Annotated in this window: 45 protein-coding genes, 1 tRNA gene and 1 pseudogene (1 of these 47 cut by a window edge); 18 read left to right on the top strand and 29 right to left on the bottom strand. The window is 68.1% G+C overall.

All coding sequences use genetic code 11. The features are described from left to right. The coding region (locus tag C4V41_RS22820) for a transposase family protein (protein WP_146103744.1) at window positions 1-308 on the bottom strand (308 nt) is incomplete at its 3' end. 477 nt (window positions 309-785) lie between these two features. Between C4V41_RS22820 and C4V41_RS60800 the strand changes: the two genes are divergently transcribed. Both C4V41_RS60800 and C4V41_RS22810 read left to right on the top strand, forming a co-directional pair. Continuing rightward, window positions 786-1463 (top strand): hypothetical protein, encoded by a 678-nt coding sequence (locus C4V41_RS60800; protein WP_146103743.1) that lies wholly within the window; start codon window positions 786-788, stop codon window positions 1461-1463. Beyond that, the gene (locus C4V41_RS22810; RefSeq protein WP_103957971.1) at window positions 1429-2226 is read left to right on the top strand and encodes a class I SAM-dependent methyltransferase; all 798 of its coding nucleotides are present in this window, start codon (window positions 1429-1431) and stop codon (window positions 2224-2226) included. The genes C4V41_RS60800 and C4V41_RS22810 overlap by 35 nt, the downstream gene beginning before the upstream one ends. Window positions 2227-2345: 119 nt before the next feature. Here the strand turns inward: C4V41_RS22810 and C4V41_RS22805 are convergent, their stop codons facing one another. Further along, window positions 2346-2564: a hypothetical protein gene (locus C4V41_RS22805; RefSeq protein WP_103957902.1), complete on the bottom strand. Its 219-nt coding sequence runs from the start codon at window positions 2562-2564 to the stop codon at window positions 2346-2348. 61 nt (window positions 2565-2625) lie between these two features. On the opposite strand from C4V41_RS22805, the gene C4V41_RS22800 reads away from it, so the two are divergent. The 4 genes from C4V41_RS22800 to C4V41_RS22780 all read left to right on the top strand — a co-directional run bounded on the left by C4V41_RS22800 (window position 2626) and on the right by C4V41_RS22780 (window position 17811). Next, window positions 2626-2913 carry a hypothetical protein gene (locus C4V41_RS22800; protein WP_103957901.1) on the top strand — a complete coding sequence of 96 codons (288 nt, stop codon included), beginning with the start codon at window positions 2626-2628 and terminating at the stop codon, window positions 2911-2913. A gap of 1315 nt (window positions 2914-4228) precedes the next feature. Beyond that, window positions 4229-9772 carry a LamG-like jellyroll fold domain-containing protein gene (locus C4V41_RS22795; RefSeq protein WP_160150361.1) on the top strand — a complete coding sequence of 1848 codons (5544 nt, stop codon included), beginning with the start codon at window positions 4229-4231 and terminating at the stop codon, window positions 9770-9772. A gap of 72 nt (window positions 9773-9844) precedes the next feature. Further along, on the top strand, window positions 9845-16183 hold the full coding sequence (locus tag C4V41_RS22790; RefSeq protein WP_146103742.1) for an RHS repeat domain-containing protein: 6339 nt from the start codon (window positions 9845-9847) through the stop codon (window positions 16181-16183). Window positions 16184-16668: 485 nt separating this feature from the next. Then, window positions 16669-17811: a tyrosine-type recombinase/integrase gene (locus C4V41_RS22780; protein ID WP_103957898.1), complete on the top strand. Its 1143-nt coding sequence runs from the start codon at window positions 16669-16671 to the stop codon at window positions 17809-17811. Between the two features lie 599 nt (window positions 17812-18410). Here C4V41_RS22780 and C4V41_RS22775 read toward each other — a convergent pair. The 9 genes and pseudogenes from C4V41_RS22775 to C4V41_RS22740 all read right to left on the bottom strand — a co-directional run bounded on the left by C4V41_RS22775 (window position 18411) and on the right by C4V41_RS22740 (window position 31703). Continuing rightward, window positions 18411-20081, bottom strand: coding sequence for a UvrD-helicase domain-containing protein (locus tag C4V41_RS22775; protein ID WP_327537465.1), 1671 nt, complete (start codon window positions 20079-20081; stop codon window positions 18411-18413). Window positions 20082-20095: 14 nt separating this feature from the next. Continuing rightward, window positions 20096-20407 (bottom strand): annotated as a pseudogene (locus C4V41_RS66150) (UvrD-helicase domain-containing protein); the annotation flags it as partial. Next, complete coding sequence (locus C4V41_RS22765) at window positions 20404-22587, bottom strand: ATP-dependent nuclease (protein WP_103957895.1); 2184 nt, start codon at window positions 22585-22587, stop codon at window positions 20404-20406. The pseudogene C4V41_RS66150 and the gene C4V41_RS22765, both read right to left, overlap by 4 nt. Window positions 22588-23447: 860 nt before the next feature. Continuing rightward, window positions 23448-24608 (bottom strand): Wadjet anti-phage system protein JetD domain-containing protein, encoded by a 1161-nt coding sequence (locus C4V41_RS22760; protein ID WP_103957894.1) that lies wholly within the window; start codon window positions 24606-24608, stop codon window positions 23448-23450. After that, complete coding sequence (locus tag C4V41_RS22755; protein ID WP_103957893.1) at window positions 24605-28015, bottom strand: ATP-binding protein; 3411 nt, start codon at window positions 28013-28015, stop codon at window positions 24605-24607. Before C4V41_RS22755 ends, C4V41_RS22760 begins: the two co-directional genes overlap by 4 nt. Then, the gene (locus C4V41_RS22750; protein ID WP_160150360.1) at window positions 28012-28803 is read right to left on the bottom strand and encodes a DUF4194 domain-containing protein; all 792 of its coding nucleotides are present in this window, start codon (window positions 28801-28803) and stop codon (window positions 28012-28014) included. Before C4V41_RS22750 ends, C4V41_RS22755 begins: the two co-directional genes overlap by 4 nt. Before the next feature lie 92 nt (window positions 28804-28895). Next, entirely contained in the window at window positions 28896-30308 is a 1413-nt protein-coding gene (locus tag C4V41_RS22745) for a DUF3375 family protein (RefSeq protein WP_160150359.1), read from the bottom strand. A gap of 136 nt (window positions 30309-30444) precedes the next feature. After that, complete coding sequence (locus tag C4V41_RS65355) at window positions 30445-30576, bottom strand: hypothetical protein (protein WP_268808638.1); 132 nt, start codon at window positions 30574-30576, stop codon at window positions 30445-30447. 251 nt (window positions 30577-30827) lie between these two features. Continuing rightward, entirely contained in the window at window positions 30828-31703 is an 876-nt protein-coding gene (locus C4V41_RS22740) for a hypothetical protein (RefSeq protein ID WP_235030310.1), read from the bottom strand. A 487-nt stretch (window positions 31704-32190) separates the two neighbouring features. On the opposite strand from C4V41_RS22740, the gene C4V41_RS66145 reads away from it, so the two are divergent. Together C4V41_RS66145 and C4V41_RS63105 are read left to right on the top strand one after the other, a co-directional pair. After that, complete coding sequence (locus C4V41_RS66145; RefSeq protein WP_407670028.1) at window positions 32191-32895, top strand: site-specific integrase; 705 nt, start codon at window positions 32191-32193, stop codon at window positions 32893-32895. Then, complete coding sequence (locus C4V41_RS63105) at window positions 32843-33496, top strand: site-specific integrase (RefSeq protein ID WP_200824138.1); 654 nt, start codon at window positions 32843-32845, stop codon at window positions 33494-33496. Before C4V41_RS66145 ends, C4V41_RS63105 begins: the two co-directional genes overlap by 53 nt. A gap of 72 nt (window positions 33497-33568) precedes the next feature. Here the strand turns inward: C4V41_RS63105 and C4V41_RS22730 are convergent. The 3 genes from C4V41_RS22730 to C4V41_RS22720 form a co-directional block, all read right to left on the bottom strand. Beyond that, window positions 33569-33645 (bottom strand) — tRNA-Ile (locus tag C4V41_RS22730). 233 nt (window positions 33646-33878) lie between these two features. Then, entirely contained in the window at window positions 33879-35315 is a 1437-nt protein-coding gene (locus tag C4V41_RS22725) for a S1 family peptidase (RefSeq protein ID WP_103957889.1), read from the bottom strand. An 85-nt stretch (window positions 35316-35400) separates the two neighbouring features. Next, window positions 35401-36333: a LysR family transcriptional regulator gene (locus C4V41_RS22720; protein WP_103957888.1), complete on the bottom strand. Its 933-nt coding sequence runs from the start codon at window positions 36331-36333 to the stop codon at window positions 35401-35403. 95 nt (window positions 36334-36428) lie between these two features. Between C4V41_RS22720 and C4V41_RS22715 the strand changes: the two genes are divergently transcribed. After that, the gene (locus tag C4V41_RS22715; protein WP_103957887.1) at window positions 36429-36656 is read left to right on the top strand and encodes a DUF6158 family protein; all 228 of its coding nucleotides are present in this window, start codon (window positions 36429-36431) and stop codon (window positions 36654-36656) included. Continuing rightward, entirely contained in the window at window positions 36653-36895 is a 243-nt protein-coding gene (locus tag C4V41_RS22710; RefSeq protein ID WP_146103738.1) for a helix-turn-helix domain-containing protein, read from the top strand. The genes C4V41_RS22715 and C4V41_RS22710 overlap by 4 nt, the downstream gene beginning before the upstream one ends. Window positions 36896-36900: 5 nt before the next feature. Here the strand turns inward: C4V41_RS22710 and C4V41_RS22705 are convergent, their stop codons facing one another. Continuing rightward, window positions 36901-37833, bottom strand: coding sequence for an NADP-dependent oxidoreductase (locus tag C4V41_RS22705; RefSeq protein WP_103957970.1), 933 nt, complete (start codon window positions 37831-37833; stop codon window positions 36901-36903). Window positions 37834-37900: 67 nt separating this feature from the next. On the opposite strand from C4V41_RS22705, the gene C4V41_RS22700 reads away from it, so the two are divergent. Further along, a complete protein-coding gene (locus C4V41_RS22700) occupies window positions 37901-38311 on the top strand; it encodes a winged helix-turn-helix transcriptional regulator (RefSeq protein ID WP_103957885.1) in 411 nt (136 codons plus the stop codon). Here the strand turns inward: C4V41_RS22700 and C4V41_RS63100 are convergent. Continuing rightward, window positions 38298-38459 carry a hypothetical protein gene (locus C4V41_RS63100; protein WP_200824137.1) on the bottom strand — a complete coding sequence of 54 codons (162 nt, stop codon included), beginning with the start codon at window positions 38457-38459 and terminating at the stop codon, window positions 38298-38300. The two genes, C4V41_RS22700 and C4V41_RS63100, sit on opposite strands and share 14 nt — an antisense overlap. Further along, window positions 38456-40087: a sodium:solute symporter family protein gene (locus C4V41_RS22695; RefSeq protein WP_235030308.1), complete on the bottom strand. Its 1632-nt coding sequence runs from the start codon at window positions 40085-40087 to the stop codon at window positions 38456-38458. The genes C4V41_RS63100 and C4V41_RS22695 overlap by 4 nt, the downstream gene beginning before the upstream one ends. A gap of 58 nt (window positions 40088-40145) precedes the next feature. Here C4V41_RS22695 and C4V41_RS22690 point away from each other — a divergent pair, with 58 nt between their 5' ends. After that, window positions 40146-40925 carry a putative hydro-lyase gene (locus C4V41_RS22690; RefSeq protein WP_200824136.1) on the top strand — a complete coding sequence of 260 codons (780 nt, stop codon included), beginning with the start codon at window positions 40146-40148 and terminating at the stop codon, window positions 40923-40925. Here the strand turns inward: C4V41_RS22690 and C4V41_RS22685 are convergent. Then, a complete protein-coding gene (locus C4V41_RS22685; protein WP_103957883.1) occupies window positions 40888-43107 on the bottom strand; it encodes an ATP-binding cassette domain-containing protein in 2220 nt (739 codons plus the stop codon). The genes C4V41_RS22690 and C4V41_RS22685 overlap by 38 nt on opposite strands. A gap of 52 nt (window positions 43108-43159) precedes the next feature. Between C4V41_RS22685 and C4V41_RS22680 the strand changes: the two genes are divergently transcribed. Then, window positions 43160-43759 carry a TetR/AcrR family transcriptional regulator gene (locus tag C4V41_RS22680; RefSeq protein ID WP_103957882.1) on the top strand — a complete coding sequence of 200 codons (600 nt, stop codon included), beginning with the start codon at window positions 43160-43162 and terminating at the stop codon, window positions 43757-43759. Here the strand turns inward: C4V41_RS22680 and C4V41_RS22675 are convergent. Beyond that, entirely contained in the window at window positions 43701-44297 is a 597-nt protein-coding gene (locus tag C4V41_RS22675) for an AAA family ATPase (protein WP_103957881.1), read from the bottom strand. The genes C4V41_RS22680 and C4V41_RS22675 overlap by 59 nt on opposite strands. 99 nt (window positions 44298-44396) lie before the next feature. Between C4V41_RS22675 and secY the strand changes: the two genes are divergently transcribed. Next, complete coding sequence (gene secY / locus C4V41_RS22670; RefSeq protein ID WP_103957880.1) at window positions 44397-45686, top strand: preprotein translocase subunit SecY; 1290 nt, start codon at window positions 44397-44399, stop codon at window positions 45684-45686. A 54-nt stretch (window positions 45687-45740) separates the two neighbouring features. On the opposite strand, the gene C4V41_RS22665 is transcribed toward secY, so the two are convergent. From C4V41_RS22665 to C4V41_RS22650, 4 genes are all read right to left on the bottom strand, one after another. Beyond that, entirely contained in the window at window positions 45741-46385 is a 645-nt protein-coding gene (locus C4V41_RS22665) for a response regulator transcription factor (protein WP_103957968.1), read from the bottom strand. 278 nt (window positions 46386-46663) lie between these two features. After that, window positions 46664-47773 carry a sensor histidine kinase gene (locus C4V41_RS22660; protein WP_146103737.1) on the bottom strand — a complete coding sequence of 370 codons (1110 nt, stop codon included), beginning with the start codon at window positions 47771-47773 and terminating at the stop codon, window positions 46664-46666. A 37-nt stretch (window positions 47774-47810) separates the two neighbouring features. Then, window positions 47811-48194, bottom strand: a complete 384-nt coding sequence (locus C4V41_RS22655) for a PPOX class F420-dependent oxidoreductase (RefSeq protein ID WP_200824135.1) — start codon at window positions 48192-48194, stop codon at window positions 47811-47813. Window positions 48195-48228: 34 nt separating this feature from the next. Then, window positions 48229-49137, bottom strand: a complete 909-nt coding sequence (locus C4V41_RS22650) for a phosphotriesterase family protein (protein WP_103957878.1) — start codon at window positions 49135-49137, stop codon at window positions 48229-48231. 154 nt (window positions 49138-49291) lie between these two features. On the opposite strand from C4V41_RS22650, the gene C4V41_RS22645 reads away from it, so the two are divergent. Further along, window positions 49292-49747 carry a TIGR02611 family protein gene (locus C4V41_RS22645; protein ID WP_103957877.1) on the top strand — a complete coding sequence of 152 codons (456 nt, stop codon included), beginning with the start codon at window positions 49292-49294 and terminating at the stop codon, window positions 49745-49747. A 54-nt stretch (window positions 49748-49801) separates the two neighbouring features. Further along, window positions 49802-50722, top strand: a complete 921-nt coding sequence (locus C4V41_RS22640) for a TolB-like translocation protein (RefSeq protein ID WP_103957876.1) — start codon at window positions 49802-49804, stop codon at window positions 50720-50722. On the opposite strand, the gene C4V41_RS22635 is transcribed toward C4V41_RS22640, so the two are convergent. Together C4V41_RS22635 and C4V41_RS22630 are read right to left on the bottom strand one after the other, a co-directional pair. Continuing rightward, window positions 50717-51037 carry a GroES family chaperonin gene (locus C4V41_RS22635; RefSeq protein ID WP_103957875.1) on the bottom strand — a complete coding sequence of 107 codons (321 nt, stop codon included), beginning with the start codon at window positions 51035-51037 and terminating at the stop codon, window positions 50717-50719. The genes C4V41_RS22640 and C4V41_RS22635 overlap by 6 nt on opposite strands. A gap of 60 nt (window positions 51038-51097) precedes the next feature. Beyond that, window positions 51098-52030 (bottom strand): endonuclease/exonuclease/phosphatase family protein, encoded by a 933-nt coding sequence (locus C4V41_RS22630; protein ID WP_235030307.1) that lies wholly within the window; start codon window positions 52028-52030, stop codon window positions 51098-51100. 51 nt (window positions 52031-52081) lie between these two features. Here C4V41_RS22630 and C4V41_RS22625 point away from each other — a divergent pair, with 51 nt between their 5' ends. Next, a complete protein-coding gene (locus C4V41_RS22625) occupies window positions 52082-53338 on the top strand; it encodes an ArgE/DapE family deacylase (protein WP_103957966.1) in 1257 nt (418 codons plus the stop codon). On the opposite strand, the gene C4V41_RS22620 is transcribed toward C4V41_RS22625, so the two are convergent. Then, window positions 53289-54581 (bottom strand): FAD-dependent oxidoreductase, encoded by a 1293-nt coding sequence (locus C4V41_RS22620; protein ID WP_103957873.1) that lies wholly within the window; start codon window positions 54579-54581, stop codon window positions 53289-53291. The two genes, C4V41_RS22625 and C4V41_RS22620, sit on opposite strands and share 50 nt — an antisense overlap. Window positions 54582-54698: 117 nt before the next feature. On the opposite strand from C4V41_RS22620, the gene C4V41_RS22615 reads away from it, so the two are divergent. Next, a complete protein-coding gene (locus tag C4V41_RS22615) occupies window positions 54699-55295 on the top strand; it encodes a TetR/AcrR family transcriptional regulator (RefSeq protein ID WP_235030306.1) in 597 nt (198 codons plus the stop codon). On the opposite strand, the gene C4V41_RS22610 is transcribed toward C4V41_RS22615, so the two are convergent. The 3 genes in view from C4V41_RS22610 to C4V41_RS22600 are tightly spaced (each overlapping or abutting the next) and all read right to left on the bottom strand, a layout consistent with a single transcriptional unit that may run on beyond the window. Continuing rightward, on the bottom strand, window positions 55292-56089 hold the full coding sequence (locus C4V41_RS22610) for an ABC transporter ATP-binding protein (RefSeq protein ID WP_103957871.1): 798 nt from the start codon (window positions 56087-56089) through the stop codon (window positions 55292-55294). The two genes, C4V41_RS22615 and C4V41_RS22610, sit on opposite strands and share 4 nt — an antisense overlap. After that, entirely contained in the window at window positions 56089-57096 is a 1008-nt protein-coding gene (locus C4V41_RS22605) for a FecCD family ABC transporter permease (protein ID WP_103957870.1), read from the bottom strand. Before C4V41_RS22605 ends, C4V41_RS22610 begins: the two co-directional genes overlap by 1 nt. Beyond that, window positions 57093-57399, bottom strand: the end of a protein-coding gene (locus tag C4V41_RS22600; protein WP_235030305.1) for a FecCD family ABC transporter permease. The gene runs 707 nt beyond the window's last position; the window shows 307 of its 1014 coding nt (coding positions 708-1014); its start codon lies beyond the right edge, outside the window — the gene reads right to left on this strand; its stop codon occupies window positions 57093-57095. Before C4V41_RS22600 ends, C4V41_RS22605 begins: the two co-directional genes overlap by 4 nt.

Here is a 57399-nt window from a genome sequence, read left to right as displayed (position 1 = left end):
GCGCGGCCGGCCAGCGCCAGCCCGATCGCGGCCAGGCGGTCGGTCAGCCCGGCAGTGCGCCGCGCGAACGGCGCGGTCAGGCCGGGTATCTGCTCGGCGAACGTCGCCGCACCACATCCGGGATCATCGCAGCGGAACCGTCGAACGCCGACATCGATCCGCACGGGGCGACCGGAGATCGGCAGATCGGCCAGCCTCCGGCGGTAGCCGCCATGCGTCCTGGCCGACGTTGTGCCGCAGTTCGGGCACGTGGCCGCTGGTATCGCCGAGCCGACCGTGAACACGACTGCATCTTCCTCGACCTGCACGGACTCCACCCGGGCTGCTGCAAGGTGCGGCAGAAGTAACTCAAACTCCTGATTTATGCACGCGGACCAGCATCGCCAACCCGCGCACCTCGACGCGGGAGCGACACGAACCCGATTGGCCCTGCAACAAGATCAGCGCCAGAGCCCAATTGCTTGTCGCTCTACACAGGGAGTTGTCCGTTCCGCGCTAACCCTGCGAGCCTCCCTACGACATCCGCGCTAACCCTGCGACAGGAGAGATCTAACAGGTGCGTCGCCGTCACGCATGTCCACTCTGCACCGCCCGACACCCAGGAGGCCGCGTCCAACGCCTGTTCGCCCACCACGAGTTCCTCTGCACCGACCACGGACTGGTTCGGACCGGCCGAGAAAGTCGGCAAGGGCACCATCGAACCCCTCGGGACCGTGCCTCACCCGCGACGGCTGACCAACCACATCCCGGAACTACCTGACGCCCAACGTCGTCACCGGCGGCTGGTGCACCGCCACGGCTGGCTCCGCTGCTTCAACGGCTTCGAGGCTTCGCTCAACCTCTGCGCCCACATACGGCCCTACGGGCCGCCAGACCCAGACAACCCCTGGTCAGCGCGCCTCGAACGGCTCATCCGCGTCGAGCGGCTGGGCATTCGCTTCAAGGCCTTCGACGGCTGGCTGTTCATCGCAGCGCTCTATCCCGAGGCTGTCCACCTGACCGAGCTGTTCTCCTCTCCCGCTGCGCGCCAGCTCGCAGAGCAGACCCTCAGTTCCGGTGACGGCCACACCACGGCACTCGCCCCTCTCAGCCGCGCGCTCGGACGCGCCGGCCACGGCAGCTTCGACTCCATCAGCATCAACGCATGGCTGCGAGGAGCACTCGGCACCGAACGTCTCAGGCCCCGCCTCACCTTCCCCGAAACACGCGGCCGCACGGTCGACGGCACGCCTGCCGAGCGGCTGGACATCCTTCATCTCGAACGTCAACGCGAAGCACGCCGGGACTTCAGGAAGCACCAGCACCCCGGATCCTGGCGCCTACCCAACAACTTCGAATACGCCTCCAGAAGCGAGGCCGCGGAGACCCCAAGGATCGGAGCAGGATATGCAGGTGACAGCGGCGTTGCCGCACCGCCAGAATTGGATCATGTCCCGCGATCTTCGGCTTCGAGCCACCTTTAACAGAGCGGCGGCCTCCTACCAAGACGCGCGCCCCGACTACCCGGACGAGCTGTATTCCGACCTGCTTGCGATTACAGGGGTCACGCCACCCGCGCACCTGCTGGAAGTCGGATGCGGCCCGGGGAAGGCCACGCTGCCATTGGCACGGATGGGTTTCCGGATCACCGCGATCGAACTCGGCGATGCCTTGGCAGTAGAGGCACGGCACCGCCTCACTGGATTCCCCGATGTTTCCGTGATCACGTCGTCATTCGAAGGCTGGGAGCCGCCGGCTGGGGCCGACTTCGATCTCCTGTATGCGGCCACGGCGTGGAAATGGGTGGACCCGGAGGTCAAGTACGCGAAGGCAGCTGCTCTGCTCGCCCCCGGCGGCCACTTGGCCGTATGGAACGCCGACCATGCAATGCCGGCAGGCTTCGACCCGTTCTTCACCGAGATCCAGAAGGTCTATGAGGAGATCGGCGAAGGCCATGACGGTCCGTGGCCCCCGCCACCACCCGAGGACCAACCCGACACCATGGCGGCCGAGTTCGAGGCCTCCGGGCACTTCACCGTGGTCGGAAAGAAGCTCTACGTATGGGCTCTGCGCTACACGGCAGACGAATACATCGCTCTGCTCAACACGTTCTCTGGCCACATCGCCATGGAGCCGGCCAAGAATGAACACCTCTACCGTGAGATACGCCGCCGCCTCGCCGCACGCCCAGACGGACGACTCACTCGCCACTGGTCGGTCGTCCTCACAATCGGCCGACGCCTGTGACGTGGGGTGGGCCCAGAGGAGAAGAGCGCACCGAAAATGCAGAGTTACTCCGGACGGATAGAGCGTCCGCCGTTCGGAACTACCTGACATCCAGCAGGTCATAAGACTAACCAGTTCAACTACTGCGCCTGGACAGGACAGTGGATCACGTGGCCTGGGTGAGCGTGATCGGCCCCTCCATGGAACAGGTCGACTACCGGTTGCAGGAGGGCGCCGGCTGCGGCCTGCACCCCGCCGGCGAGCACGACCACGGCGACGAGCCCGCCGACGCTGACGGGCAGATCGCCTACCGGCTGGCCGGCGAGCGCGAGCTGATGTGGGTCGGCCAGGGCCTGCACGAGCTCGGCCTGACCGCCGAAACCTCACTCGCCGCCCCCAGCACGGCCTCGCCGCGCTATCGTGAGCGGGCTGGACCCGCACACCGGCGAGGTTCTGGTGCCCGCCAAGCACGTGAGCGACCCGCGCGCCAAACTGCCGGCCGCGCCCCTGGGCGACGCCCTGGAGAACGCGGCCGCCGAGCGCGACGCCACCGTCGAGCAGATGCTCGCCGAGCGGCCGGCGATGGCCAAACGCGCAGCCCGGATGGCGCGCGGCATAGCCACCCAGCCCTCCCGCTGCCCAACCGTCCTGCAGCCACCACAACGCGATCGCGACACTCTGGAGCGCAGCCACGACCTTGACCGGTAGTGAGGTGATCTATCGAGGTCGACCGATCTGACCGGCCGCAGGTTCGACCTCGGCCGGCCCGGCGGTGGAACGTCCGCGGCCACCGCGAACGGCTCGGCCACGGGGCGTTCCTCGCCGGACGTCGTCCAGCGGACGCTGCTCACCCTGCAGTTCTGGCCGTGAGAGGCCGAGCGCGCGGCGGCCTCGGTACCCCAGATACCCCCGCCATACGCGCGCAGGCGTGCGCGAGATTGTGCACGCGCCTACAACGGCGATGACGACATGAGAGCCGAACGGGCCTGCGGCGACGTGGTTCTTTGCGCTGATGCGGAAGGACGATCCGCCCTGGGTATCGGCGGTGAGGGCTGATTGAGCGAGATCAGCGCCCCTGGCGCATGACGGCGTACTCAGCGCGGGCCTGTTCGACAGCGTCGGGGTGGTTATCTGGGATGTCCAGGAGGCGTCAGGCATGTGAGGCAAGTGGGCCCTCAAGGAACATGCCTGACACGTTAGCTAGGGTTGTAAGGCACGTTCGACACGGCCTGGAACGCCGCGGCCGTTCTGGTCGGGGTCCATCGTCGCATGCATTGTCCTTCGGCTGGTATGGCGATGCGGCGCCGCACAATCCTTCCGTGAGGTGCTGGGGTCTGGCGTCAGCCTGCCGCCGTACACGACGTCGACTTCCGCGGCAGCACGCGCTCCCGGCAAGGGATCACCCAGGGCGGGGATCGCTCGGGACGCGGAGCCGATCGCCGGGAAGAAGTCCCGCCAGGAGTCCACCGAAGGCTACTGCGCTGGGTGGAGATCTAGAACGCCCTACTGCGGCGGGCGGACGGTCATTGTCAAATCCTGGGTGGACGACGGCGGACACGTGAATAGCTATCGTGATGCCGAATGTCGGATCCGGTAACGGGTGCGAATGAACGGCTGCTCGTCTTCACGAAATGCGCCATATTCAGACCCCTTCCGTCGCACTCTCGATGATCCCCATATTTCGTCGCCGCGGCTCGCGGCGGATAGCCGACGCCATGATGACGCCTCACCGGCCGGGGCGGGCTGAAAGCCAAAAGCCCCGGTCGCCACCTGAACCTGTGCAGACAACCGTCCTAGGAGGAAATCCATGGGATTACGGGGTGCAGCCATCGTCGTCACGTTGGCGATGGCCGCCGCGAGTATGCTGACTTTATCGGTCCCAGGGGAAAAGTCCGCCGCCGCCGCGACATCGGCGTCGGCCGCGGGGGTGGGTTCCCCGTTATCGATTATTCCGACGTCGTATCCCGTGCCAGCGGATGCGATATTCGTGGCCCCCAGCGGAAACGATGCCAATGCCGGCACCATGGAGGCTCCGCTGCGGACGGCGGGTGCGGCCGCGGCCAAGGCGGTGGCGGGCAAGATGACCACGATCGTGCTCCGCGCCGGTGAGTATCGCGAACGGCTGGGTGATGTCGCCGCCCCGGTGACCCTGCAGCCGTATCCGGGGGAGAAGGTCTGGTTCAAGGGCAGCTCGCAGATCCAGCCGGCTCAACTCGTGGCCGACGGCAACGCCTGGCGGCTGGACGGCTGGAACCCGGGCAGCGTGTGCCGGGCCACGGCTCCCGAGTACGACGAGTGTATGAACCCGCGGCATTTCAACGATGACAACCCGGTCGGCGGCGACCCGCAGATGGTCTTCCTCGACGGTGAGCCGCTGCGCCAGGTGGCCACCAGGGAAGAGGTCAGGGCCGGCACCTTCTTCCACGACGGCGCCGCGGACAAGACCTACCTCGGCAGTGACCCTGCCGGCCGCAGTGTTGAGATCACGGCCAAGAAGAGTGGCATGCACTTCTTCGCCGGTGCCGAGGGCTCGGTGGTGCGCGGGCTCGGTTTCACCCACTACGGCAGCAGCCAGAACGAGACCAAGGAGCCGGCCGCGCTCATCGCGCAGGCCAAGGGCATGGTGTTCGAGAAGAACACGATCATGCACAACGCGGCGTCGGGTTTGCTGGTCAACGCCGACGACGTACGTGTGAGCGGCAACGCGATCGCCGAGAACGGCTATCTGGGCATCGGGGCGCACCGGTCGGCCAACCTGACGGTCGAGGGCAACCGGGTCCTGCGCAACAACACCGAGCAGCTCGGCTTCTCTCAGGGGTACCACTTGGCGGGCGCCGGGATGAACGCCACCCGGGTCACCGGCTCGACCGTGCGCGACAACGTATTCGAGGCCAACCAGGGCGTCGGCCTGTGGTGTGACCTGTCGTGCCACGACCTGACGATCGTCCGTAACCTGATCCGCGCCAACTCCCGCCATGGCCTGCACTACAAGGTCTCGGGGCAGGCGCTGATCGCCTCCAACGTGCTGGCCGGCAACGGCATGACCGGTCTGAGCATCCTGGGCTCGAACAAGGTGCGGGTGATCAACAACACCTCCATCGGCAACGCGCAGGCGATGGCGGTGCAGGAGGACGCGCGGCCGACGTGCCCGGGCGAGGACGACGTCTGCCCGACCGACGCCGAGAAGGCGCTGGGCATCACCTGGGACACCGCGGACATCACCCTGGTGAACAACGTGATCGCCGGGGGAACGAGCACCGCGCCGCTGGTCAACACCACGGACAACAACACCGGTGAGTCGGGGCGCCGGGTCGGCGGCGACGGCATGATCCCGGCCGCTCAGATGCACCACAACGGCTACTCGCGCACCGCCGCCGGCACCCCCGGCACGCTCGTGCAGTGGTCGCGGGTGACCGGTTCGAGCATTCACTACAAGTCGCTGGCGGAGTTCCAGACCGCGACCGGCCGTGACGCGGATTCCCACTATCAGGAGAGCGGTTACGTGGTCAACGCGGCGGCCGGAGACTACCGGCTGGTGCCGGGGAGTCCGGCCGAGTCGGCGGGCGCGGCGCTGCCCGCCGACGTCGCCGCGGTCCTCGGTGTGCCGACGGGCCGGCCGGTCCGGCTCGGCGCGCTGGCCTGGCCGGATGAACCGGTCAAGACCGAGCTGGTGCGCAACGGGACGCTGGAGGAGCCGTCGATCGTGCCGTGGTGGTCGGCGGGCAACCCGGCGCTCGCCGTGGAGAACGGGGAACTGCGGGCGAGCGTTGCCGGCGGTGCGGCCGAACCGGGCGATGCCGTCGTCACGCAGCTCACCGGCGGCCTGATCAGCGGGCACACCTACACGGTGTCCTTCGATGCCCGCGCCTCGGCCGACGTGGCCGTCCAGGTGGCGGTGCAGGAGGGCGAGTCGCCGTACAGTGCCGCACTCGCGCAGACTGTCGAGCTGGAGACGGGCCGCCAGCGCTACTCCTTCCCGTTCACCTCCACGGTCGACACCACCGCGGCCGAGGTGGCCTTTCAACTCGGGGGCCAGGGCGCGATCACCGTCCATCTCGACAACGTCTCCCTGGTGGAGAACACCTGGGGTGTGTCCAAGGAGCCGAAGCAGACTGAGGAGGAGGCCCTCGCCGCCGCGGCCGCGACCGCACAACTGGTCGAGGTGCTGGCGGAACGCGGCGAGACCCGCGAGGTGTTCGCCACCCCCGACGGCAGCTTCACCTCCAAGGAACACTTCCAGCCGGTCCGCGTGCTCAAGGACGGCGCCTGGACGCCCGTCGACACCAAGCTGCGCAAGCTGGCCGACGGGTCGATCGTGCCGAACGCGACCCCGACGGAGATCCGGCTGTCCGGCGGCGGCACCGGCCCGCTGGTGACGATCAACCGGGCAGGCCGGCCGATGTCGCTGACCTGGCCCACAGCGCTGCCCAAGCCGTGGCTGGACGGGGACTCCGCCGTCTACCCCGGCATCCTGGGCCCGGACGTGGACCTGCGCGTACGGGTGGAGCCGGAGGGCTTCTCCCACGTGCTGGTCGTGAAGACCGCCGCGGCGGCCAAGGACCCCCGCCTGGCAGCCATCAAGCTGGGGCTGTCCGCGCCTGGCCTCACCGTGCGGACGGCGGACGACGGCACCCAGCAAGCGGTCGACGAGACCACCGGTGCCGTGGTATACGAAGCCCCGGTGCCCATCATGTGGGACTCCACCGCGCCCCCCACCCAGCAGGCACGGGCGGCGACGTCCAGCGACGGCGAGAACCCCGGCGAGGACCTGACCGAAAACGGCGTTGTGGAGGCCTCGGCCAGCCAGCCCGGCGACACCTCCAAGATCGCGACGGTGACCACGGCGGTCGACGGCGGCGAGATGACGCTCAAGCCGGACCCTGCCCTGCTCACCGGGGCCGACACCACCTTCCCGCTCTACATCGACCCGATGTGGGACACCCCGCGAGCCTCGGCCCGGTTGATGGTCTCCAGTGCGGGCTGGGCGAAGTACAACTTCGGCAAGAACGAGGGCGTGGGTCGCTGCCCCCGCGACTACCCGCCCGCCGGGCGCTACTGCAACGGCTGGTACGAGAAGCGGCTGTTCTACCGCGTCCCGACCGCCAGGTTCGCGCACAAGCAGATCATCTCGGCCGAGTTCCATGCCCAGGAGACCTTCGCGGCCTCGTGCAAGAAGCGCATCGTGGACATCCACCTGGCCAAGAGCTTCGGAGCCGGCTCTACCTGGAACTCCACCTCCGACAACTGGGTGCGCAGGCTGGACAGCAGGAACGTGGCCAAGGGATGGAGCTCCGGCTGTCCCGCCGGTGACGTGCTGTTCAACGTGACCAGCGCGGTACGGGAAGCGGCCAGGAAGGGCTGGTCGAACACCACCTTCGGCCTGCGCGCCCGTGACGGCGGCGACCAGCTCGCCTGGAAGCGGTTCGACCGCGATGCCTTCGTCCGGGTGCACTACAACAGCCCGCCGGCGCAGCCGAAGATGAGCCAGTTGTCCTCCAGCCCTGGCGGAGCCTGCCGTGGCCCGGCCGGCCCTGCCAGGTTCAACCGGTCACCGACCCTGTTCGCCAAGAACCTCACCGACCCCGACAACAAGGGCGTGGAAGGGGAGAAGCTCAAGGCGCAGTTCCAGGTGATCTGGACGGAGAACGGCGTCCAGAAGGTCAAGAACCTGGGCACCGTCAAGAAGATGTCGGCCAGCGGCCCGCGCAAGGCCTCCTTCAGCGTCGTGATCCCCGTCGGCCTGGTCCCGCAGGGTGTCGTCGCCCACTGGGGGGTCCGCGCCTTCGACGGGCGGGCGTGGAGTCCGTGGAGCTGGGACGGCAACGCCACAGCCTGCTACTTCGTCTACGACGCCCGGGCCCTGCCCGAACCGAAGATCACCTCCACCGGCGCCGACGGCTACCCCGCGCTCGACCCGGCCAACCCCGGCCAGGTCCCGGCCGACGGCGTGGGCCGCTACGGGACGTTCACGATCGCCCTCGACACCCGGGTCGGCAAGTACGCCTGGGCGATGAACACCGATCCCGCCGTGGGGGCGGCGAAGACCAAGACGGCCGCCACCGAATCGATCAAGGCGATGCCCACGCACGCAGGGCTCAACACGCTGTACGTGACGGCGTGGGACGCGGCCAACAACTGGTCGACCGGGACCTACGAGTTCTGGGTCGCCGATGGCAAGGCCCCGAAGGCGCACTGGAAGCTCGATGAGGCGGCGGGCGCGACCCAACTGGCCGACGCCCAGGGCACCCATCCGGCCACGCCGCAGGGCGGCGCCACCCTCGGCGTACCCGGCGCGCTGAGCACCGCGATGCGGCTGAACGGCACCAGTTCCTATGCGGTCACCAGCGGCCCGGTGGTGGACACCACCAAGAACCTGGCCGTGTCGGCGTGGGTGAAGATGCCGGCCACGTTGCCCACCGCCCACTTCGTCGTGGCCGGCCAGGCCGCGACGAAGAATTCGCCCTTCTACCTGAAGTACGACGGGGGCGACAAGAAGTGGAAGCTCTGGCGAGTCCAGGCCGACACCAGCACCGCCGGAGCCGGTACCGCGTACTCCAAGGACCCGGCCAAGCCCGGCGGGTGGACCCACCTGGTCGGTGTGCAGGACGTGGTGACCAAGAAGCTGCGGCTCTACGTCAACGGCGTGGAGGGCGTGCCTGGCGACATGAGCTCGGCGGCCTGGGCGGCGGGCAACGCCTTCCAGATCGGCCGGGGCCTGTACAACGGAGCGTTCGCCAACTACACGCCGGGAGTCGTGGACGACGTCCGGGTCTTCGACCGGGTGGTGACCGCCGACGAGGCACGGGACCTGTACACGATCAAACCCGTGGTCGAGAGCAAGTGGCACCTCAACACCGCCACCGGCACCCCGCCCAGCAGCGCCGACACAGGACAGGGCGTCGCCTACCCGCTGACGCTCAACGGCGCCGCCACGATCACCACGGACTTCGCCAAGGTGCTCGTGAAGTCGCCGGCCGGCACCCCCAGCGGTGCGCTGGAGCTGCGGGGCGGTAACAACGACTACGCTGCGGCGACCGGACCGGTGATCGACACCCTCGACAGCTTCACCGTCTCGGCGTGGGTGTCCACGCCCGGAGAACCCACCAGGTCGATGACCGTGCTGGGCCTGGCCGGAGCGCACAACAGCGCGATCACGGTCAGGTACGACCCGGGCAAGCACCGCTACGTGCTGGACGTGCCCGACAAGGACGGCACCGGCGCGACCACGGCCAGCGTGGAGCACTCCATGTTCCACCAGGGCAACTTCGGGGACTGGGACCACATCGCCGTCACCTACGACGCGACCGAGGCCACGGTCACGCTGTGGGTGAACGGGGTGAAGGAGGCCGCGAGCGGCGCGGACAACCTGTCCTTCCGCCACCGCACCCGGCCCTTCGGCCCCATCGCCTCGCTCCAGCTGGGCCGGAGCCTCGCCGGCGGCGCCTACCCGGCGGGCAAATCCTGGGCCGGCGTGATCGATGACGTCTGGGTGCTGCGTGGCGTGGCCTCACAGCAGCTCATCGACATGCTGGCGGTACCGACGGAGATCGCCTCAATTCCCGGCTGACCCGACGCGGGCCGGTGGCAGCACCACCGGCCCGCGTCCTGCCTGATCCCACGACTCGCTCGGAGGTTTCGCATGACTGTCCGCGGTGTCATGACGCGGGTGGGAACCGGGCCGGTCCGCCGGCTCCTTTCCTTAGGACTCACGCCCGCCCTCGTCGCCGGGCTGCTCGTGGCCACACCGACGCACGGTATGGCCCGGGCCGCCACCCAGGCTCCACCCCGACCGGTCGACCACGAGATCGTGGTGCCCGGCACATCCCTGAAGGTCACACCACGCAAGGAAACCCCGCGCGCTCCCGACCCGGTCGTTCGCTGGCCGGCCGCAGGGGAGGCCGAGGTCACACTCGGCGGCGAAACCCGCGCCCGGCAGGCGGGGGACGCCCGGCGGGCGGGCGAGCTGCCGATCTGGGTCTCCGCCCCGGAGGCCCCGGCGACGGCCACCCAGGCTCGCGGCGCCGAGCCCGGCAAGGTACGGGTGCGAATGCTGGACCACGCTGCCGCCACACGCGCCGGCGTCAGCGGCGTGGTGTTCACCGTCAGTCAGACTGGCGCCCAAGCGGGCAAGGTGGGCCTGCGGCTGGACTACTCCGGGTTCGCCGAGGCCTTCGGCGGCGCGTTCGGATCACGGGTGCGGCTCGTGGGCCTGCCCGCGTGCGCGCTGACCACCCCCGACCTGCCAGGGTGCCGCACGGCCACACCACTGCAGTCGGCCAACGACACTCGGGCGAAGACGGTCGCCGCCGACATCGATACCGCCGCCGAACCGGCCGTGTTCGCGGCGGCCGCGGGCGCGGAGAGCTCCAAGGGCGACTACAAGGCGACCGAGCTGGCGGCCTCGGCCACCTGGCAGGTCGGCACCCAGACCGGCGACTTCGCGTGGTCCTACCCGCTGCGCATGCCGCCGGTGCCCGGCGGGCTCACCCCCGCGCTGGGAGTGGCGTACTCCTCCTCGTCGATCGACGGGCGCACCTCCAGCAGCAACAACCAGGGTTCGCAGGTCGGGGACGGCTTCGACCTGTGGCCCGGCTACATCGAACGCAAGTACCGCTCGTGCAAGGACGACGGCGTACCCAAGGACGACACCTACGACGTGCACCCGATGGACCAGTGCTGGGGCTACGACAACGCGGTGATGACGCTCGGCGGCAAGGGCGGCGAGCTGGTGCAGTCCAGCGCGAGCGAATGGAGGTTACGCAAGGACGACGGCACCAGGATCAAGAAGGTGTCCGGGTCCGGCACCGACACCGCCAACGGCGACGACAACAACGAGTACTGGGTGGTCACCGCGCCTGACGGCAAGCGCTTCTACTTCGGCAAGAACCGGATGAAGGGCTGGGGCTCAGGCAAGGCCGAGACCAAGTCCACCTGGACCGTGCCCATCTTCGGCAACGACTCCGGTGAGCCCTGCCACGACGACACCTTCGCCAAGTCGTGGTGCCAGCAGGCGTGGCGGTGGAACCTCGACTACGTCGAGGATCCGCACGGCAACGCGATCGTCTACTACTACGAGCAGGAGGGCAACCGCTACGGCCGCAACCTGCGGGCCGAGGACGACACGCCTTACGTCAGGGGCGGCTACCTGAAGAGCGTCGAGTACGGCCTGAACGCCGACAACCCCTACCCGGCCAGTGCCCCGGCCCGGGTCGACTTCAAGGTCGCCGAGCGGTGTCTGCGCTCGGCCGAGGACTGCGCCGAGTCGAAGATCGACGACCATCCGGCCTACTGGGAGGACGTCCCCTGGGACCTCAACTGCAAGGCCGGCACCAAGTGCGAGGACTACAAGGGAGCGTCCTCGCCCACGTTCTGGACGCGCAAGCGGGTCGTGGAGGCCGCCACCAAGGTGATCCAGAGTGACGGGTCCGGCCACCGTCCCGTCGACTCCTGGTCGTTCACCCATGACTGGGGCACCGCGGACGTGGACCGGCAGCTGCTGCTGAAGTCGATCGTCCACACGGGCCACGCGGGACCCGCACCGGTGGTGATGCCGCCGCTGAGCTTCGCCTACACCCAGATGGCGAACCGGGTCGACACCCTGGGCGACGACGTCGGGCCGTTCATCAAGAACCGGGTCGGCTCCATCAGCAACGAGACCGGCGGCGTCCTGGACGTCAACTACTCCAGGCCGGACTGCCGCGTCGGCGACACGCCGAGCCCGTCCTCCAACCACCGGCGCTGCTTCCCCGTCCTGTGGGAGCGCACCAGCGGCGACGCCAAGCCGACGCTGGACTGGTTCCACAAGTACGTGGTGACACAGCTGGCGCAGACCGACCTCACGGGCGGCTCACCGGACATGGTCACCGCCTACGACTACACCATCGGCAACCCCGCCTGGCACTTCGCCGACGACGACGGGCTCACCAAGGAGAAGTACCGCACCTGGTCGCAGTACCAGGGCTTCGACAAGGTCCGGGTGCGCAGCGGCACCACCAGCGCCGCGCCGACCCAGACCGACCACTGGTTCTTCCAGGGCATGGACGGTGATCGCCTGAACGCCGACGGCGGCGTCAAGAAGGTCACCGTCAGCGACGGCGAGGGCGGTTCCTACCCCGACCACGAGTCGCTCCAAGGCATGACCCTCAAGACGATCACCTACGCCAAGGCCGACGGCGAGCCCGTGGCCAAGTCCATGAACAAGCCCTGGCACCACCAGACCGCCTCGCGCACCCGCACGATCGACAAGAGCACGATCACCGTTACCGCCAACCTCACGGGCGTCGGTGGGACCCGCACCCTGAAGAAGCTCGACAACAGCTGGCGGGAGACCAGATCGAGTGTCAAAGCCTTCAACCTCAGCACCGGCGCGCCCAGCCAGGTGGACGACGAAGGCGACCTGGCCGTCACCGGCGACGAGAAGTGCGTCACCACGACGTTCACCCCCGATGGTGACCGCGTTCTGGCCAAACCCGCCCAGGTCAGAACCGTGGCACGGCGCTGCGCCGACACTCCGGACCTGGCCAAGGACCTGATCTCGGACGAGCGGACCACTTACGACAACGGCACTTTCAAAGGGGCGCCGACCCTGGGTGACGCCACCCTCGTGGAGAAGGCGAAGCAGGCCACGGCGACCACCGTGACTCCTCTCGCCGTGGCGCGCACCACGTACGACGCGTACGGCCGGCCGGAGACTGTCACCGACGCCGCGGGCAGGACCACGACCACGAAGTACACCGAGTCCCACGGCCTGACTACGAAGACCGAAGTGATCAGCCCCCCGGCGACGGCCGGTGACACCTCCACCTCGCACACCACCGTCAAGGTGCTCGACCCGGCGTGGGGCAGCCCGGTCAGCGACACCGACGCGGGAGGCAAGACCACCACCGTCCACTACAACGCCGCCGGCCACCTGATCAAGGTGTGGCTGGGCGGGCGGCCCAGCTCTGCCGTGCCGGACAAAGAGTTCGACTACCTCATCCGGCGCGACGCGGTGGTGGCCGTCTCCACCAAGTCCCTCACCGCCGAAGGCGACCAGGAACTCTCCTACACGCTGTACGACGGGTGGCTGCGGCTGCGGCAGCTCCAGGCGGCGGGACGGGACGGCACGGCCAAGGGGCGGCTGATCTCCGACACCTTCTACAACGCGGCCGGTCAGGTGGACCGCACCTACGAGGCCTACTACGCCGACGGCGAGCCGAGGCCGGAGGTCTTCGGCGTGGCGGATCCCGGCAAGATCGAGACCCAGCACGTCTACGAGTACGACGGCCAGGGGCGCAAGACGGCCGACCGGCTCTTGGTGGGCAGCAGTGACGTACAGGAGAAGTGGCGCACCAGCTACGAGTATGGCGGGAACTGGAGCAAGGTGATCCCACCGCCGGGCGGCACGCCCGTCACGACCTTCGCCGACGCGCACGACCGCAAGACCGAGGTCCGCGAGCATCGGACCGCCGGCCACGTGGCCACGCTCTTCCGTTACGACCACCGCGGGCTGGAGTCCTCGGTCACCGGGCCCGGCGGTCACGTCTGGACGACGACCTACGACCTGCGCGGCCGCAAGATCCAGACGTCCGACCCTGACAAGGGTGTCACCAAGTTCGCCTACAACGACTTGGACCAGCTCGTCCTCACCGAGGACAGCCGGGGCAAGAAGCTCTCGGTCACCTACGACGGCATCGGCCGCAGAATCGGTCTGTACGACGCCACCGCGGCCAGCCCCGGCGTCAAGGTCGCCGAGTGGGTGTATGACACGGTGCGCAGGGGCCAGCCCACCAGCTCCACCCGCATCGTGGGGACGGCCAGGTACACCACCCAGGTCGACATCTACGACAACCTGAACCGCCCCACGCGCAGGCGCATCCTGCTCCCCGACACCGAAGGAGCACTGGCCCCGGAGGGCGGTTACGTCTTTGACACCAGCTACAACCTGGACGGCAGCGTCAAGGCCTCCAGCAGCCCGGCCGCCGGCGACCTGCCGGCGGAGAACACCGCCTTCACCTACGACGACCTCGGCCGCCTGGTCGCGACGGCCTCCAACCTGTCGACCTACCTCGTCGGCGTCGACTACACCAAGACCGGCAAGCAGATCGGCCAGCGCCTGTCGATCGGCGCCGCGGGCAAGCAGGTGGACCAGACCTTCACCTACGAGCACGGCACGCAGCGGCTGCAGAAGGCCACCACGGCGCACGCCGGCACCGCAGGGACAGACCGGAGCGTGGAGTACCGCTACACCGACTCCGGCAACCTCCTGCAGGCCGTCGACACCTCCAGAGACGGCGTGGACAACCAGTGCTTCCGCTATGACGACCTGCAGCGGCTGGTCGACGCCTGGACCCAGGAAGGCTCCGCGTGCGCGGCCGATCCTGGTCAGGCCACGATCTCCGGGCTGGCGCCGTACCGGGTGAACTACACCTATGACGACACCGGCAACCGGACCGGGGAGACGCACTACGGCGCGGGACCATCGGGCGGCGCCCAGAGCGCGACGCGCGGCTACCGCTACGCCGGCAACCCCGGCGTCGACCCGAAGTACAAGGGACACCAGCTGGCCGAGGTGAGCGGCAACCCCGAGTCCTACGGCTACGACCCGATGGGCAACACCACCGAGCGCAGGACCTCCTCAGGCAACCAGACGCTGCACTGGGACGCCGAGGGTGAGCTGGTGAAGGTCGTCGACGACAAGAAGGGGGAGACCACCTTCCTCTACACCGCCGACGGCGAGCGACTGCTGCGCCGCGACCCGGCCGGGACCACCCTCTACCTGCCCGACCTGGAGGTACGGCTGGCGAAGGGCCAGAGCACGGCCAAGGCCGCCCGCTACTCCCGCAACGCCATGCGTACCAGTGCCGGCGTCACCTTCCTCGTCAACGACCACCACGGCACCGCCGAGCTGGCCATCAACGCGACCGACGGCTCGGTGAGCCGGCGCCGCTACACCCCGTTCGGCCAGATCAGGGCAGATAAGGGGCAGTGGCCCACCGGCAACGAGAGGGGATTCGTCGGCGGCATCGTCGACTCCACCACCGACCTCACGACGCTCGGCGCGCGCGGCTACGACCCGAACACCGGCCGCTTCGTCTCGGTGGATCCTGAGATCGAGATGGGCCGCTCACAGCAGATGAACGGCTACAACTACGCCGACAACAACCCCACGACCCTGTCCGACCCGGACGGCCGTTTCCCCTACGTCAACTACTATGTCATCGGCGTGCGCCAGTACTGGGTGCGGTACGGCAACTACGACTACCTCAGGCAGAAGGTCACCTACCTGGTGCACGTGTGGCTGAACTTCTTCACCCACTACTTCTACCGGGTCACCACCGCGTGGTACACCGCCGCCCGCCGGTGGGCCTATCTCCAGGGGCCGGTCGAGCCGGGCAAGAAGCCGCTGCTCCGGCAGCCCGGCATCCCTGATCTGACCCCCCGGACGCCGGAGCCGAAACCGCCGGCGCCCAGCAAGCCGAAGGGCTCCGTCGGCCGGTGCGTGGGACTGGTGGGCAAGCTGACCGCGTCGTTCGGGATCGAGGGATGCGTGGTCTTCGACAGTCAGGGCATCGGCCTGGCCGCCACCTACAAGAAGGGCATGTCCACCGGGATCGGCTTCGATGTCACCGCCAGCGACATGTTCAAAAAGGGGCCCATCGAGAAATGGAACACCACGCCGAACACGTGGGACCGCTACTACGCGCTCGAGTACGCACGCAAAGGCGTGGGCCTGGGTTTCGCGGGTGTCGTGGTGACCGACAGCGACGGCAACCTCAAGGGCGGCGGCTACGAGGTCTCCGGCGGAGCGTCGCATCGCGTGCACCATTTCACTGAAGACCAGGCCCGGGTGCGCGGCACCTTCGAACAGGGCAGAACGAAGGCCGTACGGCTGCGCAACCCCGCAGACATCGTCCAAGAAGGTCTGTGGGCCACCTACAACACCTTCAAGGGCGGCTTCGAGGACGGCATGAACAAACTGGCCAGCCCCTTCCGCTGAGTTTCCCCGAGGAGTCGAGAAGCGCCAGCCCGTGGCGGCGGCGAGGGTCACGCAGCCGATCCACGATCAGGAAGGCGATCACGGCGACGGCGAGCGCGGCCGCGGCGGCCGCCACCGGCCCGCCCGCCACCGGCCCGCCCGCCACCGGCCCGCCCGCCACCGGCCCGCCCGTCACCGGCCGCCTCGGCGGCCGGGCGCGCGTTCGTGCACGAGGTCAGCCTTTCGGGGGTCGTCGTGGCAATCGCCCAGGTGTGGCAGGTGGGCGAGGAGCGCGGCCGGCCCGCCGGTGATGTCCGGGCGCCGGGTGGCTCCTCCGGGCCGCCCTGATATCGGGTGCGCGGCGTTGAGGGCGGGAGGGTCACCTCCTTGGTGACGGTCACGGTCGGCCGCGGCTGCGGCACGCCGGTGGCGGAAGGCCGGACGGCCGAGGGGTCGCGGGCCGCGAGGGGGCCGGGGACGGAGCGCGGGAGAAGGTGCGGGTGCGGATGGACAAGCTGTTCGTGCCGGTGGTCGAGAAGGTGTTCGCCCGGATCGATGAGAAGAACGAGGCGTTGCTGGCCGCCCGCGAGTCCGACGATCCGCAGGTGCGGGCGTCCGTGCGCGGCATGAGGCCGACCGGGCCGGTGACGAAGCAGCGGATCCTGGCGACCATCCGGACCGTGCTGGCCGCGGCGATGCGCGAACACGTGGTCACGTTCAACGCCGCGGCGCTGGTCAAGCTGGACGGCGGGCAGAAGGCGAAGGGAGTGGTGTGGACGAAGGCGCGGGTCGAGGCGTTCAATGTCGCGTTCGAGCAGAGGTTCGCGGCCGAGCGCGCTGCACCGGTCCAGCCGAAGAAGCCGCTCGAACGGTTCAGGATCTGGCTGGCCACGCCGCGGCCGTCGAAGGTGATGATCTGGACGCCCGCGCAGCTTGGCGCGTTCCTCGACTACGCGGCCGACGACCGGCTATACGCGCTGTATCACCTGATCGCGTTCCGGGGGCTGCGCCGCGGCGAGGCGTGCGGCGCCCGGAGGGTCGATCTCGACCTGGACGAGGGCACCTTGCTGGTTGCCAAGCAGTTGTCGAACGTGGGTAAGGCGGTGAAGGAAGGAGCGCCGAAGACGGACTCGTCCGACGCGCCGATCGCGTTGGACTCTGGCACGGTGGCCGCGCTGCGAGCGAGCGGAGCGCGTCAGCTCGAAGAGCAGCGTGCCTGGGGCGAGGGCTGGCAAGACAGCGGGCGGATCTTCACCCGGGAGGACGGCACGGAGTTGACGCTGGACTGGGTGAGTGAGCACTTCGAGCGGCTCGCGTTCGCGGCCGGGCTCCCGCCGATCCGCCTTCACGACCTCCGGCACTGCGCGGCCACGCTGTCGCTGGCAGCGGGCAACGACATGAAGACGACGTCGGCGATGCTGCGGCACTCCAGCCAGGGGATCACGAGCGACTTGTACACGACGGTGCTGCCGGAGCTGGCCCATGCGAGCGTCGCTCTGGTGCCTCGCGCGGCGGCTACGACGGAGGCGTCCGAAACTGGCGGTCTCCCAACGGTCTCCCAACGGCAAGATGGGCGACCTACGGATTCGGGTGAGGCGAAGAAACACCAGGTCAACGCCACGATAGAGAGTAGGGCGGGTGGGACTTGAACCCACGACCCACGGATTATGAGTGCGTTTCTTAAATGCCGCCGGGCGTCGCGAAATGCCGTTTCGTCTAATTCTAGCCGCAAATATCGACGCCGTCGTGCCGGGTAGTTGCCATGCGTGCCGGGTCGTTTCGCGTACACGCGAGCAACCACCGAGCAACCCCACTTCCTTTGCCGTCGGCATCATGCGCCATTTGTTCGCATTCCATTGAGTGAATCGTCACCAAACAGGACCAGGTCTCCTCGGCGATCGAACGTGCACGAGCAGCCGATGAGCAACCACACTACGTCGAATGAGCGGCCAACAGGATGGCGCTTCTCTCCCTTCGCGAGCACAATCAAGCCCGGCCCAAGCGATCCCGCTGCGCACCGTCCTCGATCCAATCAGGGATCCAGAGCGAATCGCTGACCTGAACATACGCCGACGAGACCGACTCAGCGGCGTTCCTCACGAGCAGCCACATGCCACTTGAACTGCATGGATGGAGTTTCGTCAGGCGCACGGTCAAGGACTAGGACGTGGCTCGGCTGTCCCCGCTGGGCCACGCCCACCTCAACTGCGTGGGTTGCTACGGGATCGACCCACGCTACGGGGAACTCTCAGTTCGGCGGCGTCTGCTCGGTCCTTTGAGCTTTGGTGTCATGCGTAGACTGGAGGTCGCTCGCTTGCCCGGCGTTGACGAGAGGCCAGCCTTGTTGGGGGCCAGGTCTGCCTGGGCACCCTATTCCGATCTCGCCGAAGTCAAGGACTAGACCAGCGGCGCCGATCGAGGATCGTCGGAGAGCCTCCAGCGCATCTGGAACGTCGTCCGTATACAGCAGAACGGTGAGCGACTCAGTAGCACGGGAGCAACAGACATAAAGTAGTCGGCGCGTCCTCTCCAGGACACTGTCGCGGCCTTCTTGACGCGCTGTCTCATCGGCTTTAGAGAGATTTCGCAGACCGAATAGCTTGTCGTAGGAGAAGTGAGAGTGTGTGCCTTCTGCGTCATCTAGGACAACGAGAACATTGGGAAACTCGGAGCCTTTTACGCCTTGCTGTGTGGAGTACGGCGACTCGCGGCGCACATAGTTGAAGTAACCCTGCAACTCGTGGATGTCGCAAGCCATGAAGGCATCAAGCACCTCGCTGTCACCGTTGGCCCCAGGGGATATGTCGCTGGCGCCGCTGGTGGCCAGATGATCTACCCACCGCTCGTCGAGTTCGATAAGGTCATAACTGGAGACGATCCGCAGGGCCTTCCCGACTGAGCCCGGGCCCCCTTTTGCTACGACGCCTGCAAGTTCGGTGAGGCCATGCTTGAGCGAACTAAGGATGGTGGTGAGATCGTCGCCGGCGCGGATGCCCTGGATGCGAGGGGAGTGAGTACGGAGCAGCGTCATGGCGTCGGAGGAGTTCGCTGGGGTGGCTGCCATGGCAAGAATCGCCGTGCGGAACGGTGTGAGAGGCCAGGCCGTGCCCTCGTCGAAAGCTTCACTCAGGCTGGTTGACGCGCCATCATGGAAGCAGGCATAGAGAGTCTCGAAACGGAGTCGTCGAGCGGCCATACGGTGAGTGATCACGAGCACTTTGAGTGCCGACTGAGCGTCATCGTTCAGCCAGGTGTCAGAGCTGTGTCGGTCGGCCAGCCAACGGCGAACCTCGTGCAGGGTTATCAGGCTGTCCTGGGTGCGAGGGGCGACGATGACTGCGACATCTCCCTCGCGCTGCTTCCCGATAGGCAGTCCCGATTTCTGCACCAGGTTGTCGCCGCCTGAGCGGATGGCATTGATCGCCGTCAGGACCTGCGAGGGTGAGCGGAAGTTTTCGGGCTTCTTGATGTCCTTCCAGCCTGGGTCGAGGTCGATCGAACCGACGCCCGTTGCATAGATTCGCTGCATGGGATCACCGAAGAATCCCAAGCAGAGCTTGCCCTCGTGCTGAAGTGCGAGTCCCCTGAGGGCATCCACAACGGCCGGAAATGTGTCCTGGCTTTCATCGACGAAGATGTAAGGATACTCGGCGACTGTCAACTGGGCCAAAAGGGGGTGGCGTGCCAGCATCGCCGTCGCCAGCTTTATGACGTCATCGTGCCCGATTATTCCTTTGCCGTAGTTGCTGCCCGTACCGTATGTGAAGCGACGAACAGAAACGACCTCTTTGGCCTGCCGCTCATAACGTTCGATGCGTTTTCTCGTCTCCAGGCGCCGCTTGGCACCGACGCGGTTACTGAAGCCCTGCTCGGCCTCAATGTCTGCTGCCATCCTTTCCTGGATGCGCTCAGTGACCACGACGCTATGTCGTGCTGGAACGGATTGATCAGAGTCCAGAGGAAAGTGTGGATGGTCGAAACGTGAAAGATGGAGCCTTGTTCTACATCGGAGCGGATCTCTTCGGCCGCAATGTCGGTATAGGTGATGCAGGCGATCTTCTGCGATCTGGCGCGTAGGGTCTTGCCGTGCGAGGCGGCGACGTGCGCCAGAGCCTTAACCAGAGTGGTGGTCTTGCCGGAGCCTGCACCAGCGACAACTCGGAAGCACTGAAGCGGCCTCCGGTTGAGCAGCGTACGCAGCTCCCGATCGGCAGAGGTATCCGGTGAGGCGATGCGAGAGGTCATACGTCAGTGCCCACCTTGGGATTGGAGGCCACCTCGATCACTTCGGCACCCAACTGCGACGACAGCCACCGGAGTCCTACGGCAATGTAGGTTGGCGTCACCCAGGCGCTCATATCGGCGGTCATGAGATTCAGAGCAAATCGGGTCTTGTCGAAGTTGCGTACTCGGCGGAAAATCCGGTCCTGCATTTCGCTGATATCGGGTGATGCCTCGCGACGCTTGACCACACGCAGTCCAAGATCCGCCTGCTTGTCATCCTGCGTCCACTGGAGGTTTTGCAGAGCGAATGCCTCCTCCAGAGTGCGACCAGTAGTGCTCTCGCTCTGACCCTGCCACTCCGTACTCGCGGATGTTTGGTAGGCCACCCTTACATAGGACAAGGATTTGGCGAGTTTTTCTTCGTCTGTGGCCGCCAAGAGGTCGGTGACCGACGTGCGGCAGGGAACCCAAGAGATGAGGATCGGGTTGTCAGTAACGGCATCAGAGGTTCCTGCGAGGCACGGCGTACCCGAGGAGTGTGACACCCGCGTCGCGACCTCGGGGTCATCGTCGTCAGTCTCATCGGTGGAGGGTTGCGCCTTCGGCAGGACGCTGTCGAGGTCGGTGACGATAAGGGTGGTGAGTCCCAAGAACTGAATGAGGTTTTGGAATTTGTGAGCGAAGGCTCCGCCCACTTCCAGCAGTGTCAAGTGACATGATTTGAGCTCGGGAGCTTCCTTTTCGATCATGAGAGGTAGGAGCAGACGCTCTACGTTTCCCTCGATGAAGACGGCTGCGTCTGCGAAAAACAAGTCGCAGTGGGTGAGCTTGAAATACTGGAGAAGGAAGTCACGGGAGGACTCTGCCTCCCCGTTGTGGAAGAGCGAGAGATTCTTGACATCGGTATCAGGGACACCGGCTCCTCCATCACGTCGCTGGAAATAGCGGATCGGGCGGAAGCTACTCTCGTAAATGACATGTGCCGAGTGCGTCGTGAGGACTAGCTGCGTGTTGCAGCCTTGTGGATCGCGCAAGATTCCTCTGATCTTGCGAGTAAAGACCTGCTGTAGTTGGGCGTGCAAATGCGCCTCTGGCTCCTCGATCATGACCAGATGTACAGGTGGACGATCGTCCTCTATTTCCAGCCATGCATTGTGGAAGTCGAGTATCTCGACCGCCATGTAGATGAGGTTCTTGAAGCCAAGCCCGTTGTAGCGATCCGGCAGCGTTGCTGGTTGGCCATCAGAACTCCCTGGCAGGCCGGGCAGAACGTAGTGCACTCCTGCGTTCTCGTGCACCAATGTCTCTGGCTTGAGGGATGTTTTGACTACAATCTCCGGGTTAGAGAATCCGGGATAACCAAGCGTACGGATGTTGTTCAGGGTGCTATCGAAGACCGCGGCGAAGTGTTCGTTGAGGCTCGCCTCAGAGGCGGCCAAAGTGTTGAGTGCTTCCGGATGGATTTGGTACTTTTCGAGGTTGCGCCGGTAGAAACTGCTGAGCTTCTTGGATAGATCCTCGGCGCGGCCGTGTGAAGAAGTGTCGGAAAGATGTCGCTGGGCGTCCATGAAGTCGACCCGGAGTAGCGACGCCAGCACGCGCTGTCCTTCAGCGGTCGAGATAAATGGCGCGGGACGGTAGTCCTCAGGATATTCCCCATCGTCATCGAGTCTAGTGTGGTCGAGGACGAAATAGCGAACTTCATATTCGGTTCGTAGACGCTTCTCTAGATACGCCGTCATGTGCTGTGGCCACGATTTGTAAGCCGTTTCTCGTGTCTGAGGTGTCGCGTTCGCCCGTGCTGTACGGTAGTTGTTGAGCAGAGATGCGTCGTTCTTCGGAACGTATTCCAGTCGGATGCCAACGGGCGCCTGTTCCCAATCAAGTGTGGGGATCAGATTCTTCACGCGGTGAAGGCTGTCTGCGTCGACGGCGAACCAAATGTCCAGCGATATGCGCGGGAAAATTGGTTCCTCAACCGAGATCTGCTCGGCAAGATGATTGAAGATGGGCCAGCAGTCGGCATTGAAGTCGTACAGAGAGAATGTTTCTTTTCCGCTCAGGAAACACTGTAGAGCATGTGAGACGGAGGTCTTTCCGCTGTTGTTGGCGCCGACGAAGATAGTCGTTCCTGTTTCCAGGTCAACTTGGACATGCTTCAGTCGACGGAAATTTCGAATGTGAAGTGACTGGACGTGCACGTGCTACCTCTCACCGCATCCTGCTCGATCGTCACGGCGGCCAGTGTGAGCGGTCTCACGGCGCGACCGACGAGATTCTGACCAACCGTGATGGATCGTACACACTGAGATAGGGGGCACGTCACTAGTTTAACAATAGGCACGCTTCAGGACTGCTGTCTCATGCGATGGACTGGCAATCCGGCGATCGGGGGCATCCGGCAGATTTCGGACAGTCGTTTATGCGAGATAAGAGCAGCCTAGAAGCAGTAGGTACGTGACGTCGCAGGCGGCCTCGCCGGAGTCCAAGCAGAAGCCACCAGCATGGTGTGGTGCTCGAATATAGGGTTATGGGCTTGAGCTGTGGTTATGAGGCGCTGCGGTGTTCGTTGATCGTTCCCGTGACGAAGAGCTTTCGGCGAATAGATCGTAAGTTCGGTGGGGTCGGTCGTGTCGCAGGCAGGCTGCGTTGCGTTGTCCGGCGGACTTGTTTCCGAGGCTGGTGCGGATGGTGCCCGTTGTAGAGGATCAGATGCTCGCGGAATACGAAGGTGGTGTTCGTTGAGGATCACGCTCCGGTCCAGGAGCTCCCGGCGCGGGACGTTGATGACCTATTCGGCCCGACAGCCGTCTGTCCACCAGCCCGAGGGACAGGACGATGAAGGGACTGTACAACTGGACAGACCGACCGTGTGGCGGTTGACGGCTGAGACGCGTTCCTAATGTGGGGAGGCCAGATCGAGTCCATCGCCTACGGCGTGCTCGAGCGTCTTACAGTGCTGCTGGCCAGGACGAATGCCGCGCGTTGGCGCCGAATGGCTCTGCGGGCTACTGGAGGCCGGTAAGCACCCGCGTTGCAAGATTCCGGGTCGATGTTGACCTCAAATGTCCCTGATGGCCGCCTGTACTGCTGCGTTCGCTACGCTCAAGGGGACGCGTTCCTGCTCGATTCGCCGATGACCCTGAAGTGCCGGCTCAAGTAAGCGCTCATACACCGCCCGCTCGGCGTCAGTCAGGTGTGGTAAGGGTTTCGGGATCCCAGGCTGTAGTGGCTTGCCTTTGCGGTCGGTGTTGGTGCCGAAAGGTTCGTAGGTGTCGTAGGTTGCCTGGTCCATGAGGATGCTGGTGGCTAGGACTCCGTCGTCGCGCCAGCCGTTGAGAATCTCGAAGCCGTAGGCGTCGAGATCGCCCCAATACAACAGGTGGCGTGAGCTGGTGAGCCAGCTGAAGGACGCTGCGGCTTTGCCGCCGAACCCGTCCCCCTCCACGGCGATGCCATCGGGTAGCGGCGGGAAGTGGATCGCGGTGTCCTTGTTCTCGGAGACGATCACAAGGTCCGGCTGATACACCGGTGCGAACGTGTCGCCGACGGTCGCGCTGTCGTGGCGGCGCCCGCCGGTCGCGAGATGGCCGGGATCGAGGTAGGTGAAGTGGATCCGTGGTGGGTGGGCCGGCAGCAGGCCGAGGCTTTCCCGGCATGCGAGGTTCAGGATCAGCGGCTGGTGGGTGTTGAGCCATTTGGCGTGTACGCCTGGGATGGGGACTTGCCGTGGGGTGTAGCCGGAGGCGTCGTTGCGGGTGAACCAAGTGGCGACTTCCAGCAGCAGGGCGAAGTCGGTGTCGGTGTGGCCGTCCACGGCTCGGATGATGCGTTGTGGCTCAGGCGCGGCGGGGAAGACGTCTGCGAGCAACGCTGCTCGGCGTCGGCAGCGTTCGAGTCGTTCGGCCCAGTCGCCGCCGACGACGGCGGCTGCATCGTCGGGGGTAAAGATCTCCAGGTGGCTGGGCACGTCTTGGATGGTGGTGAAAACTTGCCGCGACGCGGTGTGCAGTCGGACGGGGTGTTGCGCGACCCAGTCGCGCCAGGTACGGATCAGCGGGTGAATGGTCTTCTGCCATCCGCTTTCCAGCGCGTCCTTCTTGCCGGGCACGCTCAGCGGGAACTTGTGCGGCCACGCCTGGCCGGCTCCGACGGCCTGGTCGTGCCAGGTGTTCTCCAGCCTTCGTCGGGCGTCGGCGACAACCTGATCCGGAGTCTTCACGCCGGCCCCTCATCATCAGGGTTCTGCTGGGCGGGAATCTGCAACCTCGGTTCGATCGCGTTGACCGACGAGTAGCCCTTGGGACTCTTGACCATCAGCAGTACGCGGTCGGCGTGGGGCTCCAACGAGGTGAACTTGTCGAACGGCGCTCCGATGATCAGCTGGAATCCCAGGCCCTTCCACGCATCGACCGAGCGGCCGGTGAACTCGCTGTCAGCTTTGACGAACCCTTCGTCGAGGAACACCGGGGCGTAGCGGGGCCGGACGTTCTCGTCGTCGCCGAGTTGGAAGCGCAGCGCGGCCCCGACAATGAATGCGACCAGTTCCTGGGCCTCGCCTCCGGACTTTCCGCCGATCCTGTCGAAGGTGGCACGCTCGCGCCCTTCGGCATCGTAGGCGACGGCGGTGACGTTGATGTGCTTGCGGATGTCCAGGAAGTAGTCGCGAGTGTTCTTACCCCGCCCCTCGGGGCGGATCTGCTTCATGAACTCCTGAAGCCGGGCGAAGGCGGCTTGGACGTTACTGTCGGTCATGCCGTCGACGTTCAGGCGCGCCAGAGCATTGAGCTCGCGTTTGAACTTGGTGATGTCGTCGCGCTTCAGGATCCGCAGTTCGATCTTTAGCCGGTCGCGGCGTGCGCCGAAGGGCAGCCCGGCCAGGATGTTGTTGATGGGTGTGAGCCGATCGATGATCTCGTTGATGGCGTTGCCGAACGCTCCGGCGAGAGGGACGAGGTCTTGGCCGGACCAATCGGTCAGGCGTCTGGTCCACTCCTCGCGACGTTTGTGAAGTCCGGTGGTCAGGATCCCGTCGAGGATCTTGCGATAGGAGGGGTAGTCGTCGATGGAGTCGGACAGATTCGGGTCATTCCAGGTGTGCTGGTAGTGGCTGAACACCGTCCCCAGGGCCTGAGTGGCTTGCTCCGCCTTGGCTCGGGCTTCCTCGGCGGATGCGGCCAAGCGCTTTTCGAGACGTTTGACGCCCGTGGTAAAGCCGGCGAGATCGTCGGCGGTGGCTACCTCGGCGAACTCCGTGTTCAGGTACGCGGTCTGCTCGTTGGTGAGGATGACTGCCTGTTGGGCGTTGATCCGGTCGATGGTGCCGCTGACGGCGTCTTTTCGTTCGACCAGCTCATTCCACGCCTTGTCGAGTTCTGCCATCCGGGTGTCGGCACCGTAGTAGGCCTTGTCCGCCTTCACTAGTTCCCGCTCGACGCCTTCCAGGTCGGTGCGGAGTTTGCGCAGCGTGTCGTCGGCCTTGAGGATGTCCTCAAGCAGCCGCTGCTTGGCCCGGATGTCGTTTTCGATGCCGTCTGGGTCGATGTCTCTGAAGCGGGCGACAGCTAGGACGTGGCCATAGGCCACGCGATCGTCGGCCAGTGCGTTGATCTTCCGGTCGGCATCAGCCCGCTTTTGATCATGGCGGGTCAGGATCTTCTCGATCTTCTCGAGGTCCTCGGCGATCTCGGCGAGGCGTTCGGTGCTGGTGAAGCCGATGACGTTAGGGGCACCTCGTTCGCCATGGGCGCCGGAGGTACCCGACCGGGTCTGGCCGCTTGCGGTGACACGAAGGCCGGGGCCGCGCAGCCCCTCCGGGCTTTTCACGCACAAGGCGTCGGTGTTGTCAGCGGTGAGGCGGTTTTGGACCCACGCCGTGAACGGGGAGTCTTTGTAGTCGAGTTTCCCCGAGATCCGGTCGGGCTGCCGGGTACGTGGCCGTGCTGTGGCAGTCAGGTCTACGCCTTCGAAGCTGATTCGCCCTCGCAGCCGCAGCGGATCGATGATCTTCGACACGTGGTCCAGCCGATTCGCGTCGACGAGCATTACCCTGGCCAGTCCGAACAAGGTGGTCTCGATGGCTTTGCGCCAACCCTGGTGATCGGCCGGGACGTCGATGAGTTCGCCGACGAACGGCAGCATCTCAGCATCGATGCCGGCTTCTTCGGCGATCTGCATGCGGATCGCGTGGAGCTTGGGATCCATACGGCCGGCGCGGCCGGACAGGGACCGTTGTTCCTCGAGCAGTTCACGTTTGAGCGCCAGCGGCTCGCGGGCCTCGTCTCTGATCGCGTCTCGCTCGTCGCGAGCGACCTTTGCGGCTTCTTCGTAGCTATCCAGAAACGCTGTGGCAGCGGTCTGCGCGGCGGCGAAATCGGATTCCTTGGACAACGCCAGGTGTAGGCGCTGCGTGTTGGTGTCGAAGGTCTGCCGTCGGGACCGGGCAGCCCCGCGATCCTGTTCGAGTTGCTCGACGGCCCGCTCCAGGCCGGTGATCGTGGCGTTGGCTTTATTGCTGCCCAGGTCGGCTTCCAGGTTGATCTTGCGGCCGGTGAGCTCGGTGCGCCGCTTCTCCGCGACGGTTTTGTCGGTCTTGGCTTCGCCGTGCTGGACGCGGTTCGTGATCTCGGCCGTCTCCAGCAGCTTCTCCTCGCACGTCAGCTTCCACAGGCCGAACGGCGAATCACTGGACACGATGTGGATGCCGAAGCCGTCAATGAGCCGGGCTTTGGCCAACTCGGCTTCACGGGTGTCGTTCAGTCCCGGGATCGGCTCCAGAACTCTGGCCTTGGCTTCCTCGGTGGCCATCGCTGTATGGGCGTCCTCCAGGTCGCCGAAGTGCTCCAGCGCCGCATCCGCTGCGGCATAGGTGCCGGGCAACTCCAGCACCATGGCGGTGTACAGGTCGTTGACGGAGCTGACCTGGTGGCCGGCCTGAATGCGGGCCAGCAGCCGCAGCGCCCGGGCGCCGTCGCCGCCGACGCCGATGCCCAGGCGAGTGAAGAATGCCTGCGAGAACGCGCTGTAGCTGTCGTGCATGCTCAGGTTCGAGAACGCGGCGGTCACCGAACGCCGATCGAACTTGTCGGCAGCGAAACGTTCCAGGGCACGCAGGTCGATGGCGCCGTCGATTGTGCACATCTTGCGGACCAGGTCACTGTCGCGTACCGCCGAGCGCGGAACGTAGTACAGCCGCGCAACGGTGTAGCGCCGCTGCCTATCATCAATGAATGTCAGCGCGATCGCGCCCCAGGTGGCGCTGTTTTGTCCCCGCAGCACCTGGTCGGCGAGTTCCCCGGTGGCGCTGTCCCGCCCGATGTCTTGCTTGCCGCGCAGGTAGGACAGCAGACTGCGCTGGTCAGCGCTGCGGGCCCGGCCGACGGTCGCGTCGTTGGAGGCCCCGTTGAACGGCACCGAGGAGTCCATCATTACGGCGATGTAGGCGTCCAGGAGCGTCGACTTTCCCGTGCCGGACGCCCCCGACAGCAGCGTCGAAGTGGGCGAGAACGACACACTGGCGTGGCCGGAGAATCCGCCCCAGTTGACCAGCTGAAGAGCCTCCACCTTCCACTGCGTGATGCCGGCGTCAGCCCCAGGGATATAGAACATCGCGTCCTGATGCACGGTCACCCCAGCGCCTCCATCTCCACCGCGTCTTCCACGACTTGCAGCTCATCGTCGATGTCGGTGTCGAGGTCCTCGGCGGGCGAGCCCTGGCCGCGGTTCTTGGCGATTAGCCACTCATGCAGCTCGGCCAACCGGGCAAGCGGCAGCAGGACAGCGATGACTGAGGAGATCCGCAGCCGGTCAGCGTCGTTGGTTCGGGTCAGGACCCGGCTGGCGACCATGTTGTCGACAGCTTTCTCTGCGCGCCCCTTGTCTCGAGACCGGTCGGTGGCATGTGTTGGCCGGAAGGTGGCGATGTAATCGAGCAATTCCTGCCGATCGACTGTGACGTCGTCGTGGCCGGCCTGCTGCTCGACGCGGTACCGGTGCCGCAGATACACCAGCAGGATCGTCTCCTCGCGGGTGTAGGCGGTGTTTTGCAGCAGGGTGGGGAAGTCGGCGCCATCGGAGATGACCTTCCGCTTGTAGGCAACCTCGTGCTGCAGGTCCAAGTGCAAGTCGAGGAACATATCGTTAAGCCGTGACTTGATCAGCTGGCTGTGTTCGCGGATGGCGCGCCACTCGGCGGGGTTGCCTGTGGCGGAGACGAACTTGTTCCGCATCAGGCACACCAGCGCGCGCCGTTGCTCAAGAGACAGGCCACCTTCGTCGCCGGAGAACAGGGCGAGAGTGGATCGGTCGGCGTCGCTGTCGTCGGAGAGATCCTCGCCTGTCGCCGAGGATTGCTCGTCGTATCCGCTCGGCGCTTCCTTTGGGCGGTCGTCGGTCTCCGACGGATTGGGCTCAAGCATCGGGGAGTCCCTCATCAATTGCGGCGCCGAGTCGTTCGGCGTGGTGGGAGGACAGCAAGGCGGTAGGGGCCAGGAAGGTGCGGTGGTGCCCGTCAGGGCGGATGGCGCGGAACTCTTCGGTGGTCCCGTCGGCGATGGAGGAGTCGTCGAGGCCGGAGAGTATGTGGAGAAAGTCCCAGAATCTCCACCGGTCGGCGAAGATCGGTCGGGAGAGCGTTGAACACCTGTGCTGCGGTTGCCACGCCGAACTCCGTCAGCGCGTCGATGAGGGCGGCTCGCATCTGCTCCAGTGACGGGCCGCCCACGGCCCTCAACTCCTCCACGCTCGGCGGGGTCGGAACGTCGTCGTCGGCCGGCCGCAGAGGAGGTGGAGGGGCAGCTGCGGCCGGATCATACATCTTCTCCCGCAAATGGCCGATCTTCGCTACCGGCGGCAGCAGGTCAACGTCGACCATCGATCTAGGCCCCGCGGTTTCCATCCAGGTCATCAACTCCCGCTGGATACCGCGAAGGACACGCTCCAGCTCACGCTCGGCGAGCGGGTCGTTGTTGACAATGTGCTCCTTGAGGGTCTTGGACAGCCGGTGCCGCTGGTCCAGAACGTCCCTGGTAGCCTGACGGATCACTGTGACCGTGCCGCGCAGCTCGGTGACGTCCCGTCCGGCGAGGGCCTCGGCGGCCGGGTGGCCGAGCAAGACCTGGATATTCTCGCGCAGCTCGTTCATGAGCTCTGCGTCTCGCAGCAGCTCAAATGCGCCGTCGAAAGCCCGTCCCTCGGGAGTGGTCCGTAGTAGGCGGTCCTGGCTCTCCAGATACTCGTCCAGAACCTCGCCGACCATTCGCTCTTCGTCACGTAGGTCCCGCAGGATCTGTCGGTGCATATCGAGCATGGATTCCTCGACGCGTTTGAAATCCGACGGTAGCTGGCCGATCAAGTCCATGAGGTTGGCGTATCCGTCGAGCATTCGATCCTCGGATGCGGCGGCCACGGCGCCGCCGCCAGCGATGCGGTCGCGCTCGACCTCCAGTTCGTGTATCTGCGCGTTCAGGCGATCGACACGATCCTGGGGATCTGCCGAGGCTTCGGTTGCCCAGCGCCGGACGGTGTCCAGGATCATTGTCAGACGGGACTCGGAGACCAGCGCCCGATCTCGTGACAGGTTTTGGATCAGGTCGAGAGCTTCCAGCGACGACGATGTTAGCGAGTACACCAGGCTGCCGTCCGGGGCGTTGTCGCGGTACAGCCATTGGTTCTTCACCCACGTGTTGCACAGCGCGCGGCCGCTCTCCGAGGCTGGCACCTCGATGCCTTCACCGAGCATCTCGCCAAGGTACGTGTCGATTTGCGCATGGAGGGCGTCCACCTGGATCGAACGCTGGTCTCGGGAGAACGCGCTACGCAGCACAGCCACTCGGAAATGGCCCCATCTGCCATCAAGAAGTCTCAGAGTAGGGCGAGCTAGGGCATCCCCGGCACGTGCCAGCTCGCCGACAACTCCACTCATCCACCCACCTGCCATAGTCATCGAACGGGTTCCCCGTCACAGGGCAAGTCGCGCTCAAGATCGGATATCGCTATGTTGTATTTGCTACGACCCATGATCAGCAATTGACGGATCTGTGGGAGCTGCGCCATCACCGCTACTCGATTTGGCTGGAATCGTAAGGCACGCTTATAGCCGTGGCGAAGTGGATGGAGAAATTGGCGATGGCACGCAACGCCGCCAAAGCCAGCGTTAGTGTTTGCAGCAGAACGAAGCGCTGGTCCTCCATCTGCAGTCCCTAGATTCCGAGCAGATCCGCTGTGGCCAGCCTGGGCCTGGTCGTGCCCCAGGTGCAGGAAGCGATCGTTAGCGTGATTGAGGGGCGCTCCAAATCGGCGCGGTTGTGGCCAGACACTTCCACTCGCTCGCGGTTGCCGTTCGGCGACGTCGTGCAGACGACTCATTTCACCCATCGTGGTGTTATCGGAGCGTGGGGACAGCCGCCCGCCGGGCTAGCGGGCGGTGATGGAGTAGGCCACCTCAGGAGTGGATCACAGGTGGTCGGGCGGTGATGGAGTGGTGGAGTGCGTTCGCCACGGCATGGACGAGCGGGGCCTGAGAGGCGTCCCAGACGAGGTTGAGGCCGTTGTGGCTGCGGAGGGTGAGCCTGCCGTACAGCAGGATGGGCAGGCGGGCGTTGTTCTTGAAGCGGCAGTCGGGGCCGCCCTTGACGTTGACGTAGCGCCAGGTGGAGTCCACGACCGTGCCGTCGCGTGGCACAGGGCCTGTTTCGATGAAGCGGGAGTGTTCCACGCCGACGTGGAGGTGTTGGTAGGCGAGGTCGGCGATGTGTCGGCCGTCCCGGATCAGGACGCGGTCGGGGAGGAAGTGCACCGACAGGTTGCCCGCGGTGAGGGTCGGGACGGCGACGTTGGTGATGAGGATCCGTGGTCCTGCCAGCAGGGCCGTGGCGTTCAGCCTGCGCAGCAGGTTAGAGGCGCCGGCGTTCACTTTGAACTGGTAGGTGCTGGCGATCGCGCCGGATGCGGTGATCAGCCAGAAGCCGTGGGTTCGCTGGAGGTCGGTGATCGCGTTGACGAGGTGATCGAAGCGTGCAGCGGCCTCGTCGGTCACGTCGTACATGACGACCACCGCGCGAGCGGCCCGGTCGCGTAACGCCACCCAGAGCACGAAAGGGAGCCCGATGGCGATGATGACCAGGCCGAAGCGTCCTGTCACCAGCCCCGCGACGAGCACGGTGGCCAGGGCGAACGGCCAGTACGGCCGGCGTCCGGCGGCCTTCTGCAGCTGCTGGACGACGTCACTTGGCTGGGCCGGGATCAGGCTGACGACATCGTGCATGACCACGTCACGGCCGGGCGCGACGGTCCGGTAGGAGACCGTTCCGCGTCCCATGCGCACGACGTTGCCGCGTGGGCCCATCCCTACTCGAAGGCCCGGGATGGCGGTCGAGACGGCCATCCCGGCCTGGCTGAGGGTGAAACGGAACGGTCCAGCCCTGAGGCTGGTGCGCACATAGAAACCCACGATGGGGAATCCTTCTGACCTGGGTGCCCGTTACTGCGGCAGATCGAGGTCCTGGAGTTGCGTACCGCATCAGGCCCAGTCGTGACGGCTCTGACCAGTCGAAGGACGCAGAGGCCAGGGTGTTGCATGAGGTGGCGGTGCTGCGGCGTCAGGTCGTTTGGCCGAAGTCCGGCTGGGGCCTACACGTGTGAACTTCGGGCGCTTTGGTCGTGGGTCTATGGTCCTACCTGAACTTCGGTTCTTGATCGCACCAGATGTGCCACGTGGCTGAGGTACCTACCTAAACGTTCCTCTTGGCTGGGTTTGTCGTTGCGCGACTCGTACGTTGCTCCTGAGACGGACCTGGAGGCGAGCGATGACAGGCAGTGACGACAGGCATTGCGTGGTGTACAAGCGGTGCGGATGCAGCGACCTGGTCAGCGGCAGGAGGCTGGGCGGTCGTTGCGGTCGGTTGGCCGAGGTGGGGCATGGGAGCTGGTATTTCGCGGTTCAGGTTGTAGGGGCGTCGGGTCGGCGGGAGCGGGTTCGGCGGGGTGGGTTCGCGAGTGCGGAGGCGGCGCGGTGTGCGGGCGGTGAACTGCTGCTGGCGGAGGAAGAGGGGCCACTCTCAGCTGGGTGCGCGGTGGGGCAGTGGTTGCGGTACTGGTTGTCGGTGGTGGAGTCGCGGTTGCGGCCGACCACGCACCGGGCTTACCGGGATCACGTGCGGCTGCATCTGATCCCGTTCCTAGGCCGGGTCAGGCTGGCGGAGTTGTCGCGGCGGGACGTGACGCGCATGTTCGTGGCGTTGGGCCGGCGGCGGAATCGGTACGACCAGCCGATCAGCGCCTCCACGTTGGAGCGGATCCGGGCGACGTTGCGGGCGGCGCTGAACCACGCGGTGCGTGAAGACTTGATCGCCGTCAATCCGGCGCAGGGCGTCCGGTTGCCGGCGCCGGTGCGGACGCATCCGGTGGTGTGGACGGCTCGTCGGGAGGCTGCCTGGCGGCGGGGGAGAGCGGCCGGCGGTGGCGGTGTGGACGGTCGAGCAGCTGGCCGCCTTCCTGCGCTTCGCGCGTGAGGATCCGGTGTTCGAGCTGTGGTGGCTGGTGGCCCTGCGCGGGCTACGGCGCGGCGAGGTGGCCGGGCTGCGGTGGGTGGACGTCGATCTGGAGCGGCGCGAGCTCACCATCGCCCATCAGCTGGTGCACACCGACGAGGGGCTGGTCTTGTGCGAGCCGAAGAGCGCGGCCAGCTGGCGGACCTTGGCACTCGATTCGGAGACCGTGCGGCTGCTGCGTCGGCACGAGCGTGCGCAGCTCCGGCTGCCGGGGGAACGGTGGTCACCGACCGGCCCGATCTTCACCGCGGGGAGTGGAGCGCCGGTACAGCCGAGCTATCTCACCCACCGCTTCCACAAGCTGGTGGCCGCGAGTGGGCTGCCGCCGGTGCGGTTGCACGACCTGCGCCATGGAGCTGCGACGTTGGCGCTGGCGTCGGGCACGGAGTTGAAGGTGGTGCAGGGCACGCTGGGGCATGCCAGCATCGTGCTGACCGCCGACACCTACGTCTCGGTGCTGCCGCAGCTGTACCACGACAGCGCCAAGGCGACCGCGCGGCTGGTGCTGAAGGCGGTGCGGGCGACCAACCAGAAGATCGGCAAAGCCCGGGAGACGACGTGACTCACGCGTGGCTCACCGTGACTCACGATCAGATGACGCGACTACAAGCCAGGGTAAAGCCGCAGGTTGGTGTGGTAGGGCGGGTGGGACTTGAACCCACGACCCACGGATTATGAGTCCGATGCTCTGACCGGCTGAGCTACCGCCCCTGGATGAAGTTGTACGGCCCGCCGCAGCACAACGAGAGGATCACCCCGAGCCCGCAGCATGCTAAGGCTAGAGCATTTGGTCCTGTCGTGGTGCCCGGCTGGGCGGGAGACGGGGTCTCCGCGGACATCATTCCATGTCTGGCGGGGTTGGTGGAGGGCTAGCCGATCATTTGGGCGGGTTCTCGGATGGCGGAATCGGGAGAGGGCCAGGGAGGGACCCTCACCCAATAGTGCTATGGACGGTTGAGGCCCAGCGTGTACGTGCCCGAGCCGCTGTACGCGTGCACGCGATACCGGTAATACCCCGCCGGCCCGTTGTAGGTGATGATCTCGTCGGCGTTCGGGCTGTCGCCGCCGGCCACCACCGACCAGGCCGAGCCGTTCCACCTCTGCAGGTAGACGTCGAAGTCGGCGCCGCCGGGGCCGTCCAGGCAGGCCGCGTGGGCGCCCGTCACCGCCTGGTAGTACGTGCCGTTCGGCTGGTACTGGCTCTGGTTCGAGGTCAGCGAGCCGCTGTACGTCTCCTCGTACCCCTGGCAGCCCGCCGGCGGTGGGTCGGTGCCGCCGGCCGTGACCAGGGTGAGGCCGCCGGCCGCGAGGATCTCGGCCAAGGGCTGGAAGTACGTGGTCCCGCCGACGCTGCAGTTGCCGGAGCCGCCCGAGGTCATGCCCTGGGCCTGGTCGCCCGAGATGAACGAGCCGCCCGAGTCCCCGCCCTCCGCGCACACCGTGGTACGCGTCAGGCCCGACACCGTCCCCTCCGGGTAGTTGACGGTGGAGTTCAGGGCGGTGACCGTGCCGCAGTGCCACTGCGTGGTCGATCCCGACCGGCACACCGAGCCCTGCGGCTGGGTGACGGTCGCGCCGCGGACCGGCAGGATGCCGGCGCTGTAGCCGTTCACGACGCCGGCCGCGGTCCAGTTGGAGTTGACGGCCACCCACGCGTAGTCGTTGCCGGGGAAGGAGGAGACCTGGAACGTCCCCTGGGTCACCCGGTTGAAGCCCGTCGTGGTCACGCCGTTCGGGCCGCAGTGGCCGGCGGTGGTGAAGCCGAGCTGGGTGCCGCGCCGGGCCGCGAAGCCGATCGAGCAGCGGTAGCCCTGCGAGGTGTAGTACGCGTCCCCGCCCCGGATCTCGTAGAAGAGGCGCGGCCGTTCCGCCGACGGCTCGTACGTGACGGCGCCGGCGTCCACGCCACCGGCGGCGACCCACGCGCGGGCCGCCTGCCCGTCGCTCGTCAGGACGACGACGGCGTTGTCCCTGGGGGAGACGGCCCAGCTGTGTACGGACGCCGGCGGGGCCATCCGGTCCAGGCCGTCCTTGACCGCGGTGAGCTGGGCCAATGAGCGCGGTACGACGCGGGCCTGCGCCCCCGCCCGGGTGATCTCGGCGGCGTCGGCGGCGTGAACGCTGGCCACGATGAGGGTGCTTTCCGCGCCTTCGTACCAGCTGCCGGCATAGCGGTCGCCGAGCCTCTTGCTCAGGCCGGGTGCGGCGGCGTTGCCGCGGGCCTCGTTCGCCAGGCGGTTGAGCGCCTGCTCCTTCGTGATGCCGAGATCGCGCCGCAGGGCGTCGACCACGCCTGACGGTGGTTCGGCGGCGACGGCCGGGGTCGCCGTCGCGACCAGTGCGCCGATCGTGAGGGCGATCAGCGCCGGGGTGCGGAGCATGGGTGTCTCCTCGCTGCTGGGAGGTGCCGTCACGGTAACGGGGGTCCCAGAGGCGGTGGAGTACTACTTTGCCCCTATTACGGTGTTATGGCGCGGTGCCGTAACCGGGGTTCCGGACCAGCCAGTCGTAGTAGACGGGACTCCTGCGTACGGCCTCCATATGGGCCTGTTTCGCCTGGCCCACCACCCACGCGGCCTCGGGGGCGGTGGGATGGCGGCCGAGGAGCTGCCGCCAGCGCAGCGGCGCGCCGGCCAGCGGCACCATGATCAGGCCCTGTGCGGGCTGGTGGGTCGCCTGGCAGAGGACGACGGCCCGGCCCACCTGGGCGAGGTGCGTACAGGTCGGCACGTCGGTTTCGTAGATCGTTCCCGGCGTGAACCCGGCTCGCGCGCAGGCCATCGCGAAACAGTCCGCGAAACAGCCGTCGCCCGGCGTCACCGCCCACTGCTCCGCGGCCAGGTCGGCCAGCTCCACCTCCTTCTCCTTGGCGGCCGGATGGTCCTCCCCGACCAGGCAGAAGACGGGGTCGAGACTGATCGTCTCCCACAGGAGCGCGCCGGTGGGAGTGCCGGAGTCGCCGCAGGCGCCGGTCAGTACGTAGTCGAGCCGGCCGAGCTCGACCATGCTGGTCAGCTCGTGGGTCGACCAGGACGTGTACGTACTGACCTTCCGCTCCGCGGCGAGCCGGTCGACCAGGCCGCCGAGTATCGGCCCGTTCGTGGCGCCGATGCGGAAACCAGGGGAGGGGGCGTGAGCGAATCGTACGGCTTCGTCCTGCAGTTCTTTGGCTGCGGGGAGGAGTACCCGTGCCCTGGTGAGCACGAGTTCGCCGAGGCGGGTAGGCCTGGCGCCGTGGCGGTCACGCTCGAACAGGGCGCCGCCGAGCACCCTCTCGATGCGCTTGAGCTGTGCGGTCAGGGCCGGTTGTGCCAGCCCGAGGAGGGACGCGGCTTTGCTCACACTTCCCGCGTCCGCGACCGCGCGGACGATCCTGAGGTGCCTGAGCTCGAGGTCCATAACGGGAAGGTAAGGCGGCGCTCTCTTACAAACAATGCCTATATGTCAGGAATTGTGACAGATAATGTCGGGGGACTCTGGGGTAGAGGGAACCCATGACGACGATGGGAATAGATCCGGCCCAGCTCAGCGACGATGATCTGGTACGCGAGCTGCGCCAGCTGCACGTCACGCGAAGCGACACTTTCTTCCACGGATCCGACGACGCGCTGTCGATGCACACCTCCCGTACCAACGAGCTCGAGTCCGAGTACCTCCGCCGCTTCCCGGAGCGAGAGATCGATCCGCAGCGGCTGCGGGAAGGGGCGAGGCGGCGGTCATGAGCGAACCCCACGATGTCCAGACCTTGTCGAACACGGACATCCACGTGTACGAGGCCGTGGCCTCCCACGTGGTCGAATCGGGCGGGGCGGGGCTCGCCGACGTGGTACGGGCGGCGGGAATGAGGGAGGAGGACGTGCGCGGCAGCCTGTCGAGGCTGGTGGCGCAGGGGTACGTGGTGCCGAAGGGGCACGAGGGATACGCGCTGGGCCCGCACACCTTCGAAGGCCCCCTCGCCTGAAACGTTCAGACCTCCAGCACCAGCTTGCCCACGAAATCCCCGCTCTCCATGATCGCGTGCGCCTTGGCGGCCTCGGCCAGCGGGAAGACCCGGTCCACGTGCGCGGCCAGCTTCCCGTCCGCCACCAGCGCGGCCAGCTCCGCCAGCCCCGCGTGGTCGGGCTCCACGACGAAGACGCCGTGCCGGAGCCCGGCCGCCGTGTAGGCCGCCACGTCATCGGGCGTCATCCCCGACGCCCCGATGAGCGCGCCCCCGGCCCGGATCACCGGCAACGACCGGGCCGGGTAGTCGCGTCCCACCAGGTCGAACACCACGTCCACCTCGGACACGGCCTGCGCGAAGTCCACGCTGGTGTAGTCGATCACCTCGTCGGCCCCGAGCCCGCGCACGAAGTCGTGCTTGGCGGCCCGCGCGGTGCCGATCACGTACGCCCCGCGCAGCTTGGCGAGCTGCACGACCAGGTGACCGACCCCGCCCGCGGCGGCGTGCACCAGCACCCGCTGCCCCGCCGAGACCCCGGCGATGTCGTCGAACGCCTGCAGGGCCGTCAGCCCGGGCATCGGCAGCGCCGCCGCCTGGATGTGGTCGATCCCGGCCGGCTTGCGGGCGAGCTGGCGCGGCCTGGCCACCACGTACTCGGCGTAGGCCCCGGCGTAGCGCGGGAAGTTCACCATGCCGAACACCTCGTCGCCCGGCTTGAACCGGCCGACATATTCCCCGATCTCCTCGACGACGCCCGAGATGTCCCAGCCGGGAACCAGCGGGGGCGTGGTGTAGTCGGGCGGGTACGAGATCCGCCGCAGCTTCCAGTCGGGCGGATTGACGCCCGCCGCCTTCACCCGTACCAGGATCTCGTGTGCCTGGACCTCGGGGCGCGGGACGTCGGCGAGCTCCAGCACCTCGGGCTCGCCGAATGAGCGATAAACGATTGCCTGCATGCCGTCCATGCTGGTCAACGCAGGTACCTCTTGTGAAGAAGGCACCTGAATGGTATTCAGGTACCAAATGGATACCACCTTCCCCGACCTTCGCCAGTACGGCGGCGCCGAGGCGTTCCTGCGGGCGTGCAAGCCCCGCACCGTGCTCGACCTGTTCACCGGCAAGTGGACCGGGCTGGTCATGGGCGCGCTGCTCGACGGCCCCAGGCGCTTCAACGAGCTGCGCAGGATGCTCGACGGCATCACCCAGAAGATGTTGTCGCAGACCCTGCGCACGCTGGAGCGCGACGGCGTGATCACCCGCACCGTCTATCCGACGATCCCGCCCCGCGTGGACTACGAGCTCACGCCCCTCGGCCGCAGCGCCATGGGCGTGCTGCAGGCGATCGGCGGATGGGCGGGCGAGCACGCCGACGAGGTGATCGCGTCCAGGCTGGCCTACGACGAGCGGGCCAAGGAGCCGGTCAGATCCGTTTGACGCGGGCCCAGATCACGAACGCCCCGCCGAAGACCGCCATGGCCAGGCCCGTCCACAGGTTGACGGCCTCGCCGAGCACGCCGGCGACGATGAGGATCACGCCGTAGAGCAGGAACAGGCCGCCGATCACCATTCTGATGTCGCTCACAGGATCACCCCGTACGCCAAGGCCGCCAGGACGACCGCACCGATGCCGAGCAGGACGGGCGAGCGGTACCACCGCGCGTCGCCGGCCAGCGCGTCGTCCTCCAGGTTCACGGCGCTGAGCCCGTACACGAGCCCGCGCAGCTCTTCCACCGGCTTCGACGTGGTGACCAGCGTGACCACCACGGACACCACCACGTCCACGGCGAAGGCCACGCCCGCGCCCCAGAAGCTGGCGTTCAGCTCGGTGCCGAAGTCCACAAGCCCCGCCTTGTACGAGAAGTACGACACGAAGGCGGCCAGCGTCCCGGCGAGCAGGCCCCAGAACCCGGCCCACGGCGTCATCCGCCGCCAGAACAGCCCGACGATGAACGTCGCGAACAGCGGCGCGTTGAAGAACGAGAACAGCGCCTGCAGGTAGTTCATGATGTTGGAGTAGCCGGCCGCGATGAACGCCGTGCCCACCCCCATCGCCACGCCCGCCACGGTCGCGATCCGGCCGACCAGCAGATAGTGCCGATCCTCCTGGTCCGGCCGCAGATGCGCCTGCCAGATGTCGTTGGTGAACACCGTGTTGAACCCGCTGATGTTGGCCGCCATCCCCGCCATGAACGAGGCCAGCAGCCCGGTCACCGCGATCCCCAGCACCCCGTTCGGCAGCAGGTCGCGCATCAGCAGCGGGATCGCGTTGTTGTAGTCCTGCCCCTGCCCCCACCCGTTGAAGAGCACGAGCGCGATCAGCCCCGGCAGGACCGTCACCAGCGGAATGAAGATCTTCGGGTACGCGGCGATGATCGGCGTCAGCCGGGCCGCGTTCGTGTTCCTGGCCGACAGGGCCCGCTGCACCTCGGCGAAGTTCGTGGTCCAGTAGCCGAACGACAGCACGAACCCCAGGCCGAACACGATCCCGACCCAGTGCGCCTGCATCGGGTTGTCACCGTTGACGTTGGCCCAGGTGTGCAGGCCGGCCTCGCCGAGCGAGCTCTGCCGTACCTTCTCGAACAGCCCGCTGATCCCGCCCACCTTGATGAGCCCCAGCACGGTGAGCGGGATCAGGCCCGCGAGGATCACGAAGAACTGCAGGACCTCGTTGTAGATCGCCGAGGAGAGCCCGCCGAGCGTGATGTACGACAGCACGATGACCGCCGACACCACCACCGACACCACCAGCGGCCAGCCCAGCAGCGCCTCGATGACCAGCGCCAGCGCGTACAGGTTCACCCCGGCGATGAGGACCTGCGCGACCGCGAACATGATCGCGTTCAGCAGCTGGGTGGCCCCGTTGAAGCGCCTGCGCAGGAACTCCGGCACGCTGCGCACCTTGGAGCGGTAGTAGAAGGGCATCATCACGATGCCGAGGAAGACCATCGCCGGTACGGCGCCGATCCAGTAGTAGTGGACGGTCATCGCGCCGTACTGCACACCCTGGGCCGCCATGCCGAGGATCTCGATCGCGCCCAGGTTGGCGGACACGAACGCCAGGCCGGTGATCCACGCCGGCAGCCCGCGCCCGGCCAGGAAGAAGTCGAGGCTGGAGCTGATCCGCTTGCGCGCGGCGAAGCCGATGGCGAGCACGGTGGCGAAGTAGATCGCGATGAGCGCGTAGTCGAGGAGGTTCACGTCGAGACGCACGCCGCACTCGCTACCCAAGAGGTGGACCGTTGAACGTGCGCCGCCCTACTGTCAGGAGGTGGATGTCGCCGACCTGAGCCCCGCGCAGGCGCGGGCACGGTTCCGTGGCGGCGAGCGGGTGCCCACGGCGGGCTGGTGCCGGGGCTGGACACAGGCCAACCTCATCGCCGTCCCCAGCCGGTTGAGATACGAGTTGCTGCTGTTCGCCCATCGCAATCCGCAGGCGTGCCCGGTGCTCGACGTGGGGGAGCCCGGGTCGTGGTCCACCGGGTTGTTCGCCGGTGACCTGCGTACCGACCTGCCCGCCTACCGGATCTACCGCGATGGCGAGGCGGTCGCCGACGTCGGTGACGTGGTGGGGGAGTGGCGCGCCGACCTGGTGCCGTTCCTCATCGGCTGCAGCTTCACCTTCGAGCGGGCGCTGCTGGCCGCCGGCGTGCCCGTGCGGCATCTGGAGCTGGGGACGAACGTGCCGATGTACGTCACGAACGTCCCCTGCGAGCCCACCGGCAGCCTGTCGGGGCCGCTGGTCGTGTCGATGCGGCCGGTGCCGGAGGAGCTGGTGGCGACGGCGGTCGAGGTGAGCGGCCGCTATCCGCTGGTGCACGGCGCGCCTGTGCACGTGGGCGACCCCGCCGGGATCGGGATCGGCGACCTGGGCCGGCCGGACTACGGTGAGGCGGTGGAGGTGTACGCGGGGGAGGTGCCGCTGTTCTGGGCGTGCGGGGTGACGCCGCAGGCGGCGATCATGGCCAGCGGCGTCGAGTACGCGATCGGCCACCTGCCGGGCCACATGGCGATCATGGACGCGCGCGACGACGACTATCGAGTGATTTAACGAGATATTTCGCCGTATAGGTGGACGCCTCGGTCAGTTCGGCCGGCGTGCCCTCGAACACCACCCGGCCGCCGTGCTGACCGGCCTCCGGGCCCAGGTCGATCACCCAGTCCGCGTGCTTGACCACGTCGAGGTCGTGCTCCACCACGACGACCGTGTTGCCCTCGTCGACCAGGCGGTCGAGCAGCGCCAGCAGGGTGTCCACGTCCGCCATGTGCAGCCCGCTGGTCGGCTCGTCGAAAACGTACAGCCGGCCGCGCTCGCGCAGCCGATGCGCCAGCTTGAGCCGCTGCCGCTCCCCGCCCGACAACGTGCTCAGCGGCTGCCCGAGCGTCAGGTAGCCGAGCCCCAGCTCGCCCAGCCGGGCCACCTGCGGCAGGTCGAACACCCGCGCCGCCTCATCCGCCGTCATCGCCAGCACGTCCGCGATCGTCCGCCCCGCCACCGTGTACGACAGCGCCTCCGGGTTGTATCTGCTGCCCCCGCACGCGTCGCACACGCGCGTCACCGGATCCATGAACGCCAGGTCGGTCTTGATCTCGCCGCGCCCCTTGCACACCGGGCACGCCCCGGCCGAGTTGAAGCTGAACATCCCCGGGCTCACCCCGTTGGCCTGCGCGAACAGCCTGCGCAGCGGATCCATCGCGTTCAGGTATGTCGCCGGCGTGGACCGGATCGAGGCGGCGATGGCCGACTGGTCGATGAGGATCGCGTCAGGGTGCTGAGCCACGAGCTCGCGCCGCATGAGCGTGCTCTTGCCCGACCCGGCGACCCCGGTGACGGCGGTGAGCACGCCGAGCGGCAGGTGTACGGTGACGTCCTTGAGGTTGTGGGTGTTCGCGCCCGCCACGGTCAGCCGGCCGGACGGCTCGCGCACGCGCTCCTTGAGCCCGGTCGTGCGCCGCAGCATGCGGCCGGTCAGCGTGGGGCCGGCGGTCAGCTCCGGCACCGTGCCCTCGAACACCACCCGCCCGCCGTCGGCGCCCGCCCCCGGCCCCAGGTCCACGACGTGGTCGGCCAGCGCGATCAGGTCGCGGTCGTGCTCGACCACCAGCACGGTGTTGCCCTTGTCGCGCAGCTCGACCAGCAGGTCGCCGAGGCGGTGCACGTCGCGCGGGTGCAGGCCGACGCTGGGCTCGTCGAAGATGTAGGTCATGCCGGTCAGGCTGCTGCCCAGGTTGCGCACGGTCTTGAGCCGCTGCGCCTCGCCGCCCGACAGCGTCGGCGTCTCGCGGGCGAGGCTGAGGTAGCCGAGCCCGATGGCCTCGATCCTGCGCAGCGACTCCACGGCCGCCTCCGCCACCGGGTCGCCGAGGCGTCCGAGCACCTCGATGAGGTCGCTCACCTCCATCGCGCAGTGGTCGGCGAGGTTGCGGCCGCCGATCCGCGAGGCCAGGGCGGCGGCGTTGAGCCGGGCTCCGCCGCAGGTCGCGCAGGTGCGCTCGCGCACGTAGGGGCGGGCCTCCTCGTCCACCTGCTCGCGGGCGCGCTGGAGGTAGAGCCGGTCGAAGCGGACGACCACGCCTTCGTAGGTGTTGTTGTAGTCGCCGCGCTTGACCTTGAAGCCGCTGCCGTAGAGGAGCAGCTCGCGCTCCTTCCGGGTGAAGTCGCGCAGCGGCTTGTCCGGGTCGAACAGGCCCGTGGTCGCGTAGATCTGCCAGGGCGCCGTGCCGATCGGGTGCAGCGCCAGCGCGCCCTGGTTGAGCGACAGGTCGGGGTCGATGAGCAGGTCGAGGTCCAGCTCGACGGTACGGCCCAGGCCGTCGCAGCCCGGGCACATGCCCTGCGGGTCGTTGAAGCTGTAGGCGGTGGCGAGGCCGGCCGACGGCTCGCCGCGCCGCGAGAACAGCACCCGGAGCAGGGCGTGCACCTCGGTCATCGTGCCCACCGTTGAGCGCGCCCCGCCGCCGACCGGCTTCTGGTCCACGACCACGGCGGCCGTGAGGCCCGCCATGCGCTCGGCCCTGGGGCGCTCGTGCTTGGGCAGCCGGTGCCGGACGAACGCGCTGAACGTCTCGTTGAGCTGCCGCTGCGACTCCATCGCGATCGTGCCGAACACGATCGACGACTTGCCCGACCCCGACACGCCGGTGAACACCGTGAGCCGCTCCTTGGGCAGGCGCAGCGTGACGTCCTTGAGGTTGTTCTGGCGCAGGCCGGTCAGCTCGATGTCGCGAGCCACGTTTCCTCACCCCCATAGCTTTGGCTACTACCATTAGCTTAAGCTATATTCCATGGATCGCAGAACGCGCCGGAGGGCGGAGACGCAGGACGAGATCCTCGCCATCGCGCTCGACGTGATGGCCGAGGAGGGGGTCGCGGGGCTGAGCCTGGCGACCGTGGCCAGGCGGCTGGGGGTGCGGCCGCCGTCGCTGTACAAGTACTTCCCGTCCCGGCACGCGGTCTACGACGCGCTGTTCAAGCGAGGGCAGGAGGGCTACCTCGCCGCCGTGCGCGCGCCGGGCGGAGTGGGGCTGCGCGGCATGGGGGCCTCGCTGGAGGCCGGCGCCCGGTGGATCATGGACAACCAGGTGCTGGCGCAGCTCCTGTTCTGGCGGCCGGTGCCCGGATTCAGCCCTTCGCCGGAGTCGTACGCGCCCGCCCTGGCCATCCACGAGCACTTCGCCGCGCTGATCGGGCAGGCCATCGAGCGCGGCGAGCTGCATCCCGACGCGGCGGGCAACGAGGGCCTGGCCCTGGCCGCCAGCCTGATCGCCGGGGTGATCTCCCAGCAGCTCGCCAACCAGCCCGGCGTCACCTACGAGGAAGGCGCCTTCACCCGGCTCGTTCCCCGGCTGGCCGGCATGTTCGCGGCGGCATACCCGCCGCCGTGAGCTGCCCTCCGACGGACGGCGCGCCGCGCCGGTTGTCGATCTCCACATGCGGTACGACCGGGGGCTCGTCCACCCGGATGTTCCTCAGGTAGTCCTCGAACGCCGCCAGCTTGCCCGCGTCCCTGGCCAGCCCCCTGGCCACCAGGCGCTCGCGCAGCGTCGGGCCGTCGGAGCGCAGCCACAGCAGGCGCACCGGCGGGCCGCCCAGCTCCGCCACCCACTCCGCCCACCGGGCCGCGTCGTGCACCTGCGTGGTGAACGGGCCGTCGAGCAGCACCGGGCAGCCGTGCGCGCGGATCTGCCGGGCCAGCCTGGTCAGGCCCGCGTACTCGTGCCGCTTGATGTGCCGGTCGTACCAGGGGCCCTCCCGTTCGCCGTCCGGCCGGTCGTGGGCGCGCAGCACCTCGGCCGCGAAGCCGCCGTACACGGTGTCCTTGTCGAGCAGGGCCGGCACGGGGGAGAGGCGGGCGAGCAACTCGGCCGCCACCGTGGACTTGCCCGCGCCCGGCGGCCCGCTGATCACCCAGACAGTGCTCATGCGGACCACCTTAGGCAGTTGACGTACGCGGATTCGCGTACGCCGGTGCCTCCTGACGGCGGACGACCCGCCGCGCCCGCGCGGTCAGACTTCCTACCCATGCTGACCGTTCTGACCAGGTTGTTCCGGAGCCCGGAACTGCGCGGGAAATTGTTGTTCACGCTGGGGCTCATCGCCCTGTTCCGGCTGGGCCAGGTCATGCCCGCGCCCGGAGTGGACGTGGCCGTGGTGCGCGAGTGCGTGGGGTCGGCCAAGGGCGGCGTGTTCGACATGGTGCAGATGCTCAGCGGGGGCGCGATGCTGCAACTGTCGGTGTTCGCCCTCGGCGTGATGCCGTACATCACGGCCAGCATCATCATGCAGCTCTTCGCCGTCCTCGTTCCCCGGCTGGAGCAACTACGCAAAGAGGGGCAGCGCGGCCAGGCCAAGATCACCCAGTACACCCGCTACATGACCGTCGGCCTCGCCGTGCTGAACGCGGGCACGATCGTCGCGCTCGCCCGCGCCGGGCAACTGCTGCCCGGCTGCCCGCGCCCGCTGCTGCGCGACGACGGGCTGCTGAGCGTGACGGTGATCGTGCTGACGATGGTGGCGGGGGCGTGCGCGGTCATGTGGCTGGGGGAGCTGATCACGGAGCGGGGGATCGGGACCGGCATGTCGATCCTGATGTTCACGCAGGTAGTGGCGGTCTTCCCCGCCTACATGTCCCGAATTTTCGTGATGAGTCCGGTCAGTTTTGTGGTGATGATCGTGGCCGGCCTTTTCCTGGTGGCGGCCGTGGTGTTCGTGGAGCAGGCACAGCGGCGGATCCCCGTGCAGTACGCCAAACGCATGGTGGGGCGGCGCGTCGTCGAGGGGAACGCCACGTACATCCCGCTCAAGGTGAACCAGGCGGGGATCGTGCCGGTCATCTTCACCTCGTCGCTCCTGTACCTGCCGACGCTCGCCGCGCCGCTGCTCGGCGCGGAGGCCAGGGCGTGGGTGGAGCTCAACCTCACCTCGGGGGCGCATCCGCTCTACATGGCGGTGTACGTGTTGCTCATCGCCGGGTTCGCCTACTTCTACGTGTCGATCACCTTCAACCCGGCCGAGGTGGCGGACGGGCTGCGGAAGTACGGCGGGTTCGTCCCGGGGATCCGGCCCGGGCGGCCTACGGCGGAGTATCTCGCGTACGTGCTGTCCCGGCTGACCGCCTCCGGAGCCGTCTACCTGGGGGCGCTGGCGCTGCTGCCGCTGGTGGCATTCGCGATCCTGAAGGATCCGGGCACCCAGCAGAACTTCCCGTTCGGCGGGACCAGCGTGCTCATCATGGTCGGCGTCGGCCTGGAAACCGTCAAACAGATCGAGGCCCAGCTACAGCAGCGCAACTACGAGGGCTTCCTCAAGTAGCCGCCTTGAACGGCCGGCCCTGCCCTGGACACCTCGCTCGTGGCACAGCGAGTCTCAAACAGTGAGCCCCGCCCGCATGGCGAACACCACGAGCTGGGCCCGGTCCCTGGCGTGCAACTTCACCATCGCCCGGCTGACGTGGGTGCGCACGGTGTCGGGACTGATCGTCAGCTCCTTGGCGATCTCATCGTTCGACCGGCCGGTGGCCACCCACGCGACCATCTCCCGCTCGCGCTTGGTGAGCGTCTCCAGCCCCTGAACCGGCTCGCTGCCATGCCGGCCGAACATGCCGATGACCTTCCTGGTGATCGCCGGGGACAACAACGCCTCCCCGGCGGCCACCACCCGCACGGCGTTGACCAACTCGTCGGGGGCGCTGTCCTTGAGCACGAACCCGCTGGCACCGGCTTGGAGGGCGGCGAAGACGTACTCGTCCACGGCGAACGTCGTCACCACGACGATCCGGGTGCCGCGCAACTCGGGGTCACCGGCGATGGCCCGCAGGGTGGCGAGGCCGTCCATGCCGGGCATGCGGATGTCGAGCAACAGCACATCGGGCCGGCTCTGCCGGATCAACCCCAGCGCCGCCCACCCATCGGCCGCCTCCCCGACACACTCCATCCCGGGCTCCCGCTCCAGCAGGGCCCGCAACCCCATCCGCACGACCGCCTGATCGTCCGCAATGGCAACCCTGATCAGCCCCTGAGCACCCACGCCACCTGCAACGAACTCACCACCTTCACCCGGCTCACCGAGCCCACCACGCCTTGCGAGACCCGCACCACCTTCAGCCGTCCCACCGGTCAGGCCACGCCCTGCGCCGCCTTCAGCCGTCCCACCGGTTACGCCGTGCCCTGGGCCGCTTTCGGTCGGCTCGCTGGCTGCTTCGCGTGTTGTGGGGGCCACGTCGTCTGCGGTGGGTTCGCCGGTCAGGCCGCGTGCTGCGGGAGCTGTGCCGGTTGCAGGGGGTTTGCTGGTCACGTGGAGGCCTGGGGGAATTTGGCGATGACCTGGAAGCCGCCGCCCTCCCGGGGGCCGGCGGTGAAGTGGCCGCCCGCTTCCGTCACCTTGGCGCGCATTCCGGTCAGGCCGCGCCCTTCGGTCGCACCCGTCCAGCCCGCGCCCCGGTCGGCCACTTCCAGCACGAACTCCCGCGGATCCCCGCTCACCCGCACCAGCGCCCTGGTCGGGCCCGCGTGCCGCAGCACGTTGGTGAGGGACTCGCGGACCACCCGGTAGACGGTGCCCTGGAGGTGGTCGGGCACGGCGGGCTCGGCGGGCTCGACGTCCACCGGCAGACCGGCGGCCCGGACGCCGTCGATGAGGCGCGGCAGGTCGCCGCCCGGCGGGTCGATCCCGTCGAGCGCCGCCCGCAACTGCTGTAGTGCCGTGGTGCTGGTCTCCTTGATCGCCCGTAGCGAGGCCCGTGCCTGCTCGGGATCGTCGTCGAGTGTGACGAGCGCGATCCCGGCCTGCAGCGCGATGGCGGCCAGCCCATGCCCGGCCGCGTCATGCACCTCCCCGGCGATCCGCGCCCGCTCCACCGCGACAACCTCCGCCCGCCCCGGCCACACGGCACCCGTGTCGGCCTCGCGCGGCCGTCCGGCGGTGGTGTCGGTTGTGGGTGTCTCGGGTGGCCATGTGGTGACCGTGTCGGTCGTGCCGGGCGACGTAGTGGTGGCCTCTGCCTGGTTCGGCCCAGTGACACCTGTGGCAGCCTCGCCCGGCCACGCGGTGAGTGCGTCCGGGCGGTCGTGCCGGGTGGCCGGATGCTCGGTGGGCGTGGGGCGGAGAGTGGGGTAGGGGGTGGCGTGGGTGGGTGGGAGGCTCCAGGCCGCCGCCGTCCGGGGCGGGTGGTGGTGGGCGGCCGGGAGGGTGGCCTGGGGTGGTTCGGCGTCGGCGGCGGCCGCGGCGGCGGCGCGGGCCTGGGCGAGGCCGTTGAAGGACCACGGGACCGCCAGCCACCCCGCCCAGGCCAGCATGACCACGACCGGCACATCACCCAGCCGGCTCAGCCGGGACAGCGCGGCGCGCGGCCGGCGCAGTCGCCCGCTCCTACGAGTGTGCTCCGTCGCCAATGCCCCCACCCGCTCAGGCTCGTCTAGCCCCGATCCTAGCGAGCTTTCACACCGTCCGGCTCTCGCGCGACCCGTCCAGCCCCCACGAGATGATCTTGGTGGGAGTGATCCGGATGATCTCCCTGGAGAAGAACGGCACGGGCGGATCCACGTCCGTCAGCGCCACCGCCGTCCCCCGGATCTCGATGCCCCGCACCACCCACGGGTCCACCGAGGCCAGGTCGTCCACCACCAAGGAAACGGAGCTTCCCGCCAGGACGTTCCTGAACTTCTTGGAGGCGCCGAGCGCGTGCCCGCCGATGACGATCGTCTTGTCCTCCATGAAGAAGCCGACCGGGTTGTTCTGGGTCTGGCCGTCGGGCGCGACCGTGGCCAGGCGGCCGAGGTGCTGCGTGCCGAGATAGTCGAGTTCCGCTGTTGTGAAGATCATGCGGACGAGTGTGCAACCTCAACCGCGGTAGAGGTCAAGCCAGTCCGCCGGTCAGCCAGCGCAGCGGGTTGTCGTGCGTGATCTGGCGGACGACGTCCTCGCCGGCCCCGGCCTCGCGCAGGCGCGGCAGCAGCGTACGGAACAGGTGGCCGTATCCCGGCCCGTCGTACCGCTGGACCTGCGCCACCCGGCTGAGCCCCGTGCTGAGCAGCAGCCGCCCGGCGTGGCCGTCCTCGATGAGGCCGAGCGCGAGCCTGGCCGTCTGGTCCGGGCCGAGGCCCAGGGCTCCCAGGCTCACGTACGCGCCCGCTTCGGCGATCTTCCTGGCCGCGCCCAGGTCGGTGCCCGCGTATCCGACGGCCACCCGCGCGGCCGGCAGGTTCTGGCCGAGCAGGATCTCCAGCAGCGCCGGGGCGTTCCTGCCGTGCGTGGCGACCGGCAGGCGCGAGCGCGCCGACGCCCGGGCGGCGGCGACCAGGCAGCGCTCCTCGCGCGGCGTCGGCTCGGCGCCCCAGGAGCCGACCTCGCCGATCACGCCGGGAAAGACGCCCGTGCCGTCCAGGCCGCTGGAGATCTCGTCCATCAGCAGGCGGGTGAGCGTGTCCACGTCCTCGTCGCCGACGTTCGCGAACGGTTCGGCGAACAGCCCGGTCGACGCGATCACCGGCACCCGGCTCCCCGCCGCGACGCGGGCCAGGGCGGCGGCGTCGCGCCCCATGCCGAGGCAGGTCAGGTCGACGATCAGGCCCAGCTCGTCCGACTGGCGCAGTTCGCGCAGCTCGGCGGTGACCGCGGCCTCCTCGTCCAGCCAGCGGTACGGGTCGGAGTCGATGCCGACCGCCCACCGCATGTCGGTACGCAGGTGCTCATGAGGCAGCACGGCACCGCTGACGGCGGCCGCGCGTACAGGACCGGTCACGGTACGCAGCAGTACATCGGGCATAGCAGACATTAACCGATGTTTGCCTGACAAAGCCGATGAGGGCGGGAAATTTTACGGTTCGTCGAGTTTGGTGCTTTGCTAGTCATCTGCAACTGGCCACGGGGGGCCGGGCCGTATCCTTTGGAGACGCACACCAAACAGCCGGGGGGGAATTGTGCCGATTCAGAACTCCGACACCGGCGATGCCGATGTGATCAAAGGCGACGCCGCCGACCGCTCCGACATGCCCGAACGTCGCGGCGGCATCCACGGCTGGCTGGACGGCGTCCGGTCCACCCGTACGGGCGCGCTCACGCTGAAGATCGTGATCGGCGTGATCGGCTCCGCGATCGTGGTGGGCGGCCTCATCATGGTGCCGTTCCCTGGGCCGGGATGGCTGGTCGTGTTCGCGGGGCTGGCGGTGCTGGCCACCGAGTTCCACGCCGCGCGCAAGGTGCTGGAGTTCGGCAAGCGCATGCTGCACGCCTGGACCGAGTGGTACAAACGGCAGGGCTGGACCGTCCGCATCCTCGTGCTCATCGTGACCCTGGTGGTGGCCGGCGTGATCGTCTACTTCGGCCTGCGCACGCTCGGCGTCGACCTCATCGAAATAGCCCAGCGTTACATCTAGACCGGGTCGGCATCGCGCCCGGAATTTCGCGATTTCGCTGCTTATTCTGCGGTCGTGATCGCCGCCATCGCCATCGCGCTGTCCCTGACGCTCGTTCCGCCCGCCGCGCGGGCGGACATCGTCCTGCCCGGCACCGGTGGCATGAAATATCAGGAAAAAGTGGACGATCCGGTACGGCTTACCGCCTACGGCCTCGGCACCCGGCGCACCTCGCTCCGATCCTTCACCGGCGACACCTTCACCTGGGGCAGAACCACGGCCGAGGTGTCCGTCGCACCAGGGGGCAGGCTGGCGGCGGGCGTGCCCCGATCGTACCGAGCGAGCTATGACGCCCTGATCCTCACCGACCGCACCACCGGCACCGCCACGCGCGTCCGCACGGTCAAGAAGCCCCTGACCGCCTCCTACGTCTCCTGGTCCCGCGACGCCAAGCGGATCGCGCTCACCGTCGAGCAGAAGGTCGGTGGCCGGTGGCGCGTGCTCGGCTTCACGATCGTGGACGTCGCCACCAAGCGTGCCCGCACGGTCAGGGTGCCGGGCCTGAGCGAGGACGCGGGCTTCTGGTGGAGCCCGGGCGGCGACCTGATCTCCACCTACGGCGTCGGCCTGCGCGTCTACCGCGCCTCCGACGGCGCGGTGCTGCGCACCCTCCGGGGCGTCGGCCGCCCGACCGGCCCCGAGGACGCGTTCTCCCCGTCGGGCGCGCGGCTGGCGACGTGGTGCCCGGCGCGCTTCAAGGAGCAGCTCTGCCTGGTGAACCCGGCCACCGGCACGATCGCCACGCGCGTGAACGTCCGCCCCGAGGCGTTGTTCGGCTGGTGGGACGAGAGCCACGTCATCGCCGTCATGGCGTACGGGAGCGCCTACCGCCTCTCGGTGGTCGACCTCAAGGGCAAGGTCACGCGCGTGCTCGCCGCCATCCCGGCCCGGACGTGGGCCGCCGAACTGTGGCTCTCCTTCACCCGGAGATCATAGGTAGAGGCCGGTGCCGTGGTCGGTCTCCTGGGTGGCCACCGCGTGCAGGTCGCGCTCGCGCATGACGAGGTAGACCTTGGCGTGCACCTCGACCTCGAACTGCTCCTCCGGGTTGAACAGCACCTTGTCGCCCACCTTGACCGAGCGCACGTTCGTGCCGACGCCGCAGACCTCACCCCAGGCCAGCCGGTTGGCCATCTTGACCGTCGCGGGAATGACGATCCCGGAGCCGCTGCGCCGCTCCTCGGCCTCCTGCTCCAACCTGATCATGACCCGGTCGTGCAGCATCTGTATCTCGAACTTGGGCTCTACCACAGGCCCAAGCTTACGATCCGGCGCACCCCTCACGCTCCCTGACCGCGTCATACGTCACGGTCACGGCAGCCTGAGCTCGGCGAACACCGGATGGTGGTCGGTCTTCTTCAACGACAGCACCTGGAACTCCCGCACCGCCATCCTGGAGTCGGCCAGCACATGGTCGATCGTCACGCGGGGCGTCCGGTTCAGTGATCCCTGCTGCGGCCAGGTCGCCTGGAACCCGCGCCCCATCACGTCGGCCGCGTCCCGGTAGCCGGCCGCCAGCAGGTCGCGCATCGGCAGGTGGTCGAGCGTGGCGTTGAAGTCGCCCGCCAGCACCCGCAGCGCGTCGCCGCCGCGCGGCAGCGCCTCCAGGCCGCCCTGCCAGCACGGCTGCCGCCCGATCCGCTTGGGCGCGCACGGGTGCACGGACACGATCTCCACCCGGGCCCCCTCGGGATGCGTCAGCCACGCCCTGGCCTGCCCGAACGGGCCCACTTTGATCATCTTCTCGCCCTTCAGCGGATACCGGGCGTACACGGCCGACCCGCCGACCCCGTTCAGCGGATGCGTCACGGCGTGCGGCAGCGTGTCCGCCAGCCCCGCCTCCTTCAGCCGCCGCTCGGCGTCCGGCGTGTACTCCTGCAGCGTGAGCACGTCCGGCCGCATCCTGGCGACCAGGGCCATCAGCTCCTCCGTGTCCGCCCGGCCCACCAGCAGGTTGGCCGCCAGCACCCGCAGCGCCGGCCCTTTCGCCTCGGGGTTCCCGTCCGTCAGCGCCCGGGGCAGCACGACGGGCGTCATCGCCAGCACCGACACCAGCGCCACCGTCCCGGCCGCCCACTTCCGCAGCGCGCAGGCCAGCAGCAGACCGGCCAGCGCCCCGCCCACCGCGTACGGCGTGTACGCCACCACCGGCACCCACGGCCAGTCGGGCTCGAACCCGCTCAGTCGTACGACCGCCCACGCCGCGAACGGCACCACCACGATCCAGCTCATCCAGGTACGCACGCCTCTGTCTCGCCACCAAGGCCGTTTCGGGTTCATGAGATGGTGTGCACCATGCACGACGTGGAAGCCCGGGTCCTGAACGCCATCGACCCGGTTGAGACCGTGAACCTGCTGGCCGAGACCGTCAGGGTGCCCAGCGTCACCGGCACCGACGCCGAGTCCGACCTGCAGCACCGCTGTGCCCGCCTGCTCACCGAGGCCGGCATGAACGTGGACGTCTGGAAGCTCGACCTGCCCGCCCTGACCGCCCGCCCCGGCTTCCCCGGCACCGAGGCCCCGAGGACCGAGGGGTACGGCGTCGCGGCCGTCACCCCCGGCGGTGAGGGCCCGCCCGCGCTGGCACTCCAGGGCCACGTGGACGTGGTGCCCACCGGCGACCTGGCCAAATGGGCGGGCAGCGACCCGTTCGCCGCCCGGATCGAAGGCGGCGTGCTGCACGGCAGGGGCGCCTGCGACATGAAGGCCGGCCTGGTCGCGAACCTGGCCGTGGCGCGGGCGTTCGCCCAGGCGGGGGTGAGGCTTACCAGGCCGCTGGCCGTGCACTGCGTGATCAGCGAGGAGGACGGCGGGCTCGGCGCGTTCGCCACGCTGGCCAGGGGGCACACCGCCGAGGCCGCGGTCATCACCGAGCCCACCAGCGGCGCGGTGATCACGGCCAACGCGGGGGCGCTGACGTTCCGGCTGGAGATCGCCGGGCGGGCGGCGCACGGCGCGACCCGGACCGAGGGGGTCAACGCGATCGAGGTGTTCTGGCCGGTGTTCGAGGCGATCAGGCGCCTGGAGGCCGAGCGCAACCGGAACGTTCCCGAGGTGTTCGGCGGCAACGCGATGCCGTACCCGATCGAGGTCGGGACGGTGCGCGCGGGCGACTGGGCCAGCACGGTGCCCGACCTGCTGGTCGCCGAAGGGCGACTCGGGGTGCGGCTGGACGAGGACCCGGCCGCGGCGCGGGCCGCGTTCGAGGAGGCGGTGGCGGCGGCCGGGCACCCCTGGCTGCGCGCCAACCCGCCGGTGGTGACCTGGCCGGGCGGGCAGTTCGCCAGCGGCCGGCTGCCCGCCGGGCACGAGCTGCTGGAGCAGGTCGGCCGGGCCGTCGCGGACACGACGGGCCGGCGGCCGGTGGAGTCGGCCGCGCCGTACGGGAGCGACCTGCGGCTCTACACGGCCGGCGGGATCCCGACGCTGCACTACGGCCCCGGGGACGTGCGGTTCGCGCACGCCCCCAGGGAGCAGGTCGACCTGCGGGAGCTGCACGAGGTCACGCGGGCACTGGCACTGCTCGCTGTCCGCCGCTGCGCAGCACTCTGAGCAGCGCCCCCGGGCTCATCAGCGACGGCGGCGCGTCGTACAGGTTCGTCACCCGCAGGAAGCGCCGCACCAGCTCGGGGTCGTGCACGGCGGCCGCGTGAAACCGGTCGAGGTAGGCCTGCACCATGCGCGTCTTCGCGCTCGGGCCGCCCTCGACCCCGGGCATCCGCAGGTCGGCGCCGACCGTGATCTCCCAGGGCGTGTCCACGATCTGGGAGATCCTCTTGAAGTACGGCAGCGGCCGCAGATCCAGGTCGAGCAGCGCCTTGGCCTCCAGGGCGGCGACCGACATGCCCTGGCCGTAGAAGGGGTTGAAGGCGCAGACCGCGTCCCCGGTGACGAGCAGGCCGTCGGGGAAGCGGCTCAGCCGTTCGTACCGGCGCCTGATCGCGGCCGGGTTGCGGTACGTGCGCGGTTCCCCGATCGGCTCGGCCGTCCTGACCAGGTGGTTCAGGTCGGGAGCCGGCAGGGTGCCCGCGTACTCGGCGAAGCCGGGCAGGTCGGGTGGCGGGCTCTCGCCGTACCCGGCCAGGGTGACGATCCAGCGGTCGTCCTCCAGCGCCAGGGCCACCCCGCCCCGTGGCCGGCCGGGTGTGGGGGCGATGACGACGACCACGTCCCCGTCGAGGTGGTCGCGGCCGCGGCGGAACTCGCGGGTGCCGTACCGCAGGTCGATCGTCACCCGATCTTCTCTGGGCGGCTGGTAGCCCAGCTCGCCCAGCCAGTGCGGCGTACGTGAGCCGCGTCCGCTCGCGTCCACGACGAGGTCGGCCGGGATCGGCTCCCCGCCGGCGAGCCGTACCCCCGTGACCCGGCCCGCCTGGGAGAGCAGGCCGGTGACGATCCTGTTCGGCAGCACCCGTACGCCGGGCAGCCCGGTCACCCGGCGCCGTACCTGACCTTCGAGCAGCGGCCGGCTGACGAGCAGCCCGTTCAGGCCGCTGTCGCCGCGGGCGTGCCGCAGGCCGCCGTGCACGTGCCGGGCATGCCGCTGCAGGTCGCCCGAGATCGCCCCCTGAGCGACGAGTTCGGCCGTGATGCCGGGCAGCAACTCGTCCATGACTTCTCGGCCCTTGGCCAGCAGCCCGTGCGCGTGGCGGCTCTGCGCGACGCCCCTCCGGTGGGCGTCGGCGGCCGGGAGCGTGTCGCGGTCGAGCACCGTGACCCGGGCGAACAGCCGGTGCAGGGCCGCCGCGGACAGCAACCCCGACATGCTCGCGCCGATGACGACGGCGTGGTCCATTGGAATTCCCCCTGGAATGGTGTTCTGACGATTCGGCAGAGGGTCACCCGCGGACGCGTTCTCCACCACGTCCTTTGGCACGTTCCACGAGGAATGAAATGGACTAGAGTCCGGATCGTGCCCGAGATCCCGCTGGAATCGCTGCTGAACCGCCCCGCGCAGGAACGCGCGGACGCCGCGCGCAACAGGGAGAAAGCCCTGGCCGCGGCCGCCCGCCTGTTCGCGGAGAAGGGCGTGGACGCGGTCTCGATGGACGCCATCGCCGCCGAGGCCGGCGTGGGCAAGGGCACGCTGTTCCGCAGATTCGGCGACAAATCCGGGCTCGCAGTGGCCCTGCTGGACGCCCGCGAGCGTGACCTGCAGCAGCGCGTGTTGTCGGGCCCGCCGCCCCTCGGCCCCGGCGCTCCGGCCGGTGACCGGCTGGCCGCGTTCGTGGCGGCGTACCTGGACTACCTGTTCGGCCACCTGGACCTGGTACGCATGTCCGAGACCGCCAGCCCAGGCGCCCGCTACCGGATCGGCGCCTACCGGTTCTGGCACCGCCACGTGGCGATCCTGCTGGCGCGGGCCCGGCCTGACAGCGATGCCGACGCGCTGTCGCACACGCTGCTGGCCGCCATGGGCGCGGAGGCGGCCGGCGCGCTGGCCGCCGAGTGCGGCAGGGACCGGGCGGCCCAGGCCGTCATCACCCTGGCGAACGCGCTGACGACCTAGGCGAGCACCCGCCGCCGCGCCTCGGGCACGATCAGCGGCGTGCCCGACTGCGGATCCTGGATGATCTCGCACCGCAGCTCGAACACCTCGCGCACCAGATCGGGCGTGACGATCTCGGTCGGCAGCCCTTCCGCCACGATCGCGCCGGCCCGCATCACGATCAGGTGGGTCGCGTACCGGCAGGCCTGGTTCAGGTCGTGCAGCACGGCCACCATGGTCCGCCCGGCCTCGTGCAGGTCGGCGCAGAGGTCCAGCACCTCGATCTGGTGGGAGATGTCCAGGAACGTGGTCGGCTCGTCCAGCAGCAGGATCGGCGTCTCCTGCGCCAGTGCCATGGCCAGCCACACCCGCTGCCGCTGCCCGCCCGACAGCTCGTCCACGATCCGGTCGGACAGCTCCGCCACGTCGGTGGCGCGCATGGCCTCGGAGACCGCCGCCTCGTCGGCCTTCGACCACTGCCGCATGAGCCGCTGGTGCGGGTAGCGGCCCCGGGCCACCAGGTCGGCCACGGTGATGCCGTCGGGCACGATCGAGCTCTGTGGCAGCAGGCCCAGCCGCCGCGCCACCTCCTTCGACGGCAGCGAGGTGATCACGCTGCCGTCCAGGTGCACGGCGCCGGTCTTCGGCTTCAGCATCCTGGCCAGTGCCCGCAGCAGGGTGGACTTGCCGCAGGCGTTCGGGCCGATGATCACGGTGAAGGACTCGTCGGGGATCGCCACGTCGAGGTCGGCCGCCACGACGCGCTGGTCGTAGGCGAGGGTGAGGCCGGTGCCGGTAAGACGATGGGTGGCCATCAGTGGCGGTCCTTTCGCAGGAGCAGAACGAGGTACGTGCCGCCGATCGCGGCGGTCAGCACACCGACGGGAAGCTGGGTGGGCGCGAGCAGCCGCTGCGCGGCCAGGTCGGCGGCGGTCAGCAGCACCGCGCCCATCAGCGCGGAGGCGGCCATGGTCACGCCGGGGGAGCGGGTGAGCCGCCGGGCGAGCTGCGGGGCGGCGAGCGCGACGAAGATGACCGGACCGGCGGCGGCCGTGGCCACCCCCGCCAGCAGCACGCCGGCCGTGATGGCGGTCGCGCGGACGAGCTCGACCCTGATGCCCATCGCCTTGGCGGCGTCGTCGCCCATTTCGAGCATCCGCATCGGCCGCGCGACGGCCGCGCACAGCGGCAGCAGCACGAGCAGCGCCAGCGCGACGGGCTGGGCGTGGTCCCAGCCGCGCCCGCCGAGGCTGCCGGTGAGCCAGGCGCCCGCGGTGGCGGCGTCGTTGATGTTGGCCCGGGTCAGCAGGTAGGAGTTCACGGCCAGCAGCAGCGCGTTCGCCCCGATGCCGACCAGGACCAGCCGGTAGCCCTGGACGCCGCCCCGGTAGGCCAGCGCGTACACCAGGACGGCCGTCACCACGCACCCGGCCAGCGCGCCGCCGGCGATCGTCATGGCGGAGCCGCCCGCGACCACGGCGATGATCCCGCCGGTGGAGGCGCCGGCGGTGAAGCCGATGAAGTCGGGGCTGCCGAGGGGGTTCCTGGTGAGGCTCTGGAAGATGGCCCCGCTCAGGCCGAAGGCGGCGCCGACCAGCAGGCCGGTCACCACACGGGGCGCGCGGAGCTTGCTGACGATCAGCTCGGCGACCGGGGTGCCCTGGCCGAAGAGCGCGTTGACGATGTCGGGCACGGGGACGGTGAACTCGCCCGTGGACAGCGCCGCCACGGTGACCCCGAAGCCGACCGCGAGGAGGATCGCGGTGACGAGCAGGGCGCGGGGCGCGAGCCGTACGGACCAGGCTCCGACGCGGACGTTCACAGCGCCGCCACCCGCTTCCGCCTGGCCAGCATGATGAAGATCGGCGCGCCGATCACCGCCCACACGATCCCCACCTGCACCTCTCCCGGGCGGGCGATGAGCCGGCCCACCACGTCGGCCCCCAGCAGCAGCACCGGCGCGGCCAGCGCCGAGTACGGCAGCACCCACCGCTGGTCGGGCCCCACCAGAGCGCGCACCGCGTGCGGCACGATCAGCCCCACGAACACCAGTGGCCCGGCGGCGGCGGTGGCCGCGCCGCACAGCAGCGTGACGGCCACCCCGGTGAGGATCCTCGTCCGGTTC

Source organism: Nonomuraea solani (genome assembly GCF_900108335.1).
GTDB lineage: Bacteria > Actinomycetota > Actinomycetes > Streptosporangiales > Streptosporangiaceae > Nonomuraea > Nonomuraea solani.
Note: the sequence above shows the minus strand (reverse complement) of the source record. Positions and strands in the feature narration are given on the sequence as shown.

Bases quoted from the DNA above. Each gene is read 5' to 3' on its own strand.
- C4V41_RS22780 (WP_103957898.1), top strand. From the start codon at position 16,669: ATGGACAAGCTGTTCGTGCCGGTGGTCGAGAAGGTGTTCGCCCGGATC.
- C4V41_RS66145 (WP_407670028.1), top strand. From the start codon at position 32,191: ATGACAGGCAGTGACGACAGGCATTGCGTGGTGTACAAGCGGTGCGGA.
- secY (WP_103957880.1), top strand. From the start codon at position 44,397: ATGCTGACCGTTCTGACCAGGTTGTTCCGGAGCCCGGAACTGCGCGGG.
- C4V41_RS22740 (WP_235030310.1), bottom strand. From the start codon at position 31,703: ATGGGACGCGGAACGGTCTCCTACCGGACCGTCGCGCCCGGCCGTGAC.
- C4V41_RS22790 (WP_146103742.1), top strand. From the start codon at position 9,845: ATGACTGTCCGCGGTGTCATGACGCGGGTGGGAACCGGGCCGGTCCGC.
- C4V41_RS22625 (WP_103957966.1), top strand. From the start codon at position 52,082: ATGCACGACGTGGAAGCCCGGGTCCTGAACGCCATCGACCCGGTTGAG.
- C4V41_RS22750 (WP_160150360.1), bottom strand. From the start codon at position 28,803: ATGCTTGAGCCCAATCCGTCGGAGACCGACGACCGCCCAAAGGAAGCG.
- C4V41_RS22720 (WP_103957888.1), bottom strand. From the start codon at position 36,333: ATGGACCTCGAGCTCAGGCACCTCAGGATCGTCCGCGCGGTCGCGGAC.
- C4V41_RS22610 (WP_103957871.1), bottom strand. From the start codon at position 56,089: ATGGCCACCCATCGTCTTACCGGCACCGGCCTCACCCTCGCCTACGAC.
- C4V41_RS22700 (WP_103957885.1), top strand. From the start codon at position 37,901: ATGGATACCACCTTCCCCGACCTTCGCCAGTACGGCGGCGCCGAGGCG.
- C4V41_RS22725 (WP_103957889.1), bottom strand. From the start codon at position 35,315: ATGCTCCGCACCCCGGCGCTGATCGCCCTCACGATCGGCGCACTGGTC.
- C4V41_RS22715 (WP_103957887.1), top strand. From the start codon at position 36,429: ATGACGACGATGGGAATAGATCCGGCCCAGCTCAGCGACGATGATCTG.
- C4V41_RS22810 (WP_103957971.1), top strand. From the start codon at position 1,429: ATGTCCCGCGATCTTCGGCTTCGAGCCACCTTTAACAGAGCGGCGGCC.
- C4V41_RS22680 (WP_103957882.1), top strand. From the start codon at position 43,160: ATGGATCGCAGAACGCGCCGGAGGGCGGAGACGCAGGACGAGATCCTC.
- C4V41_RS22705 (WP_103957970.1), bottom strand. From the start codon at position 37,833: ATGCAGGCAATCGTTTATCGCTCATTCGGCGAGCCCGAGGTGCTGGAG.
- C4V41_RS22675 (WP_103957881.1), bottom strand. From the start codon at position 44,297: ATGAGCACTGTCTGGGTGATCAGCGGGCCGCCGGGCGCGGGCAAGTCC.
- C4V41_RS65355 (WP_268808638.1), bottom strand. From the start codon at position 30,576: ATGGAGGACCAGCGCTTCGTTCTGCTGCAAACACTAACGCTGGCTTTG.
- C4V41_RS22655 (WP_200824135.1), bottom strand. From the start codon at position 48,194: ATGATCTTCACAACAGCGGAACTCGACTATCTCGGCACGCAGCACCTC.
- C4V41_RS22710 (WP_146103738.1), top strand. From the start codon at position 36,653: ATGAGCGAACCCCACGATGTCCAGACCTTGTCGAACACGGACATCCAC.
- C4V41_RS22620 (WP_103957873.1), bottom strand. From the start codon at position 54,581: ATGGACCACGCCGTCGTCATCGGCGCGAGCATGTCGGGGTTGCTGTCC.
- C4V41_RS22650 (WP_103957878.1), bottom strand. From the start codon at position 49,137: ATGCCCGATGTACTGCTGCGTACCGTGACCGGTCCTGTACGCGCGGCC.
- C4V41_RS22745 (WP_160150359.1), bottom strand. From the start codon at position 30,308: ATGAGTGGAGTTGTCGGCGAGCTGGCACGTGCCGGGGATGCCCTAGCT.
- C4V41_RS22795 (WP_160150361.1), top strand. From the start codon at position 4,229: ATGGAGGCTCCGCTGCGGACGGCGGGTGCGGCCGCGGCCAAGGCGGTG.